The 45,537-nt window shown below is 61.9% G+C and carries 44 protein-coding genes and 1 pseudogene; 34 read left to right on the forward strand and 11 right to left on the reverse strand.

Annotated elements, in window-relative coordinates:
• The first annotated feature begins 361 nt into the window (after positions 1 to 361).
• Entirely contained in the window at positions 362 to 1,165 is an 804-nt protein-coding gene (locus DIE12_RS34510; protein ID WP_124551510.1) for a hypothetical protein, read from the forward strand.
• Here DIE12_RS34510 and DIE12_RS38310 read toward each other — a convergent pair.
• The gene (locus tag DIE12_RS38310; protein WP_185641253.1) at positions 1,141 to 1,305 is read right to left on the reverse strand and encodes a hypothetical protein; all 165 of its coding nucleotides are present in this window, start codon (positions 1,303 to 1,305) and stop codon (positions 1,141 to 1,143) included. The two genes, DIE12_RS34510 and DIE12_RS38310, sit on opposite strands and share 25 nt — an antisense overlap.
• Positions 1,306 to 1,519: 214 nt before the next feature.
• On the opposite strand from DIE12_RS38310, the gene DIE12_RS34515 reads away from it, so the two are divergent.
• Positions 1,520 to 2,545, forward strand: a complete 1,026-nt coding sequence (locus DIE12_RS34515; protein ID WP_124551511.1) for an IS110 family transposase — start codon at positions 1,520 to 1,522, stop codon at positions 2,543 to 2,545.
• 530 nt (positions 2,546 to 3,075) lie between these two features.
• On the opposite strand, the gene DIE12_RS34520 is transcribed toward DIE12_RS34515, so the two are convergent.
• The gene (locus DIE12_RS34520) at positions 3,076 to 4,554 is read right to left on the reverse strand and encodes a sensor domain-containing diguanylate cyclase (RefSeq protein WP_124551512.1); all 1,479 of its coding nucleotides are present in this window, start codon (positions 4,552 to 4,554) and stop codon (positions 3,076 to 3,078) included.
• Between the two features lie 516 nt (positions 4,555 to 5,070).
• On the opposite strand from DIE12_RS34520, the gene DIE12_RS34525 reads away from it, so the two are divergent.
• Both DIE12_RS34525 and DIE12_RS34530 read left to right on the forward strand, forming a co-directional pair.
• On the forward strand, positions 5,071 to 6,474 hold the full coding sequence (locus DIE12_RS34525) for a GGDEF domain-containing protein (RefSeq protein WP_124551513.1): 1,404 nt from the start codon (positions 5,071 to 5,073) through the stop codon (positions 6,472 to 6,474).
• A gap of 64 nt (positions 6,475 to 6,538) precedes the next feature.
• Complete coding sequence (locus DIE12_RS34530) at positions 6,539 to 6,724, forward strand: hypothetical protein (RefSeq protein WP_124551514.1); 186 nt, start codon at positions 6,539 to 6,541, stop codon at positions 6,722 to 6,724.
• Between the two features lie 681 nt (positions 6,725 to 7,405).
• On the opposite strand, the gene DIE12_RS34535 is transcribed toward DIE12_RS34530, so the two are convergent.
• The gene (locus DIE12_RS34535; protein WP_124551515.1) at positions 7,406 to 7,735 is read right to left on the reverse strand and encodes an H-NS family nucleoid-associated regulatory protein; all 330 of its coding nucleotides are present in this window, start codon (positions 7,733 to 7,735) and stop codon (positions 7,406 to 7,408) included.
• A gap of 133 nt (positions 7,736 to 7,868) precedes the next feature.
• Positions 7,869 to 8,915 (reverse strand): hypothetical protein, encoded by a 1,047-nt coding sequence (locus tag DIE12_RS34540; RefSeq protein ID WP_124551516.1) that lies wholly within the window; start codon positions 8,913 to 8,915, stop codon positions 7,869 to 7,871.
• 600 nt (positions 8,916 to 9,515) lie between these two features.
• Between DIE12_RS34540 and DIE12_RS34545 the strand changes: the two genes are divergently transcribed.
• Together DIE12_RS34545 and DIE12_RS34550 are read left to right on the forward strand one after the other, a co-directional pair.
• Entirely contained in the window at positions 9,516 to 9,893 is a 378-nt protein-coding gene (locus tag DIE12_RS34545; RefSeq protein WP_124551517.1) for a DUF3592 domain-containing protein, read from the forward strand.
• A 20-nt stretch (positions 9,894 to 9,913) separates the two neighbouring features.
• Entirely contained in the window at positions 9,914 to 10,486 is a 573-nt protein-coding gene (locus DIE12_RS34550) for a hypothetical protein (protein ID WP_124551518.1), read from the forward strand.
• Here the strand turns inward: DIE12_RS34550 and tssF are convergent, their stop codons facing one another.
• Positions 10,487 to 12,364 carry a type VI secretion system baseplate subunit TssF gene (tssF, locus tag DIE12_RS34555; protein WP_124551519.1) on the reverse strand — a complete coding sequence of 626 codons (1,878 nt, stop codon included), beginning with the start codon at positions 12,362 to 12,364 and terminating at the stop codon, positions 10,487 to 10,489.
• 133 nt (positions 12,365 to 12,497) lie between these two features.
• Between tssF and DIE12_RS34560 the strand changes: the two genes are divergently transcribed.
• The 6 genes from DIE12_RS34560 (at position 12,498) to DIE12_RS38315 (ending at position 19,135) form a co-directional block, all read left to right on the forward strand.
• Complete coding sequence (locus tag DIE12_RS34560; protein WP_124551520.1) at positions 12,498 to 14,609, forward strand: type VI secretion system Vgr family protein; 2,112 nt, start codon at positions 12,498 to 12,500, stop codon at positions 14,607 to 14,609.
• Positions 14,610 to 14,613: 4 nt separating this feature from the next.
• On the forward strand, positions 14,614 to 16,035 hold the full coding sequence (locus DIE12_RS34565) for a DUF2169 domain-containing protein (RefSeq protein ID WP_124551521.1): 1,422 nt from the start codon (positions 14,614 to 14,616) through the stop codon (positions 16,033 to 16,035).
• The gene (locus DIE12_RS34570) at positions 16,028 to 17,413 is read left to right on the forward strand and encodes a polymorphic toxin type 15 domain-containing protein (RefSeq protein ID WP_124551522.1); all 1,386 of its coding nucleotides are present in this window, start codon (positions 16,028 to 16,030) and stop codon (positions 17,411 to 17,413) included. The genes DIE12_RS34565 and DIE12_RS34570 overlap by 8 nt, the downstream gene beginning before the upstream one ends.
• Positions 17,414 to 17,425: 12 nt before the next feature.
• A complete protein-coding gene (locus DIE12_RS34575; protein WP_124551523.1) occupies positions 17,426 to 18,094 on the forward strand; it encodes a GAD-like domain-containing protein in 669 nt (222 codons plus the stop codon).
• Between the two features lie 577 nt (positions 18,095 to 18,671).
• On the forward strand, positions 18,672 to 18,935 hold the full coding sequence (locus tag DIE12_RS34580) for a methionyl-tRNA formyltransferase (RefSeq protein WP_124551524.1): 264 nt from the start codon (positions 18,672 to 18,674) through the stop codon (positions 18,933 to 18,935).
• Positions 18,936 to 18,958: 23 nt separating this feature from the next.
• Positions 18,959 to 19,135 (forward strand): hypothetical protein, encoded by a 177-nt coding sequence (locus DIE12_RS38315; RefSeq protein WP_185641254.1) that lies wholly within the window; start codon positions 18,959 to 18,961, stop codon positions 19,133 to 19,135.
• A gap of 236 nt (positions 19,136 to 19,371) precedes the next feature.
• Here DIE12_RS38315 and DIE12_RS34585 read toward each other — a convergent pair whose 3' ends face one another.
• Both DIE12_RS34585 and DIE12_RS38835 read right to left on the reverse strand, forming a co-directional pair.
• Positions 19,372 to 20,061 carry a hypothetical protein gene (locus DIE12_RS34585; RefSeq protein ID WP_124551525.1) on the reverse strand — a complete coding sequence of 230 codons (690 nt, stop codon included), beginning with the start codon at positions 20,059 to 20,061 and terminating at the stop codon, positions 19,372 to 19,374.
• Between the two features lie 803 nt (positions 20,062 to 20,864).
• A pseudogene (locus DIE12_RS38835) lies at positions 20,865 to 21,101 on the reverse strand (helix-turn-helix domain-containing protein); the annotation flags it as partial.
• Positions 21,102 to 21,622: 521 nt separating this feature from the next.
• Here DIE12_RS38835 and DIE12_RS34600 point away from each other — a divergent pair.
• The 8 genes from DIE12_RS34600 to DIE12_RS34635 all read left to right on the forward strand — a co-directional run bounded on the left by DIE12_RS34600 (position 21,623) and on the right by DIE12_RS34635 (position 27,249).
• The gene (locus tag DIE12_RS34600; RefSeq protein WP_124551528.1) at positions 21,623 to 22,006 is read left to right on the forward strand and encodes a hypothetical protein; all 384 of its coding nucleotides are present in this window, start codon (positions 21,623 to 21,625) and stop codon (positions 22,004 to 22,006) included.
• A gap of 10 nt (positions 22,007 to 22,016) precedes the next feature.
• Positions 22,017 to 22,835 (forward strand): ParA family protein, encoded by an 819-nt coding sequence (locus DIE12_RS34605; RefSeq protein ID WP_260429070.1) that lies wholly within the window; start codon positions 22,017 to 22,019, stop codon positions 22,833 to 22,835.
• A gap of 29 nt (positions 22,836 to 22,864) precedes the next feature.
• Positions 22,865 to 24,223, forward strand: a complete 1,359-nt coding sequence (locus tag DIE12_RS34610; RefSeq protein WP_124551530.1) for a ParB N-terminal domain-containing protein — start codon at positions 22,865 to 22,867, stop codon at positions 24,221 to 24,223.
• A gap of 62 nt (positions 24,224 to 24,285) precedes the next feature.
• Entirely contained in the window at positions 24,286 to 24,696 is a 411-nt protein-coding gene (locus DIE12_RS34615; RefSeq protein ID WP_260429071.1) for a transcriptional regulator KorA, read from the forward strand.
• An 85-nt stretch (positions 24,697 to 24,781) separates the two neighbouring features.
• Positions 24,782 to 25,843, forward strand: coding sequence for a replication initiator protein A (locus tag DIE12_RS34620; protein ID WP_260429072.1), 1,062 nt, complete (start codon positions 24,782 to 24,784; stop codon positions 25,841 to 25,843).
• A 126-nt stretch (positions 25,844 to 25,969) separates the two neighbouring features.
• Positions 25,970 to 26,398, forward strand: coding sequence for an antitoxin Xre/MbcA/ParS toxin-binding domain-containing protein (locus DIE12_RS34625; RefSeq protein ID WP_124551532.1), 429 nt, complete (start codon positions 25,970 to 25,972; stop codon positions 26,396 to 26,398).
• Positions 26,395 to 26,868: an RES family NAD+ phosphorylase gene (locus tag DIE12_RS34630; protein ID WP_124551533.1), complete on the forward strand. Its 474-nt coding sequence runs from the start codon at positions 26,395 to 26,397 to the stop codon at positions 26,866 to 26,868. Before DIE12_RS34625 ends, DIE12_RS34630 begins: the two co-directional genes overlap by 4 nt.
• Positions 26,869 to 26,922: 54 nt before the next feature.
• Entirely contained in the window at positions 26,923 to 27,249 is a 327-nt protein-coding gene (locus DIE12_RS34635; RefSeq protein WP_124551534.1) for a hypothetical protein, read from the forward strand.
• Between the two features lie 429 nt (positions 27,250 to 27,678).
• Here DIE12_RS34635 and DIE12_RS34640 read toward each other — a convergent pair whose 3' ends face one another.
• Genes DIE12_RS34640 through imuA form a run of 3 tightly spaced genes read right to left on the reverse strand, consistent with a single transcriptional unit; the run spans position 27,679 to position 32,950 of the window.
• Positions 27,679 to 30,828 (reverse strand): error-prone DNA polymerase, encoded by a 3,150-nt coding sequence (locus DIE12_RS34640; protein WP_124551535.1) that lies wholly within the window; start codon positions 30,826 to 30,828, stop codon positions 27,679 to 27,681.
• A gap of 6 nt (positions 30,829 to 30,834) precedes the next feature.
• Positions 30,835 to 32,313, reverse strand: coding sequence for a DNA polymerase Y family protein (locus tag DIE12_RS34645; protein ID WP_185641255.1), 1,479 nt, complete (start codon positions 32,311 to 32,313; stop codon positions 30,835 to 30,837).
• Positions 32,234 to 32,950, reverse strand: coding sequence for a translesion DNA synthesis-associated protein ImuA (gene imuA, locus DIE12_RS34650; RefSeq protein ID WP_124551536.1), 717 nt, complete (start codon positions 32,948 to 32,950; stop codon positions 32,234 to 32,236). The genes DIE12_RS34645 and imuA overlap by 80 nt, the downstream gene beginning before the upstream one ends.
• A 196-nt stretch (positions 32,951 to 33,146) precedes the next feature.
• Between imuA and DIE12_RS34655 the strand changes: the two genes are divergently transcribed.
• Positions 33,147 to 33,899, forward strand: a complete 753-nt coding sequence (locus DIE12_RS34655) for an SOS response-associated peptidase family protein (RefSeq protein ID WP_124551537.1) — start codon at positions 33,147 to 33,149, stop codon at positions 33,897 to 33,899.
• A gap of 167 nt (positions 33,900 to 34,066) precedes the next feature.
• Here the strand turns inward: DIE12_RS34655 and DIE12_RS34660 are convergent, their stop codons facing one another.
• Positions 34,067 to 34,393, reverse strand: coding sequence for an H-NS family nucleoid-associated regulatory protein (locus tag DIE12_RS34660; RefSeq protein ID WP_124551538.1), 327 nt, complete (start codon positions 34,391 to 34,393; stop codon positions 34,067 to 34,069).
• A gap of 237 nt (positions 34,394 to 34,630) precedes the next feature.
• Here DIE12_RS34660 and DIE12_RS34665 point away from each other — a divergent pair, with 237 nt between their 5' ends.
• The 13 genes from DIE12_RS34665 (at position 34,631) to DIE12_RS34735 (ending at position 45,021) form a co-directional block, all read left to right on the forward strand.
• Positions 34,631 to 35,101: a hypothetical protein gene (locus DIE12_RS34665; protein ID WP_124551539.1), complete on the forward strand. Its 471-nt coding sequence runs from the start codon at positions 34,631 to 34,633 to the stop codon at positions 35,099 to 35,101.
• 286 nt (positions 35,102 to 35,387) lie between these two features.
• Positions 35,388 to 35,609 carry a hypothetical protein gene (locus DIE12_RS34675; RefSeq protein ID WP_124551541.1) on the forward strand — a complete coding sequence of 74 codons (222 nt, stop codon included), beginning with the start codon at positions 35,388 to 35,390 and terminating at the stop codon, positions 35,607 to 35,609.
• Positions 35,610 to 35,647: 38 nt separating this feature from the next.
• Complete coding sequence (locus DIE12_RS34680; RefSeq protein WP_409364556.1) at positions 35,648 to 35,866, forward strand: hypothetical protein; 219 nt, start codon at positions 35,648 to 35,650, stop codon at positions 35,864 to 35,866.
• A gap of 353 nt (positions 35,867 to 36,219) precedes the next feature.
• Complete coding sequence (locus DIE12_RS34690) at positions 36,220 to 36,579, forward strand: hypothetical protein (protein ID WP_124551544.1); 360 nt, start codon at positions 36,220 to 36,222, stop codon at positions 36,577 to 36,579.
• 1,437 nt (positions 36,580 to 38,016) lie between these two features.
• Positions 38,017 to 38,286 (forward strand): hypothetical protein, encoded by a 270-nt coding sequence (locus tag DIE12_RS34695; protein WP_124551545.1) that lies wholly within the window; start codon positions 38,017 to 38,019, stop codon positions 38,284 to 38,286.
• A 492-nt stretch (positions 38,287 to 38,778) separates the two neighbouring features.
• On the forward strand, positions 38,779 to 40,572 hold the full coding sequence (locus DIE12_RS34700) for a phosphoadenosine phosphosulfate reductase family protein (protein WP_124551546.1): 1,794 nt from the start codon (positions 38,779 to 38,781) through the stop codon (positions 40,570 to 40,572).
• A 22-nt stretch (positions 40,573 to 40,594) separates the two neighbouring features.
• On the forward strand, positions 40,595 to 41,488 hold the full coding sequence (locus DIE12_RS34705; RefSeq protein WP_260429073.1) for a hypothetical protein: 894 nt from the start codon (positions 40,595 to 40,597) through the stop codon (positions 41,486 to 41,488).
• A gap of 436 nt (positions 41,489 to 41,924) precedes the next feature.
• Positions 41,925 to 42,560: a hypothetical protein gene (locus tag DIE12_RS34710; protein WP_124551547.1), complete on the forward strand. Its 636-nt coding sequence runs from the start codon at positions 41,925 to 41,927 to the stop codon at positions 42,558 to 42,560.
• A gap of 62 nt (positions 42,561 to 42,622) precedes the next feature.
• A complete protein-coding gene (locus DIE12_RS34715) occupies positions 42,623 to 42,835 on the forward strand; it encodes a hypothetical protein (protein ID WP_124551548.1) in 213 nt (70 codons plus the stop codon).
• A 475-nt stretch (positions 42,836 to 43,310) separates the two neighbouring features.
• Positions 43,311 to 43,814 carry a hypothetical protein gene (locus DIE12_RS34720; RefSeq protein ID WP_124551549.1) on the forward strand — a complete coding sequence of 168 codons (504 nt, stop codon included), beginning with the start codon at positions 43,311 to 43,313 and terminating at the stop codon, positions 43,812 to 43,814.
• Positions 43,811 to 44,344, forward strand: coding sequence for a hypothetical protein (locus DIE12_RS34725; protein WP_124551550.1), 534 nt, complete (start codon positions 43,811 to 43,813; stop codon positions 44,342 to 44,344). Before DIE12_RS34720 ends, DIE12_RS34725 begins: the two co-directional genes overlap by 4 nt.
• A gap of 76 nt (positions 44,345 to 44,420) precedes the next feature.
• Complete coding sequence (locus tag DIE12_RS34730; RefSeq protein WP_124551551.1) at positions 44,421 to 44,792, forward strand: hypothetical protein; 372 nt, start codon at positions 44,421 to 44,423, stop codon at positions 44,790 to 44,792.
• Positions 44,782 to 45,021: a hypothetical protein gene (locus DIE12_RS34735; protein WP_124551552.1), complete on the forward strand. Its 240-nt coding sequence runs from the start codon at positions 44,782 to 44,784 to the stop codon at positions 45,019 to 45,021. The genes DIE12_RS34730 and DIE12_RS34735 overlap by 11 nt, the downstream gene beginning before the upstream one ends.
• The last annotated feature ends 516 nt before the right edge of the window (positions 45,022 to 45,537 follow it).

Raw genomic sequence — 45,537 nt, forward strand, 5'->3', positions numbered from 1 at the left:
TCGATCTCGTGCTCGCGAATCAGCGGCTCTCAGAGGTCAAGTTCTGATCGTCAAGACGGCCTCGAATTGACGCTTACGTTTAACCGGGCGGCGACCCTTCGCGACGCCAGTTGAACAAGGCGTGCAAAAAAACGCCCGCGCGGGGCGTGCGGCGGGTTTGGAGACCGAGAGGCACGCCGGGCAATCTCAAGGCGGACTGTAGCGCGCGCCCTAATGGCGCGCACCTATCTGAGTCTCTGTATAAGTGGGGTACGATATGAACAAAACGGGCTTCCCTTTCCCGTGCCGCTCAAAGCTTTAAGAAGCGCGTTAGCTGACAGAGCTATCCGGATTCCGACGAACGTTCACTACCGAGTAAGCGATGGATGAGTTTGGCCCGCTTTTGCGACCAGCATGGAGCTTTGTTCGAAAGAACCCGCATATGGGGTTGGCCGCACTGCTTTTTCTGATAGGAATCGTTGCGCTGCCAACGAAGCTTGCAATAATTTCGGGAGCCTTGTTTGGCGCGGGTGCTTCCCTCTTGGGGGCGTGGATAAACGAACTTAACACGCGCCGTTCCAAGGCCGAAGAAAAGGCGCGAAACGAAGCGGATGCGCGTCGATACTTTGCAGCAGAACTAAACCGCACCATCGAGCGGGTTTTGTACATACATAGTCGTGTCTGCCCGAACTATATGACAGCAGTGGCGGAGTATATTTCTGGGCAGGACGAGAACAGGGCTAAACCAAATGACATTCAGGTTGACTTCCTTCCTGAAATGCCCGTGCTGTATCCGAGCGCTCCACAATTCCGCGAATTGTCCGGCGACGACGCGACGGCTCTTATCTCCTTTTATGATTCGCTCCACGCGTTGGACAGCTTTGTGACGAACTGGTGGCAGAGAGAGGGGCAATTACCAGTGAACCTCTTCAATCAGATGCTCCACCTTAGCAAAAGGAGTCTTTCTCTCGCGCTAGTGTGTATCCAGCGGTTCGACCTGGAGACGCTGTGTCCGCCACCGCATGAGTCATGGGGAACGCTGACATCCCGCATCGAGCGCTCCCTGTCTTTCGCAGAGGAAATGCTGGAGAAGCACATCGTCAAAATCAACACCTATCATGAAAAGGCTAACGCGTCGGTCGCGGCAGGAAAGCCGGTCGGTCAGCGCCCCGAACGCACGACCTGAAGTGCGGCCATGCGAACGAATGCGCTAATGGTCAGGTCCAGCCGCAACGCGGCGGCCGCGATGGCTTCAAGGTGCGCGGCGTTTACGCGAAAAGCGATGCGTTCGGCCATGTCGAGTGCGAAACGCTTGCCGTAGACCAAAATGAATTTGTCACCGTTTGCGAAGGAAAGTCGTCACTTCGCTGGTCGACGTTGACCGAAAGATGCGAAACCTTCTGGAATTCATGAGGTTGCACGTCGCGAAATAAAGAATGAAAGGGACTTCCCCGTCCCGAGGCGGCGGAAGTCGCGAATTGTGATCAACGTGCCATGATGAAGGTTCGAATGTTCATCAACACCAACTGGAGGGGAAGTCGTGTCTATAGTTACCGTAGGAATCGATCTCGCCAAGAATATTTTTGCCCTCCACGGTGTCGATGCGGCCGGCACGGCCGTGCTGATCAAGCCTCGCGTCTCGCGTGATCAGTTGGTAACCTTGATCGCACAGTTGCCGCCGTGTCTTATCGGCATGGAAGCGTGTACCGGAGCGCATCATTGGGCTCGCGTGTTTCAGCAGCACGGCCACGTTGTCAAACTAATGGCTCCACAGCTCGTGGCACCGTATCGCATGTCCGGCAAGCGCGGCAAGAATGATGCAGCGGATGCGGCCGCAATTTGCGAGGCTGTCACACGTCCGAGCATGCGTTTCGTGCCGCTGAAAGACGAACATCAACAGGCGACGCTTTGCCTGCACCGAACCCGTCAGGGATTTGTCACGGAACGGACCGCAATCTATAACCGGATTCGCGGGCTGCTTGCCGAATTCGGCGTCGTACTGCCGCAAAGCCCTGATCGCTTGCGCAGAGAAATTGCCCCTCACCTAGATACTATTCCGGGCTGGGCGCGACGCTGCATCAGCGACCTGCTCGAGCATGTCGGCGATATCGAGGTGCGACTCGCCGAATACGATCGTGCGATTGGCGAAATTGCGCGAGCCGACGAGCGCAGCCGTCGGCTCATGCAGCTGCGCGGCATTGGACCGACGACGGCGAGTGCGCTGCTTGCGAGCCTTGGCACCGGACATGATTTCAGGAACGGTCGCCAGGTGGCTGCCTGGATGGGGCTCACACCCGGTCAGTACAGTAGCGGTGGGAAGGCGAGGCTGGGTAGCATCACGAAGGCGGGCGACGCTTATTTGCGCGGCTTGCTGGTAATCGGTGCTCGTGCTGTCATCGGCAGCCTTGGCGAAAAACAAGACCGCTTCAGCCGTTGGGTCCGAAGCCTTGTGGAGCGGCGCGGTTTCTGGCGCGCGGCTATCGCGATTGCAGCCAAGAATGCACGAATGGCGTGGGCAATCCTGAAGTACGGCGACAACTTCAAGCATGAACCGCTTGCCGCGTGAGATCGCGCGTGCCAACCGATTGCCACTATGAAGGCAAGATGTCCATGATTGAATAGAAGATCACTTTGCACTGCCGTCGGTGATGTGAAGCGGGTTGGACCCGCGTGAGGCTTACCTGAAGTGACGACTGGAACTTCTGTTTCCGGATAAAGAATGAGGTCCTCGCGCGCGTCTTTCATCAGGGTCCGGGCTATTGGCCCAACATGACCGGTTGTAGTACCGCAGTCCTTCACCTTCTCACACGACGTCGGCAAGGCAGCAAGTAGCAACAAAAACCACGTCGGGCGCTTGCGTTCAACGGGGAAGCCCTTGTAGTCGGGCGCTTGCGTTCAACGGGGAAGCCCTTGTAGTTGTCAACTCATGGGCCGGACGGCTTGCTCGGCGAGGATTCTGGGGTGACAGATTTAATTTGCTCCACGTCAGAGCGACGCGGACCTCATCGTCATTGACATAGCGATCGTCCATGCCTACTCCGGTCATCGATTTGGTCGTTCCAGGCCGTCCGCGGCCGTGCAACAGCCCGACCCGAATCACTCGGCCGACTGAACGGCGGTGACCTTATTCCGGCCGGTTGCCTTCGCGTAATACAGGGCCTCGTCCGCTGCTTTGATCACTGCACCCGGCTCCCCGTCTTGCTCGGGTGTCCAGCTTGCCAGACCAATACTGGCCGTAACGCGCCCGTATTCGCTGCCTGCATGTTCGAGCGCTAGTTCATCGATCGCCGCGCGAATTCGCTCGGCGATCTGGGCGGCCCCGGTCTGCGGCGTATCGGGGAGCAGTACGACGAATTCCTCCCCGCCGTAGCGGGCCGCGGTATCGGCCGGCCGGCGAATGTTTTCCCCGATGCAACGGGCAACCGCAGCTAGCGCGTCGTCCCCCGCCTGGTGGCCATACGTGTCGTTGTAGGCCTTGAAGCGATCGACATCAACAAACAGCAGCGAAAAGACCGAATGTGCTCGGCGTGCCCGGCGCCATTCTCGGTCCAGCACTTCCCCGAAACTGCGTCGATTGTTCAGGCCGGTGAGCCCATCGGTGCGTGCCAGCAGCACCAGCTCGGACTCCGCGCGCATCCTGCGCCGGAGTTGCGCGCCCAGCATGACGGACAGCACGATGAAGGCGGCGCCAAAAATTGTCACTAGCGCGCCGATCGTCACGGCGCGGTGCCGCCATGCTGCATAGATATCCTGCTCGGCCTCCGCGACCATGATGATCAGCGGAAGCGTTGGCAAGTGCTTGAAGTAGTAGAGGCGGCGAACGCCGTCGATTGACGACGTTTCCAGGAACGTGCCCTCCGCGGAGGTCTGGAAGTGCCGAAAAGTTGAGGCCTTGCTGATGTTGCGTCCAATGGTGCGGGCATCGTAGGGTTGGCGCATCACCATGACGCCGTCATTGCCGATCAGCGACATCGACCCGTGCTGCCCCAGCGACAGCCCGGCAAACAGTTGATGGAAATACTCGAGGTTGATCGCGATCAGTGCGATGCCGGCGAACGAACCGTCCGGGTTCGAAATGCGTCGGCTGAGCGCGATGCTGGGCTTTCCGCCGCGCAGGCGCGACTGGAATGGGGCGCTAACATAAAGCCCTGCATCGGGATTGTCGCGGTGAATGGTGAAGTACCTGCGATCGGCGAAATTGCCCTTGCGCGGCACGTCGTTGGCTGAATCCAGGAGGATGTTGCCGTCGGCATCGAGCACCAGCATTGCGCCGAGAAATTGCGCGGTCATCGCGTGATCGAACAGTACGGCGCGCCGCAAGCCCGATGGAGCGGCCATCACGTCGCGGCGCTGCAGGCCATGGATTACCGCCTGCAATGACAGGTCGTAGAGTTCAAAGTTACGCTCGATATCGCGCTGTGCCATCAAGCCAAGATTGCGCGAAGTTTCGCGGGCACGGTCAAGTGCGTCGTGGCGGCTTTGCAGGAGTTGAAGCACGCACAGACCCATCAGCGCGCACGCGACTGCGATACCGATTGCCACGACGTAGTAGGGGGTTACCGACCGGGGTTGCATGGGCTCCTCGTTGACTGAACCGGCGCAGAGAGCGCCGCGAAATGCTCGTGATGGGTTTCGATCCGCATACTAAAAAGCGAATGCCCTCGAGTGCAAGTGCGGGCGGGCCGGCGAGCAGGCGCACGCAGCCAGAAGTTCGACCAGCCTTGCGCGACGCCGGATTGTCCGCCAACGCCGCCGCCAGCGGCCAGATGCAGGAAGAACGATGCGACATACGGCCGATCGTTCTTGCTACACCTCCTGCGGTAGCTCGCCGAATTCTGCGGCTCGCCGCGCTTCGCGCAGACATGCGCCGGCGAGCGGCGGAAGACAGTACGACGGTAGTCCGCCGCGCAGCGGCGGAGGATGACGATCCGGGCGGTGGCTTTGAGCCCGCGGCGTTACGTGACGCATGGCGGGCGCTCGTGTGACGGGCTGCGTCAGTCTGTTGCGGAGTTTGGCTGCGGGTCCATCTGGCCGAACGCGTTTCCGTGCCTATACTGGATTCACCTGACAAAACGAAACAGGAGGCAGGCCATGACCACCCATGTTGCCGCCAATGAGCCATCCGGCGCAATCCAACTGGTTACCCGGGGGTATGCGAAGCTTCTGCTGACCGGCTTCGCGCTGGTGCCACTGTATTTGATCGCCTACCTGTACTTCTTCCAGGATCCGTCGCTGAAGTTCGAGAATCACGCCTTTCACGAGCTGGCGATCGCCGTCGCCACGGCCGAGGGGGCGTTCGTCACCTATGTCTGCTGGCGGTGCTATCACCTGTCGGGCGAACCACTGTTGCGTTGGCTCACGCTGGGCTTCCTGGGTTTTTCGCTGGTCTACGCGTTGCATGGCGCCTTCACCGGTATGGCGCATCACAATATCTGGCTGTTTCTGCTGTACGGACCGGCTTCCCGCCTGACCATGTCGATCCTGATTTTTGTCGGACAGCTCGCCTACAGCCGCGCGGCCGACAGCGAGGCCACCCGCGCCGATTGGCGCGCCTGGACCAAGTGGATCGCGCTGTTCGTGCTGATCGACGTCGCCGTTGCCGGCATCGCCTATTCGCCGGTGGCCGGCGCACCGTGGGTGCGCCTGTCGATGGAGGGAGGCGCGCTCCTGTTCTCCACCGTGAACGTCGTCGCGCTCGTCCTGCGCCGCATCCGCTCACCACTGATGACGATCTACGGTATTTCGGTGGCGTCTTTCGCCCTTTCGTCCCTCGCCTTCATTCTCGGTCGGCCGTGGAATCACATGTGGTGGCTGGCACACGCGATTTTTGCCGCCGGCTTCGTCCTGCTCAGCTTCGGGGTGGTGCAGGCCTTTCACACGACGCGTTCGTTTTCGAAGATCTATAGCCAGGAAGAGCTGTTCGCGCGATTGAGAGACGCCATGGCGAGGACGGAGCGAGCCCTGCAGGAACTGCAGCGGACCAACGAGAAGCTCGAGCATATGGCGGCAACGGATCCGCTCACGGGCGCGGCCAACCGGCGGCAATTCATCGAGAGCGTGGAAGCGGAAATTGCCCGGGCGAAGCGCAATGGCGCACCGTTCTCCTTGCTGGCGCTCGATCTCGACCACTTCAAGGCGATCAACGACAGCTACGGGCATCAGGCGGGCGACCAGGTGTTGCAGCGCTTCGTCGCGAAATGCCTCGACGCGATCCGGCCATACGACGGCGTCGCGCGGGTCGGTGGCGAGGAGTTCATGGTGCTGCTGCCACAAGTCGCGCTGGATACGGCCCAGTCGATCGCAGAACGCATCCGCGCGGCGATCGCGGGCGCACCGTTTGAAGCCGGCATTGGTCAGCCGATCGAGGTCACCGTGAGCGTAGGCGCGTCCGAATTCGGCCGGGACGGGGAGACGATTGACGCAATCCTGCGCAAGGCGGACGAACGCCTGTACCGCGCGAAGCATCAGGGCCGCAACCAGGTGGTTGCCGCATAGCCGGCCGCCGAGTCAGTGTCGCCCGTCCGGATCCGCGACGGGTGTTTGCCCTTCCCCGTCGCGCGTGGCGAAACTGGGGTATGAGCGCGTCGCGCTGAGCGTGTTCCACCTCTGGCGCGCGCTCGCGAACGAGCTGGCCAAGCGTGCCGGTCCACCGGCCGTCGTTGAATACGAGGTGGACGATTCTCGCCTCGCCGACCTGCTCGTGTACGACACGCCTCTGGCGATTCGGCGTGACCTGGTCAACTGAGCGGCCCGCGCTATCACGATCTGGCGTGGTGCTCGAGCGGTCGGAATGACGGTGTTCGGGTAGCGCCGCGCACCGGGCTTGGCTACGATGGCGGCAAGTCTCGGGAGCGAGCGGGGCGGGAGAGGTCTGTCTCGCGGACAACGAAAATTCGATGCCCGCACGCCCAGAGGGCGGCCGCGGTGGCCACTCTTGCCCTCGCGGGCGAACGCGGCCGGGCAGGTCGGCCGGTACACGCGGATCGACCCGCAGCGCCTCGGGATCAAATCGACCGACGCGCTCCGCAGTCTCAACCTGTGTTCTAAACGTCTGGGCATCCGTGCGCCCGACCTCGACCGGCAGGGCTCGCAAGCCATGATCGCGTAACCAGGCGAAACGGTGCCGCCCATCATTAAAAATTGCTTCGCCATCGACCAGCGAGAGGCTCGGGACGGGAATCCAATCCTTCCCGATGGCGCTCGCCAAGTAATCGCCGACCCGCGAATATTTGCCGTCCTGGTTTGAGCCGCTGCCACCTTGACCAACGTAGTCCCGCGTCTTGCACCACGACGCGTCGAGTAAGTCCACCGCCGTCCGGATGATCGGATCGGGCGTCTCGTCCCAGTCTTCGCAGATCGCACGCCGGACCCAAACCAGTTGGTGAAAATCCATCATCGCGCTCACCGTTTCCGATTCGCGCCGGTATTACGCGTCGTCGCCTGGCCACCACGGCTGCGGAACGCGATCGACCGCATAGTCGTTAAGGTCCTTTCCAATGAGCCACTTCGGCCGCGGACCGCGGCCGGACCAACTACGGCCCGACGACGGATCGTAGTACTTCGCTGGTGCGCGCTTCGGTCTCGCCTGCAGGTAACCCAGCGCCGACAGCACTTCTTGTTGGGTGATGCCGTACTGGACGACCTGTTCCTTGAATGTGGCCAGCGCGGCCTTTTTCTCTCCGGCCTTGGCTTGAGCCAATTGAACATCGAGTTCGCGCAATTCCAATTGCAGGGACTTCAAGGTAAAAGCTTCCATGAGTTTCAGTAAATGCGTAGAGGAAAAAGCAGTAGGAGCGCGCTATTATTCTGCATCTCAGCGACGCTAAACCGGGAATTTCACAGCGATCCAATTTATTGCGGCGTTCTCGCGATTCGAATCTGACAGCATGCTATTCCGCATCGCCAGAATCGCGGCTGCCAATGCGATAGTCCTTCGCCACGACGCCGCGCTCACTGCCGGCGTTCACGACCGCAGGGCGTACCCATGTCACCCGGTCCTCCAGTCGTCGTATATGACCGCGCCGTAGATGCGTGCGCGGTGCAGCATGCGAGCCCGTTCCTTTCCCGCCGCTTGTCGGCTTGCCCGCCGCGAGTTGCAGCACCTTGTACGTGAAAAAAGGTGGCCGCCGCGTGGCCAGCCGTCGCGCGTTCATTGCAGGCTTCGGATGCACGTCGACGGTTCCGACGTTTGCGCAATTCAATACCGCGCAGGCTTGAATTGCCATATGCACTTCGTCGTTAGCGTCATAGGTCAAGCGGGCAAACGCCGCATCGACATCCCCATGGCTTTCCGCAACTATGACGTCGAACATTTCCTGAAGTAGAACAAAGGGCTCCGCGAAATGTTCAACCGCATTGCGGTGAAGTCGACCCGTGCTTTCCTTCACGTCCCGCATCATTTGGGTCATCCGCGTAGGCGCATGTCCCTCGGGTATCCGGAATTCCCTCGGCACGAATGTTCCGCCAGCGCCCGGATTCCACGATTTGTGTTCGTCGGAGTAGTAGATGGGGTAGATGAAAACACCACCTTCGGGATAGTGCTCACGGAAAAGCGGTATTTCGCTGAGTCCCCGAACGGGGACGTGATCTTCGGTCATCTCCCAGCACAGCGCGATCCGGCGCGTCGAAAGGCTTTCCTGCACACCGGCCACGGTCGCAGCTGGAACGACGTCCTCCTTGCGCCACGGCGCTTCGAACACCGTCACCGGATAGGGTAGCCGCAGCAGTTCGAGGTGCGTTTCCCGAACGTTCTCAGTGTCGATCAGTTCAGCGCAGTTCGGCAGCAGAAATTTCGGTGCTGTCGAAAGCATCTGGATCACGGTTTCGAGGCGCGCGGCTGTGACGGTGAGGCCGCCTGCGCGGGCGTTCTTTGCCGTCTCCTTGAGATCCTCGATCGCATGGGTGCAGTAGTTAACCGGCGTGATGTCATCCGACATGATGAAGGAAATAGTGAGGGAAAAAGATATTTTGCTACATGCTGACGAAGTAAACATGCTTGGGCTAATGAAAGCACGGTTGGCGGGTGCAGAACAGTGGGGCAGTGACGATCGAGACGCGCGCGCAGCCGCGATCGCCGCCCTCGACGCCACGTCTGACGCGTAATCGAGCGCGACATTCACGCCAGCGCGAAGAACGCAGACGCGATCCACGCCGGTGACGAAACGGTGCTGAACGTGTCGCTGGCAGAGGATGAACTATCGTTAAACGACGTCGAACGCTGAACGCGCTCTGCTACGATGCCGGCAAGTTTCAAGAGGGTGTCCGTCGCTTGTGCTCGCTTGGCGATGGGCAACCGAACCTCGCGAGACCCAGAGGACTGCTACGAGGGCCATAGCGGCAGTCCTCGCCTCGACTTCTGCGTTCCGTTTCGATTCAACCTGCGTAGTAAGTGCCGTGCATCTCAGCACACTCGTCGACAACGTGTGGGAAGTCCCACCTGTGTAGTGCCGAACGTTCGATGGTGGGCCTTACGCTAAAATCCTTCGCGAACAGGCCGACGGGATTCGGTCTGCAAATGAGAGAGATCGAGAGGGCACATGTTCAAGGCTACTGTAGGCATTGCGATCGGCGTCGCTTTTCTCGTCATTGCGGCGATCATCGGGTGGTCTACCCGAGGTTTCCTGCAGACGGCGATCGCGGTTCCCGGTGAGGTGGTCAGCCTCAACGCCGGCGGGAGCCACCCTCAGATCGAGTTCGTGACGAAAACAGGCGAACGCGTATCGTATCCGCAGGGCGGGATGATCTACGGCACCAAGGTCGGCGATAAGGTCACGGTGCTATATCAGCCGGAGGCACCCGCACGGACTGCCACGATCGACCGGATCGGCGCCGTGTGGAACTGGACGTTGATGGCGGCCATATTTGGCGTCGGATTCATTCTCTTCGCCGTGATGAATCTCCCGCCTAAAAAATAACCGCACTGAGAGGATCGGCCGTGTCAATTCTGAGACCCAGCAACTGGAGCTACAAGACGGGCGCGACAGGCGGCGTCAGCATCGAGTTCGTCGTCGCCTCAGGCGGCACGATCGTCCTCGCTGACCCCGCCGGGAAAGAAACCGATTTCTACTACGGGGGCGTCGGTGTCGGCATTGGATTCGGGCTTCGTCTCCCGAAGATCAAGCTCCCGCGATTTTCGCTGCCAGAGATCAAGATCCCCAAGATCGCCGGGCGCGAGGTCGGCGGTGCTGGCTCCGCCAAGTCCTTCGACAGCGCAGGCCTCATCTACATGGCGCCGGCGTTTCATGGAACGGAACTCACCGAGTCCGATTTCCAGGGCGCCACGGTGTACCTCGACGGTGGCGTAGGCATCGGATACGGTAAGGCCGGGTCAGCGATGATCCTCGGGATTAATTCCGCGCAGTTGGCCCTGGGGTTGTCGAATCCCGCAATGTCCTGGCTGGCCGAGATCGCCATCGCGCATGCGCCAGCGATTCTACTGATGGGCGGCACGACCGTTGGCTTGCAGGCGGGTGCCGGCGCTGGCATTCTCGTCGGCTACCTGCATTGACTAGATCAGCGGTCGCGTTCCGGGCCGCGCAGGACAGCGCAGCAGCTCACCGCCCGTCTGCCACGAGCGAATGACCAATTCGATGTAGCTGTTCGTCGGGGCGTAGGGCGCGAACAGCGAGTCGAGAGTTCTCGCGATGACGTGCAGCGTGACATCGCGCAACATGGCCTCGTCCAGCGATACCACGACTTCAACTCCCCGCACGAACGACGGAAACAGGTTGTCGAGCGGCATCCACCTGATCGCTGGCTCGTAGTCGAGGCCCGTGATCGCGTCGATACTGCGTTGTGCGACGATGCTCGCGCGCGGAGCGTGCAGCCGCAAAAAGTCTTTGAATGCCTTCAGCCCGGTTTGCGTCAGATCAAACGGGTGCAGAGACATGCCGGCGATGACGCGCCATAGCGAGTCGTGTCCTCGCGGCAGGGTGCTCGGCAAGGTCGGGCGCGTGAGCAGGCGGATCGGGCAGGTCAGTGCCGCGCCCTCATGTAGCAGATCGCTGTCCGGCGCGCCGATCGGCAACCGCGACGGCAGGTCGCCGTTGGTGGCCGTCGTATCGACATCGATCTGTGGATGCTTCGGAAGGACAGCGCTGCCGTCTAGCCCGACCAGCGAGAGCAGGAGCGGCGACCGCGCCCGGCCAGCTGCTGAGTGGGGATCGCGAAACGCGGTCCAATAGATGACCGAGGAATCGACCGGCCGCCCGTGACTGAAGGCTCGGTAAGGCAGCACGGTAGTCCTGGCCGTGTGCCTGGACGATGGCGCGTGCCTTTCCTGTTCAGCCTCCGTCCGGTCCCCCAGATGAACCGCGTCGATCGAGTACACGTCGAGGGCGATGCCGGTTTCCAGTGGCTCAGGCATGACGGGGTACGCGTTGTCGGCGCTGGTCAGCTGGATCGGCGTCGCACCACGCTTGAACAGGTTGACCACCGGCGTGCAGAACAGCCGGAAGGCGCTCGCGTCGAGGTCGGTCAGGGCGGCCGAAGTGGCCGCCTGCACCGGCGCTTCCTGGATCGCGACGTGCAACGTGAGGCGCTTCGCCGCCGGTGTGTGCGCCGCGCGTCGCATCCGCCCCAAATCGATGTCGACGAAGTCGAACTTCTCGGGGAAGGCAAAAGACTCGATCAGCACCTGGTACGCGTCCGATGTATGCGTCGATTCCTTCGGAAACAGTCGCTCATCCTCGCCGAATCCGGCGGATTCGATCGGGATTTTGGATAATGCCAGCCACCGCCCACTTTGCTCGACTTCGACGAACGCAGCGCCGGCCCGCAGCAACAATGCATCGGCGAGCGAGGCAACCCGCGGCCGATCGCCGGCCAGATGAACTCGAACTGTGCCAGACGGGATCGCGTCATCGAAGGTTTCGGTTGGCGACGCACTGGCGAACGTGATCGAGAGGATGCCGGTCACCTTGTCAGGCAGTCGGACGATGGCCGGCGCCAGCGTGGCGGGGGCGTAGCGCGCCGAGTGAATGCGCAAAGGTGACAACGTGACATCGTATGTCGTTTGAAACCGGCACGGTGCGGCATTCGCGTCGAGCAAGGTGCCGCGGGGCATCGAGAGTGGCGTCGTCAACTGGCCGAAGAGATCCTTCGGGTCGAATTGTGCGATCGCGCAGGCAGGCATCGTGCGCAAGTACTGCGGGTACAGCACTTCGAGGAGCGATTCCGTGAATTCCGGATAGGTATCCTCGAGTTTCGCATCGACCCGGGCGGCCAGTAGCGCGAACGTCTGGATCATCCGATCGACATGCAGATCGCCTTGCCCATTTGCGATCCCGAGACGCGCGCCGATCTTCGGATAGCGCCGAGCAAATTCCGTGATGCCGCGTAACAGCAGGCCAACCTCGTATTCGTAGTGGGGCAGCAGGTTATCCATTCACCTTCCATACAGCTCCGTCCCCTTATGGAAGGTTCAAGAAACGCAAAACTTGATCCTTCCGGGGGCAGGCAGTTTAAAATCCACCGACGAATAATATCCTGCCGTTCCTATGCGGGGTTCCGAGGGCGCCATGCAACTGTCAGATATTCCAGGATTCTTTGGGCTACAGAGCAATCGACTGTTCACCATTCAGACGCCAATGAAAGGGCGGTCGGATCTGGTGCTGGTCGATTTTCAAGGCACTGAAGGCTTATCTCAAAATTTCGAGTTTCATGTTCGACTTGCTTCTCAAGATCCGAATATCGAACTGAAAAAGCTGATCGGCCAGCCAGTGACAATTACGTTACAACTCACCGACGCGTTGGCGAGCTCGGAAGAACGGTACTTTCACGGCTACGTCGCCAACTTCAGCCATCTCGATCACGATGGTAGCTTCACGGTTTATAGCGCGACACTCGTGCCCTGGCTGTGGATGCTCTCCCGCAGTCGCGACATCCGCATTTTTCAGGAAGAAAACACCGAGGCCATTCTCGCGAAGGTCTTTCGCGAGTACGGCAAGATCGCATCGTTCGAGTTCCGGCTATCGAAAGCAACGAAGAATCGCAGCTACTGCACGCAGTACCGCGAAACCGACCTCGAATTCGTCGAACGGCTGATGCAGGAAGATGGGCTGTTCTTCTTCTTCGAGCACGCGAAAGACGATCACAAGCTGATCATCTCGGACAACTCGATCGCCGCGAAGCCGATCAGCGGCCGCAGCCCTGTGCTGCAGTACACGAAAGGCGAGGCGCTCGACAACCTGGCGGTCATCACGTCGTTCCAGGCAAGCCGGCAACTGGAATCGAACAGCGTCGGATTGAAGACATTCGACTACAAGGTGCCGCACGCGCGGCGGTTTGTCTCGGGCGGCACCGAAGTGAATCAGGGTGAGGTGCCGTCGTACGAAGTCTACGACTATCTGGGCGAGCACGGCTTCCCGGACAGCGACCGCGGCGAAGCGTTGACCCGCTTCAGGACGCAGGCGCTTGCTGCGCACAGCAAGGTTTTCATCGGGACGAGTACGAGCCGGCGGTTGTCACCGGCGCAGTACTTCGAGCTCGATGACCACTACGATCATGGCACCGCCAAGGCCGAGGATCGTCAGTTCCTGCTGACGACGGTCACGCACAGCGGCACGAACAATTACCAGGCCAGCGAGGGTGGCGCGACGTACCAGTGCAGCTTCGTGTGCATCCGCAAGAAGATCCCGTATCGCCCAGCGTTCACGATCGAGCGGCCGTCGATCATTGGCCCTCAGACCGCCGTCGTCGTCGGACCCCAGGGCGAGGAAATCTACACGGACAGCCTGGGCCGCGTGAAGGTGCAGTTCCATTGGGACCGGCTCGGCAAGCGCGATCAGGGTAGTTCGTGCTGGGTGCGCGTTGGGCAGCCGTGGGCAGGTCGCGGCTTCGGCATGATCCAGACCCCGCGGATCGGCGACGAGGTGGTGGTGATTTTCCTCGACGGTAGTCCGGACAGGCCGCTGATTATCTCGAGCGTATACAACTCTGCGAACATGCCGCCGTGGGTATTGCCTGGGAACGCGACGCAAAGCGGGATCCTCACGCGTTCGACCAAGACCGGGAACGTCAACACGGCCAACGCCATTCGCTTCGAGGACAAGAAGGGATCGGAGGAGGTCTGGTTGCACGCCGAAAAGGATCAGCGCCTCGAGGTTGAGAACGACGAGTCGCACTGGGTCGGCAACGATCGCACGAAGAACATCGACCACGACGAGACGGTGCACGTGAAGCATGATCGAACCGAAACCGTCGACAACAACGAGACGATCACGATCGGCGTGGATCGTACCGAGCACGTCGGCAACAACGAGACGCTGACGGTCGGCGGCAACCGGAACGAGACCATCAAGGGGATGGAGAATCTCCTGATTGCGCTGACGTCGACAGAGACTGTCGGACTCGCGAAGGCACTGACGGTCGGTGGTGGCTACCAGGTCACGGTGGTCGGTGCGGTCAACACGACTGCGGGCCTGGCGAGTGCTGAGGAAGTGGGCTTGTCCAAGACGTCGATCGTCGGAAAGTCCTACACGATCAAGGCCGGCAAGGTTTTCGAGGTGACGGTCGGCAAGTCGACGTTTCGCATGGACGAAGACGGCAACATCACCCTCAAGGGCGTCAAGTTGGTCATCGAGGGATCTGGTCCGGTCGAAATCAACGGCAAAGACGTGGATGTGAACTGATCCGATGGAGTTCATCAACCACACTCCATTTCCTGCGCTGGCATTCGCTGGGGTAGATGCGCGTGAGCAGGAATTCCACGTCGTGGTTCTACGGCAGACCCTGACGTGGAACGAAGCAAACGACCTCCATTTTTCTGACGAGCAGCAGCCGTTATGCGAGGCCGACGAGTTCTTTGGTGCGGACATGCAGGGCAGTGTTCGACAGGAATCGGACCTGTGCGCATATAAGCCGCGGTGCGATGTGATCGTCAACGCGACGGCTTATCCGCCCAAGCGGCCGGATGGGAGCGCTCCGGGGAAATTCGACATTCGGCTCGTGGTAAGCCGGCCTGGTTCACCTATCCCATTGCCGCCGGAGCCGCATGGGCTCAATCCGCTGATGCCTGCTTCGCCAGAAGAAATCCAGGCCTGGAAGGCGGAGGTCGAGCGCGCTAAGAGCACGCCGTCGCAAGGTGAGCGCCTGATTGAAAAGACGCTCGTCGTCACGGGTGAACGCGACTTCGTCCGACGTTCAGGTATGTCGCGCCTCGCCGCTACGCTGGTCAAGTTTGCCTCGCTGGGCATGGTTCGTTTGCCGGCATGGCAATTGACGACACCGCAGCCAGCACGCGATGTTCAGGTGAACTTAGAGCACGCATTCGGGGGACAATGCCGGATCGAGATGGGCAACAAGGCGGCCGACCGGCTCACAAAGAAGCACCGTTTGACGCCGGAGCAGGCGGATGCCCATCCCGACGCGCCATGCGCGCCGGTCGCTCACGATGCCTATTCAGCCAATGTGTCTGGACAGGGATACGTACGCGATTGGTATCTGGAGGCGACTGGCGTCAAGGTTGTTGCCGCCCCACAAATCGAATATGCCGTCCGGCCCATTACGGTGGCCGACTTCGATTCCGCCCGGGTTGGCAATCTCGATGAATCGACGCCGCTTGTCGCCGGGTTCGGGATTCGGCCGAAAGGGCATCCCGAGCGGGCCAAGCTGGTCGGCACCATCGATCGCGCGTTCATCGAGAGTGACGCGCCGTTACCGAAGGATTTTGATTTTGCCGTCTGGAATGCGGCGTGGCCAGATCAGCAGCTGGACGCAATGCGAGGCGATGAACAGATCGAGCTGACGAATTTGTGCACGCCGGCCACGCCACGTACCACGAAGGATCACTCCGGCAATATCAGGCTGACGTTGAGCCTTCCCGGCCACCTGCCGTTTGCGTTGGTACGTTTCGATAACGGGAGTATCGGGGAGCTGGGTGCGCGACTCGACACCGTGCTGATCGATCCCGAGCAACGCGCAGTGTCGTGTGTGTGGCGAGCAACGCTGGCGAAGCAACCCGGTGTGCGTGCCATCGAACTGCGCATGGTCGAGCGCGGGGACGTCGACCGGATGACGGCTGCAATCTCGCAAGGCGAGAGGGGGGCGCATGGCTGACCACCTCGGGGCTCGAAAGAACAGTTCGTTCAAGGCGGTTTCAACAGCGCCGTCCATCAACAAAACACCCGTCGGCAGCAGCACGCCCCCGTTGCCGTACCCAGTGACCGAGGATCTCTCGAGCAGCATGGGTACGGTGCCGAACGTCCGGTTCAACGGCGATCCGGCCTACGTGCTCAGCCAAAGCACCCAGCCGAGTTGCAAAGGGGATGCCGCCGGATCCTGTAACGGCGTGAAGAGCGGAACCGTGAGCGGCGAGGTCAAGCCGGTCAAGGGCTCGAGCACGGTCCGCATCACTGGCAAGCCGGTCATTCGCGAAGGAGATCCGTGCACTCTCAACGGCGGGAATTGCCCGGGCATCTACGTGACCCAGTCCGCCCCGAGCGCGTCGATCGCAGGCGGCAAGCCGAGCGCCAGCAGCAACCCGCCTGTTAAGCCGGAAACACCCAAGGAAGAAGGCTGGTGGGGCGCGGCGAGTCCGTGGGTACACGGCGTGCTCGGCGTGGCGAGTTTTGTGCCAGGCCTCTCTGTCGTGAGCGGGGCGGTGGATGCCGGGATCTACGCCGCTGAGGGGAATATGGTCGAGGCAGGGCTATCTGCCGCGAGCATGATTCCTGGTGGGAAAGTGGTGACCACGGCCGGAAAGCTTGCGAAAGGTGCGGTCGGTCTCGCCAAGGGCGCACACGTTGCGGAAGAGGCAGCGAAAGCAGCCAAGGTGGCGAAAGAGGCTGAAGAGGCGGCGAAGGCGGCTAAATTGGCGAAGGAAGCCGAAGAGGCCAAGAAAGCCCAGGCGGAAGCGGAACGACTCCGGAAGCTGAAAGAGGAAGGCGAGGCGGCAGAGAAGGGCAAAGACGGCCTGAAGGTCAAACTGAAGCGGATGAAAGAGCACTTGGTGAAGTGCTTCAAGAAGAACGCGAAGGGCGACCCGAAAGAGTATGACCGTCAGCTGCTCGAGCAGGAAAAGGGCTTGAATGACCTGAGCGTGAAAGAGTATCTCGAAGGGCGAGCGCGCTATCAGCAGATCGGTCGAGCAGGCACTGGCGCCGCGCAGGCCGAGGCGAGAGCTGCGTACTCAGCCGAATTGACGGCCAAGTTTGAAAAGGCGTTGAGCAAGCAGGGTATTACCGGCGAGGCCGCCACGAAGCAGGCCCAAGCAATGGCGGCAGATCGGATGAGCACGCTGGCTGCGTTGCATAATCCAGACATGATCGCAGGTGGTAAGGATGCCGTCACCATGATGGGTGATCGCGGCGTCAACTCGTCCATCGGATCGCAGTGGAAGGATCGCGTAGCTGAGCTTGACGATGCGGCGAAAAAAGTCCCTGAGGCAGAGCGAGGGGGGACTAAAATGAACGCTAAGCTTAAGCGATGCCAATAGTGAGGAAGCGCAATGGATAATTTCATGGAGAATTTCTTGGGGTACAAGGGATTCGGACCTGCAATAGATCGACGCGACGTTCCCTCTGAAAAAATCGAGAAATTCCGGGGCAAGTTGCCGAACAAACTGCTGGAATACTGGCAGGAGTACGGGTGGTGCGGCTATGCCAACGGCTTGCTCTGGACCGTCGACCCGGACGAATGGGAAGACGAGTTGGAAGCGTGGATCGGCGAGACGGAATTCATGGAGCGCGATGCGTATTACGTCATTGCGCGTACGGCCTTTGGTGGATTGATCCTGTGGGGCGAGAAGACCGGGCAGTCTCTGAAAGTCAAAACTCCGTATGGCATGATCTTTCCGTCCTTCGACGAGGAAGAGTTCGAAGAGGACGGCCCGGACCTCACTCTCCAGCTCTTTTTTAGTACATGCAGCAAGGAGATGTTTGATCTGCTGGATAGCGAAGAGGCGCCCCTCTTTGAGCGCGCACTAGAAAAGCTGGGGCCTCTCGATCACACCACGATGTACGGGTTCGTGCCTGCGCTCGCGCTGGGCGGGACACCGGCGCTCGAGCGCCTCCAAAAACTCGATGCGCACGTCCATCTGGACATTCTGTCTCAGGTGACGGAACTGCAAGTTATGCGCGACATTGCACAAGACGCTCGCGGTGCGGGATTGTTGTAGCAGGAAAATTGCGAAATTCACGCATGGTATGTCAACGATTCCAAACAATGAGCATGCTTAAAAGATTCGTAGGCCATACCATTGCCGCGTCCAGGTTGGCTGCCTCCACTATCGTGGCGGCCGCGACCCGCGGCGTCCCGGTATTGCGAGTAACGGCGCCGAAAGGTCAGCCGAGCATTCTTATCGGCTCCTGACTCGGGCGAGTGGACGGCTTGAACCGGAAAATTCTATGAAGGGCATTACGGGATTCCGACTCAGAGACGCCAGTCGGGACGCGACGCAGAGAGGAGGTGCCGGTACGAGAGCGAAGCAGAGAGACTATCTTACGCCAATCCACTTCGCCGTCTGTTCGACGGTATTCTTCGAGATCTTGGCAATCGTTGGACTCCACGCCGACCCTGACATGCACCCAATCAACTTCGTTTTGTTTGGAGTGTTCGTGTTTGCGATCGTCGGTGCCGTGGTTTATGAAAATGTGAACGGTTAAATCGATTCGCCGGTGCGGCGGGACAGTGAAATTCCCCCGCGTACTGGCTCCCCGCACCGGCCGGTAGCCGGAGATTGAGGAACCTAGAAGATGTACAAGACAATCATTCCGGCTACTGACTGGTACTTCTCGCACCCGCGCGCGAATGAACAAGAGCCCCCTGTGGTGTGGAATCTGGCAGCATGGGGGCTGAAAGAGGACGGAGAAGCTATCGGCCTTGTAGGAGCGTTCGGCCCTCAACAGGCCGAGGAAGGCAAGACACCGCACCTCGTCTCAATTCCCCCAGTGGCCGGTGCATACCTGCATCGTAGCCAGCTGACGGACGTCGAACTGGAACAGGCGAAGAAGCGGTAATCCAAGGGACTGGGGAAGCAGCTATGGCCGAATTGACGTTAGCGGATGCCCTGCGACTTGCAATCAACGCCCTTCGGGACGTCGCCGAGTCGCGCCAGATGCCGTCAGGTGGCGTTCTGGATGACGCCACGGCCGAGCTGCATGCCAGCGCGGCTGATGTGCTGACTGATTCGCTCGATCAGCTGCGCGGGCACGAATAGGAACCGTTGCCGTTTGAACCACGTGATCGAAACCATGCGACCCGTTACGCTAGTTACCCCAGAGATTGTCGAACTTGCAAAGTCCATGCTTGCGAAAGGGCAGGACTGGTCGCCCGAGGCGGACAAGATACTGTCGACCGACAACTCGTTGTGCTTGTGTTCCTATCCGGATGGGGCATGGATCGCATTCACGCACGACGAAGTGAATATGGACCGCTGGACGAAACTGGAATGCGTTATCGCTCTCCCTTAGTGCGTGATTCACGCCGTGAAACGCCGGCGCGGTTGGCGATCGGTCCCGAGCCCGGTTCCGATGGCGGCGCTTCCGGGGAGAGCCCCCGACTCGCCAGGTAAAGTTCGATTTCTAGCTTTCGGACTCGCTCGGACAGTTCGACATTCTCGCGTGCAATTCTGTCGCCCCGGCGCGTCGCGTCTTGCAGTCGCTTCTCATAGAGATCGTCTGATCGTGATAACGATCGACGGCGCGCAATCGAGTACAGCACGCCGCGCTCTGCATTGGCGTCGACGTCATGCTGGAAATCTCGCCAGTTGCCCCATTCAGTGCCGGATCCAGGCCATCCGTTACCAATCGGTCGGACGACGTCCTGGATACCACGTCCATTTGCATACAAGAGCCCCCATCGAGATGGCAGTTCAGCGGTCTCGATGATGCCAGGCGGGCAGAGGTAAAACCTGTAGAGGCCCAGCCCCCCGGCTTGCCGATGTGGCTTGCGTGCGTCAACAAGAAAGTCTGCGCGCGACGCCTTCGCTTCGATTACTGCGGAGCAGCTTGATCGAAATCCGATTACGTCTGGCTGCTCTCTCGTGCTACTAGTGGTGATCTCGCTGGCGACGACGGCAAAACCCTGCCGCTTGAGCCAATTCTCGCCGAGGCTCACCAGCTTCCTATGAAGTTCGCCGGCCATAGTGCCGATCTCGCAGGTTGTGGTTATGCTTTTGCGGGGCGCAACATTTCGCCTCGACTGCTGTCGCGACTGACGCGCGTTGGACGGCTGCCTGGACTTACGCGCCGCGCCTTTCTATCGCCCGTTGTACATCGCCTGCGCCATACCCTGCGCCCATTTCGCGGCGTAATCGCTGTGGCCCGTTGCGAGCCGCTCTTCGTGCTCAACTTCTTTGATCGTAGGCGGATGCAGACCGAGTCGTTGTGCCTGGCGTACTGATTCCCGATGTACTGTTTCGCGTTCGGCCGCAAGCCATTCAGCAACAGACCGCGCTTTGCGGTGCGTTGCCTCCCTAATCAGGGCATCGTAGATACTTCGAGCAGGTTCCCTGATCGGGCGAAAAGCGTCTCGAGTTGGCTCAGTCATTGATCGTTCTCGGCTTTGGGAATGTTGATCGAGTATGGTACGCACGGCGTACCATGTCAAATTGACGGGCGCTTGTTCTTGTGCTCGTAGAGGAGTTGCTCTACCGCAGTCCGTGCCAGCTTGGGCAGCGGCCGGAAGTCCTTCGACGAGTCGGGCATGCGGTAGGTTTTCAGGGCGCGCGGGCTGATATTGGTTGCCGCGGCAAACTCATCCCAAGTGATCCCGAGCTGGTCCTTTGCTGCCTTCAAGAAATCCTGCTGATTGAGCGTCGACATTGCGTTGTGACGTGGTACGCGGCGCGTACTATCATAGCGGACATTGGGCGTGCTTCGGCGCAATGCTGTTCGCCGTGTCAGCTTGGCCCGGAGCGTGCCGATCGGAACGTTGCGGTCTTCCTGATCAACGAATCTGCGTACCGATGCCGTAGGTGAGGCACCACAGGCGCGGCACCAGTCCAGATAGGTCAGGAAATCAACGTAGCGCTCGCCACGCTCAATTTTCGACAAGTTCGATTGGTCGATGCGCAAACGTTTCGCGAGTTCGACTTGCGTTAAACCGGCGCGCATGCGCATGGCAATCAGTTGATCGCGAAGGCGCTGGTAGCGCTCGCTGGTAATCGGGATGGACCGGGGCATAGGCGAATGCTCCCCCGACCCGAATCAAAAGGCCATTTTGACCTAGATCGGATATGATCCCACCGCGGGCGCTTACGATTATTAATGTGACCCCATTTTACAGGGTGACGCGGCCTCTCTTCTCCCCTGAACCGTCGGCCGCCGCTGCTGATGTTGCGCCGAGGGGCTGGGGTCCTCGAAGGCATTTCGACCCGGGGTGGACTTCGAGCGTGGAGGGCATTTCGGACGTGCCACTGGCCTATTCGATCTCGAAAGCTTGGTGCGATATCGTTTCGCATGCGAAAATAGATCACCTACGGGGGTGATTTAAATTTTCTATCGAGCGGTGGCATTGACGCTATCAGGCATCGTCCCATGTCGCCGCGTTCCAACACTTTCGCATCTAGCGACGCACAGTTTGGGTCAATACCAAGCTAGATATGTTGACCGTCAATGTATCTAATAATAAGATGAAAGCACTACGAGGCCGGCGATGTGCCATCGCCGGAAAAAACGGGCAAACCAAAAAAATGGAGAACCAAATGTCGAGCACCGTGCAATCCCGCATCTACCGACTTCTTGTCGACCTCATTCCAGGTCTTGGGGGCGGGGCGTCTCAAACGCGGTTTGCACCACCGCGCATTCCAGGGGACATGGCGGTGCATTGCACGATCGACGAATGCGTTGATGGCCATCTCGCGATCGAGATCGCGCAAGATCTTGGGGGCACCCATGGTCAATCGCAATCCTGCATCTGCTTCAACGTCGACCTTACCCAATGCACGGCACGCGTGACGCGCCTGCAACAGGGCACTCACTTCAGCGTGGCAAGTACGCGAGTGAACGTCTACGCGGCGAACTGGCTGGCCGTCTTCTATACGCTGGGCCGGGTATTCCAGCCGGTTGAAGCAGTGGTTTGCGCATGAGATGGTGGCGATGAAGAAAATTAGTATCGTGAACCGCAAGGGCGGCACCGGTAAAACGACGATTGCGCGGCACCTGGCCTACAGCGCATTCGAGCGCGGGATCCGTGTATTGGTGGTCGATCTCGATCCTCAGGGCAACCTGACGAGGTCGATGCTTTACCGAAAACTCACGGCGCAATCTGGGGTATCGGTGATGGGGGCGGCGCTGACGTGGGAGCACCTGGGGCTTCCGGATGTTGCATCTGGTGCGAGTGCGCATCTGCTCTACCAGGGCGAGCGAGCCGTCAATCCGATGCGAATCGTCGACGGGTCGGGATTAATCGGCGCGACACCCGAGCTAGAAGACGTGATGACGTGGCCGCTTGAAACGGCGGAGCGGGCCCGCGAATCGCTGGATGCACTGTCGGATCAATTCGACCTTTGCGTGATTGATACCGCGCCGACGATGAGCAATCTCGTGTTGGGCGCGATGATCTGCGCGGACTATGTCGTGATTCCAACCGACCTCGGTATCGACAGCATGTCGGGCCTGCTCAGCACGTCAGAGAAGCTTGAGCTCGTCAAGCAGGAGTGGAACCCGGCTCTCGAACTGGTGGGTGTTCTGCTCAACAAGGTGAATCTGCGTCGCGCTGACGACCAATCGATCCGAACGACGGTCCGGAACGCTTTTGACGACGCGGTGATTGAGCACGAGTTACGTGATCGCGCGGGGGTTCGGTTGACGAGCTTCCAGCCAGTGTGGGCGCGTAGACGTGGAGAAAGCGATCGACTTGCTGCACGGGAAATGCAGGCAGTCTGCGGCAGCATCTTTGACCGCATCGGTCTGTAGGTTAATAACGCATAAATAGGGGCCGTTGAATGCAGCATGCACCAAGCGGGAAGTTTGCTTCCATTTCGGCGCTGACTCGCGCGGCGAGCGGCGCGACCCGCGCGGCGGAGATCGAGCAGGCGACCGGTGCGGTGACCAAGGTCATCGCAATCAGCAAGGTTCGGACAAAGCCTCAAGTTCGGGATGATTTTGCCGATGTTGATGAGTTCGCCAAGCGATTGCTCGTGATCGGTCACGTCCATACGCCGATCCTGGTTCGGGCGATCGAAGGCACGGAGGAATATGAGCTCGTCGCAGGCGAGCGACGGCTTCGGGCCAGTATCCTGAACAGTTGGCCCGAGATCCAGGCGAAGATTTTCCCTGCCGGAACCCCCGACGTGCTCATCCGGAAGTATCAGGTCTCCGAGAACATCGATCGGAAGCCACTTTCGGTGAGGGAGACGGCAGTCGGCCTCGCGGCCGACGTGGAGCTGTACGGCCGGGATGAGGCGGCTCACATCTGGGCTGCACCGAACGGCAAGGAGCGTAGCGCTTCGTGGATCTCGAAGCATTTGCGATTCCAGCGGTACGGGGAGGTCACTCGTGCCCTGTTCGACGAGAACCTGTTCGACGACGTCGAGGCGGCCAACAAGATGGCCGATATCGAAGCGAGCTGCGCGGCGACGGCGAAAGAGCTTGCCGCCGAGATGCGCGCGGGCAAGAAGATCGGCCGGCTGACACTCGATGCACGCTTGGGCCTGTTGAAACAGGCGAGCGATGCAACGTCGGAAGTGACGGCAGCCGCGGCACCGGCGCCCGCTCAGCCGGGCATGCCCGTTCAGGAAGCGGGCGCGTCGGGCGCGAGGTCAACCGACGACCGGCAGTCGTCACGGGCTGGTCTGGATCACCTGGATTCCGATGCCGGTGGGGCGGAGCAGTCCGCCGACCACGCTGGCAGCGCACGCGAACCTTCGCCCCCCGTCTCGGCAGCATCGACCGAAGCCCCGCGCTCGCCGGCGCGAGTGAAGGTTCAGCACGCGTCGGCGGCTGAACCCCGGCACTCGTCGGTCTGGCGAGTAGAGGAAATCTACGAAATCGGCACCGGGTCAGTTGAGCGTGTTCGCAAGCTGCAGGCCGATCTTTCCGCGGCTGGCGTGGGGCCGGAGGACATTGACTGGCGATTGTGGGTCTGCTTCGTGGACCTCGCGGCTTCAGCGCTGGCTGGCATGGGGAACGAAACAGCGGGTAAAATAATAAACAGGTTCAATGCTGAAATAAATTCGAGCGGACCACTCGAATTGCTGAACAGGTTGCATCCGTGCCGGCGACCCGGCGTTCTGCCAGATGACTTCGGGTACGATACCGACCGCGAAATTCATCCTCTGGCGCCGAACGATTGGGCGCTGTAATGCAACGGACCGAGGCGGGCAGGCGTCAGTTCGTTGCCTGTCAACCTATTCGGATTGCAACCTTGGCTACATTCCGCCTTTCAGCGAAGAATTTTTCAGCATTGGACTCCGCCATGCGGAATCATGCGCGCGAGTTCGGGACAAGACCGTTTGACGATGCCACTCGGGATATCGCGCGCGCCGTGATCGTAGAGGGGCGAGCGGCGGTAGAAGTTGCGGCCAAGTTCGGGGTTTCCCGGCAACGCGTGAATCAGCTGGTGAAGCGCTATTACGAGGCACTCCAGGACTCGGAGCTGACCGATGCAGACGTCCTCGTCTGGCTGAAGCAGGGATTCGAGGTTCCGAGCACGCTGATCGAACCGCTCGCGCGCTTTCTGGCGAAGGCGCAACGATCGAAAGACACGAATAAAGTCCAGTCGGCAGTCGCCGCCCTGATCAAGAATCTCGGCACGCAGACCAGCAAGCTGGAATGAAATACGGGGAATGTAGGAGAGAATGAGTACAGTCGACACCGAGAACAGCTACTCACCGAGGGGGCCAAGGGCCGGTAAATTGCCCATGATGACGCGACCGCCACTGAACCGCGGCCAAGGCGCCTCGCTGCGCGAGACGTCGGGCAACGTCGACGAGGTCATGTCATCGGAGGAAGCGGATTTCGACCCGGAGCAGTTGGAACTGTTCTTCGGCGAGCAGCTTGATCTCTCTTGGAAGCCCCGCGAGGACCTTCATTCTCTTGAGTTTCCTCTCTTTTCGCTGCAAAAGGGAAAGGACGCGCGAGTGCGCGTCTACCGCAACGGCGAGCAAGTCGTCAGGATCATCCCCAGCGGGGTGGGTGCGGCGAATATTTTCGACAAGGATCTGCTGGTCTACGCGGCCACGTTGATCTGCAAAGCGGCGGACGCTGATATCCCGGTTTCGCGCCGAGTCCGATTCAAGGTGCGCGATTTTCTCAAGTACACCCGTCGGAGCACCGGCGGCGCCTCGTACGAACGGATCGTCGATAGTTGCCGACGGTTGAAGGGCACCATCATCGAGACCAATTTCGACACGTCGCGGCCAGGCGCGAACGAATCGGGGATTCACGAGACGTTGCGCGGGTACGGGCTGATCCAGGAGTACACGGTGATCAGCTATACCGCCAACAGGAAGGGTGCGCTTGAGGTCGAGCTGGTGTTGTCGAGTTGGACATACGACTTGCTGCTAAGCCGGCGCATCCTCACCTTGCATCCCGGCTACTTCGACCTCGGCCAGGGGCTTGAGCGGCGCCTGTACGACCTGGCCAAGAAGCATTGCGGCGACAAGCTCTGGTTCAAAATTGGCCTCGAGAAACTGTATGGGAAGTCTGGTTCGGCTCAGGCGCTGAAGTACTTTCGCCGGGATCTCGTCGAGGCGATGAAGGCCGACAAGTTGCCCGAGTTCCACATTGCGCTCGACGACGAAAAGGCGATGGTGGTGTTCTTCCGGTGCGATCGAGACAATCGCCGGCAAGACGAGCAGCTCACGGCGAGCATTCATCGCGAATTGCTGTCCAAGAAGCTTTCGAAGTGGTACTACGCGCTGCGCCGATGGGATTCCGACGCACAGGACGTCTCCCAGTACGAATTGATCCCCGCTGCATAAGCCCTCTCCGCCACCAACAGGCCTTCCGGGGCGCCCTCTACAGGTGGTGCTTTCCCCCTTCCGCTTGCGTTTGGTATCAAGTGATCTATAATCGGGTATCACTTGATACCTTTTGAGGGCGTTCCCATGTTGCTCGTTACCCCTGAAGCGGTGGCCGGCGTGATGGAGCTTCAGCCGATCCCGCACTCGCTCGCCGAACTCGAAGCCCGGGTCCGCGACGGTTTGCCGAAGTCGGCTTTGCGCGCCGGCGTCGAACATGCAACCCACGGCGCGGACGCCAGGCGGGCCCTCCAGGCACGCATCATTCCCGAGGCCACTTACAAGCGCCGCCGGGATCGGCTCACGCCTGATGAATCTGAAAAGACCGAGCGACTTGCCCGAATCGTCGCCTCCGCCACCTACGCATGGAACGATGAGGAAGACGCGCGGGAGTTCCTGGCGACGCCTCATCCAGAGCTCGAGGGGCGCGCGCCGCTGGATGTCGCGTTGAGTGAGTTGGGCGCTCGGCGGGTCGAAGAGTTGCTGTGGAAGCTCTTTTACGGGCTTCCGGCATGAAGTTGTATCGGATAGCGGATACGCGGCACACGGTGTGGAGCGGGACTGGCGCGATGCTGGTCGGTGGGCGGTTCAACAGTCCTGGCCGGCCGGTGATCTACGCGGCGCTGACCTTTGCCGGTGCGATGCTGGAAGTGTTGGTGCACGCACGCATCGGAAAGGTCCCGAAGACCCACGGATGGGTCGAGGGGACTGTTCCCGATGACGTGGCAGTCGAGCGCCATACGGCCGAGTCGCTGCCGGCAGGTTGGGATGCGCCGGCGCCGCAATTTGCCCGCCGCTTCGGTGACGCATGGTTGACCGAAGCGCGCACGGCAATCCTGATCGTCCCCTCTGTTGTCGCCCGCGCCGAATTCAATGTGCTGGTGAATCCAGCGCATCCCGATGCGTCGCGGATTGTTGTGACCGATTCGCAACCGGTCGTGTGGGACGAACGCCTGTTTGTGATGCCACCGGCCGGACAGTCATAGACTACGGTGATGGTCTGCTAACCTAACTTCGCCCCCTTTGTCCTGGAGACAGGAATGGCTACGACGTTGATTTTGGTTTCGTTCGCACTCCCGCCTAGTTTTATACCCGAGGCGGTGCCGAAGCCGCTGGCGCTGTTCGTCGCGAATTGCGTTCCCGGTTTGACGAAGCATCAACTGCTCGCTCGGACGGCGAGACTTGGATGGAAGCCGACATGGGAGCCCATTCCAAAGCTGAAGCGCGGTGATATCGAAGCGTACGGTTTTGGGTTGACCGTCGACGGCTTGGGCGTCCCGCTGATCGCCCGCATGCGCAGGGCGGCAAAGGACGTGATCCCGGTCAAGGTTCCGGCGCGCGACCCGCGGCAGATGAGCCTGTTTTGACCGAGAAAAACGAAATGAGGCCCGCGCGCGCGGAAGTACATTCGCTGGATGCGCTCGAAGCAATCATCCGGTCGGTGCGGGCGGGGCTCGTCACGTTTGATGGTTGTCCGCAGGCAGGCAAGTCAACGGCCTACATTCATATTTGTGAAAGACTGGGCATTACCCGACTGGAAGTCGACGACTACCTAGTCCCGAATCGGGGAGAGTACGTCAAGGCATTGAGGGCGAGTGACCTATTGCGAACGCTTCAGGATGCCCATTCCCCACTCGATCTGCGAGACCCTGAGCTCGTTACGGATGCAATCGGGGGCTGTACATTCAGATTTGAGACGGTACAAATCACAGACATCGGTCCGCCCGTCGCAGACGACTAAGGGGTTACCGACTGTTCGCGCAACCAACGCGGACATACTCGCGTACGTCGACCTGTCAGCAAAACTCCCGCGCCGTCGTCGGCAGTTCCCCGAGTAGCTCAGACCGATCAACGAGCTTGCGCGCGATCAGGTGCCGCACCTTGCCTTCGGCCTGCCATACGCCATAGACAGCGAGCAGCGCAGCGCCGAGTGCTTCCTTCCGAAACTTCTCCAACAGACCGGGCCAGAGGATCACGTTCACCGTGCCTGTCTCGTCCTCGAGCGTCATGAACAGCACACCGTTCGCCGTGCCCGGCCGTTGCCGAACCGTGACCATTCCGCACGCGCGCGCGAGCTGGCCGCTGCGCAACGTCGCCAGCTGCTCGGCCGACTGCAGGTGATCCAGCGCGAGGCGATCGCGCAGCAGTGCCAGCGGATGCCGGCCGAGCGTGAAGCCCATCGCGCGATAGTCCGTCACGATCTCGTGGCCCTCCGATGCCTGAGGCAATGCCGGCACCGCGTCGTCACGTTCGGTGCCGCGCAGCAGATCTCTATCAGGCACGGCGGCGGCGGCCAGCCAGAGCGCGTCGCGCCGGTTATCGCCGGCGAGCGAGCGAAGTGCGTTCGCGCGCGCGAGCACCTGCAGGTCGTGCCGATCGAGCTGCGCGCGGCGCGCGAGGTCCGAGACGTCGACGAATGGTCGCGCTGCGCGTGCGAGCTCGATGCGGCCGGCGACGTCCTCGCGCATGCCGCGCAACAGCGAGAAGCCGAGACGCACGGGCGCCGACGTCGTCGGCCCTTCGATCGCCGAATCCCATGTGCTGACGTTGACGTCGACGGGCAGCACCTCAACGCCGCGGCGCCGCGCGTCCTGCAGCAACTGCGACGGCGTGTAAAAGCCCATCGGCTGACTGTTGAGCAGCGCGGCCAGGAACACGGCCGGCTCGTGTCGACGCAACCAGGCGCTCGAGTAGACAAGCAGCGCGAAGCTGGCCGCGTGGCTTTCCGGGAAGCCGTATTCGCCAAAGCCCTTGATCTGCGCGAAGATGGATTCCGCGAACTCGCGATCGTAGCCGCGCTCGAGCATGCCGCTCACCAGACGTTCGTGGTACGGCTCCAATCCGCCCTTGCGCTTCCATGCCGCCATCGCGCGGCGCAGCTGATCGGCCTCGCCGGCCGAGAAGCCGGCCGCCAGCATCGCGACTTGCATCACCTGCTCCTGGAAGATCGGCACGCCGAGGGTGCGCGCGAGCGCCTTCTCCATGCCTTCCGATGGAAACGTGACGGGCTCCAGCCCTTGGCGCCTGCGGAGAAACGGATGCACCATCCCGCCTTGCACGGGGCCCGGCCGCACGATCGCGACTTCGATCACCAGGTCATAGAAGCACTGCGGCCGCAGGCGCGGCAGCATCGACATCTGCGCGCGCGATTCCACTTGGAACACGCCCATGCTGTCGCCGTCGCACAGCATGTCGTAGGTCGCCTTGTCCTCGGCCGGGATGTCCTGCAACTCGAACGTCTCGCCGCGCTTCTCCGAGATCATGTCGAGCGCGCGGCGCACCATCGACAGCATGCCGAGCGCCAGGACGTCGATTTTGAGGATGCCGAGCGCTTCGATGTCGTCCTTGTCCCACTGGATGATCGAGCGATCCACCATCTTCGCGTTCTGGACTGGCACAAGGCGCGTGAGCTTGCCGCGGCTGATCACGAAGCCGCCCGAGTGCTGCGATAGATGCCGCGGGTAGCCGAGCAGCTGCGCGGCAAACGCGGCCCACTGCTGGTTCAGCGGCGCTTCAGGATCGAGGCCGGCCTCGGCAAACCGCTGCAGCAGATCGGCGCGCGAGTCGAACCAGTGATGCTGCTTCGCCACGCGCTCGACGATCGCCGGATCCACGCCGAGCGCCTTGCCGGCTTCGCGCAATGCGCTGCGCGGCCGGTACGTCGTGACGGCGGCCGTCAGCGCTGCGCGATCGCGGCCGTACTTGCGGTAGATGTACTGCATGACCTCTTCGCGACGCTGATGCTCGAAATCGACGTCGATATCGGGCGGCTCGTTCCGCTCCTTCGAGATGAACCGTTCGAACAGCATCGATTGTCGCGACGGATCGACCTCGGTCACGCCGAGGCAGTAGCAGACGGACGAGTTCGCAGCCGAGCCGCGTCCCTGGCACAAGATGCCTTGCTCGCGCGCGAACTGCACGATGTCGTAGACGGTCAGGAAATACGCCTCGTACTTCAGGTCAGCGATCAGCTGCAGTTCGTGCTCGATCTGCGCCTGGACGTCGACCGGGATGCCGGCGGGGAAGCGCCGCCGCGCGCCGATGTAGGTCTGCTCGCGGAGGTACGTCGCCGGGTCGCTGCCGGCCGGTACCAGTTCGTCGGGATACTCGTACTTCAGGTCGTCGAGGGAAAACGTGCAGCGCCGCGCGACGCGGATGGTTTCCTCGAGCGCGCCGGCGGGATAGAGGTTGGCGAGCCGCAGACGCGACCGCAGGTGACGCTCCGCATTCGGCGCGAGCTCGTACCCGCACTCCGATACGGGCCGACCGACGCGAATTCCCGTCAGCACGTCCTGCAGCGGTTTGCGCGATCGCACATGCATGAGCGGCCAGCTGGTGGCCACCACGGGCACGCCGTAGCGCGCGGCGACGCGCTCGACCACGCCGCGGTGAATGTCGTCCATGGCGCGTGCGTGCAGCGTCAGCGCGATCCATGCGCGATCGCCGAACACGCGCGCGAACCATTCGACCTGCGCATCGAGGCGCTGCTCATTGGCCGGGAAGTCGGGCGACAGGATCGCGATGCAGTCGGGCAGGCCGCGCAGGTGGGTGTACGGCGCTTCCGGGTGCTCGAGATCGAGCGGTGCCAGCCGGTACGAGCCTTTCTTGCTGCGCATGCGACCGAGCGAAATGAACTCGCAGAGGTTGCCGTAACCGTCGCGATTCATCGCCAGCGCGGTGAAGGCGAGCGCGGGCGAGCCGTCGGCGGCCGTCAGCCGAAAGTGCGAGCCGATGATCAGCGGCATGTTCGCCGCCTTCGCTTCGACGTGCGCGCGCACGACGCCGGCGAGCGAGCACTCGTCGGTGATCGCAATCGCGCTGTAGCCGAGCTGCGCCGCGCGCGCGACGTATTCCTCCGCGCGCGACGCGCCGTGCAGGAAGGAGAAGTCGCTTGCGACTTGGAGTTCAGCGTAGGCGGGCAGGGCGCCGAAATTGCCGGCGTTCATGATGGATCAGCCGAACAGGCCGTGCAGGAAGAAGCGCGCTTCGCTCTCGTCGCTGGCCGTCGGCCGCTCCTTGTAGATCCAGTAGCAGATGCCGTTGTCGTCCTCGGCGACGAAGTAGTCGCGCGTCACGGTCTGCCCGTCCTGCCAGCCACCTTCGATGCGCTCACCGGGCGATACCATGCGCAGCGGCGTGCCGTAGAACGGGCGATGCTGGCGCGTGAGCAGCGGCACCGGCTTGGCAAGCAGCCAGGCCGGGCGCGGCAGATCTGCCGGCAGCGGCGACGGCTTCGGCGCGTCGCGCATCGGTACCCATCGGGCGGCCGGCTCTGGACGGTAGTCGGCCATGGGAGCCGGGACGAGCACGTTCTCGGCGCCGAGCCGCGCAGTCAGCAGTTCGAGCAGCCGTGCGTGATCCTGCGGCGTGCCGCCGGGCTCCGGGAACAGCGAGTCGCTCGGCGCAGCCGCTTCCTGGACGCTACGGGCGATCAGGCGCACCGCAATCACGGGCCCGGCGAGCTCGACGTGGCCGAGTCGTTCCTTGACGAGCCGCGTGAGGTGTTCCTCGAAGCGGGTAGGGGCGCCCAACCCGATCTCGATCTCGGTCGGCGCGATCGCGTCCCGCCCGCGCTCATGCTCGAGCAGCAGTGCGAACGCGGCGACGTCCAGCTGCTTCGCGGTGAGCCAGCCCGTCAGCTGCAGGATCAGCCGGCGCGCGACGAACAGCAGCGCCTCGGCATGCTCCACACGGTCCATCAGCTCGACGCGCGTGTCGAACGACGGCGGCATTTCGAGCCAGTCGTAGGCGGCCGGCGCGGTGCCGGCGACCTGGTCGAGCCAATCGAGCAGCTGCGTGCCGCACCGCTTCTTCAGCCCGGCGCGCGGCAAGCGCTGCAGATCGGCGAGCGTTTCGCAGCCGAGATCCTCAAACCAGTTCGCGTAGCGCCGGGCGTCCGGCGCCACGACGAGCGGCACGCGCGCGAGTGCGCGGCGCAGCGATCGCGCGGACAGCGCGAGGCCGCCGCGCAGACCGCGGGCAACCATCCACGCGGCCGGCCCCGACGACGCGACGGATATCGCCGCGGTGACGCCGAACGACGCGACGACGTCGCGCACGCGCTGGCGCAGCGCGCGGATGCCGTGAAAGAGGCGCAGGCTCGCGGTCACGTCGAGCACCACCACAGCTTCCTCGGCGTCGACGACGCTCGGTGTGAACTGCAGGAGCGCATAGGCAACGCCGAGCACGAGCTCGCGCTCGCGCGCGGCGTCGCGCTCGCAGATCCGCGCGTCCGGCGCGAGGGACAGCACGCCCCCGCGGCGCATGCCGGCAACCACGCCGAGCGCACGCGCGGCGCGATCGAGCGCCACGACGCGGCCGCCCTCGAGCACGACGAGCCCGCGCGCATCGTCAGGCGACGGCGCCGGCGATCGCGGCCGGAACACTTCGAGGTTGAGGTGCGGCAGATGCACGCCGATCCAGACTTGCATGGCGGTTCAACAAAATCGGCGAGGGGGACAAGGGAACGAACAGGGGCGTGTCGCGTGCCGGCCCGCGACGCTTCACGAACGTGACGTCGATGCCGTCGCGTTTGGGCGTCAGCGCGAGCCGCAAGGGTGCCGGCGACGCGTCGCGCGCGGCGGCCACCGGCCGGAAGAGATAGAACAACGCCTGGCCGCTTTGCGCGGCCAGATTGAGCCGGCGTAACGCGTCCGCACGGACGTGCGGCTGCCAGAGCAGCACGGCAGCGCATGTGCCGGCACGCAGCGCCTGCTCGGCGGCCCACAGCGCGTCGGCCGTGCGCGGCGCCGGCAGTGTCACGAAGCCTGCCGGGTCGATGCCCCAATATGCGAGCGCCAGCGGTTGCAGCGCATGTGGCGGCTGGATCAGCATGACCGGTTTGCCGGCCGCGCGCGCGAGCACCGGCGCGAGCAGCCGAAGCTCGCCGATACCAGGCTGCGGCGCGAGCAGTTCGATCAGCGCGCCTGCCGGCCAGCCGCCGCCGGGCAGTTCGGCCGACAGCTCGGGATGACCGGTGTCGACGCCGCGCGTGCTCGATCGGGGCAGGCTCGATGCCTTCCAGAGACTCGGGTGTATGGCTTCCGGATGGGCGAGGGCGGGGTTCATGGGGTCGCTCACAAAATACTGTATAAACATACAGTGCTAGTGTAGCGCGAATTTTGGGAAATGCAGAAGCGCGTCGACGATCGCAGGCACGTAATCGGTGTCGCGTCGGCCGGCAAGCGCGGCTGAATCCCGCCGCGGGTGGCTTTGCTGGGCGTGCGGCGTATCATCGACAGGGAACGCAGAAAAAGGGGCTCGAATGTGCACGAATTACGTTGCGACGCAGCGCAGCCGATACGCGGCTCACTTCGCGATCGATCCACCGGCTGCTGATTGGCCGCCGGAGATCTTTCGCGACTACGCGGCCCCCTTCATCCGGCGCTCGGCCGACGGCGGTCGCGAGTCGCTGATGGGGACATTCGGCATCCGGCCGCGATCGAAGATCAAGGGCCACGACTTCGACACGATGAACGCGCGTAGTGAGACGGTCGGCGAGAAGGTGAATTTCAAGGATTCGTGGCTGAATTGCCGCTTGGCGCTGTTGCCAGCCGATGTCGTGTTCGAGCCGCGCTATCCGGCGCTACCGGATCTCGACGTGCCCAATCGGCCGGACGTCATCAATGCCGTCCTGAAGCAAAAGTCGGAGCGGTGGGGCATTCGCGTGGCGAACGACGAGCCGTTTGCGGTCGCCGGCATATGGCGCCGCTGGCCCGAGCCGGACGGAGGCGAAACGTTCGGCCTGTCCATGTTGACGGTCAATGCTGACGATCATCCGGTGCTGCGCCAGTTTCACCGGCACCTGAATGACGATGGCACGTTCAAGGAAAAGCGTGGTGTGGTGATCCTGCGTCCGGATCAATACGACGACTGGCTGAACTGCGAGGACCCGGAAGTCGCGCGCACGTTTCTGTCGCTGCTGCCACCCGACGAATATGCGGTTGCAGTTGCACCGCGGGCGTCGAAACGCAAAACGCCAATCGAGGGAACACCGAGCAATGGCTCGCTCTTTTGACAGCGCTTAATGCGGGATCCTGACGCCGCCGATGACCACGCATGCAGGCACTGGACGCATGGCTGCGCGGGCTCGTCATGCCATCGATTCAGATAGCGTTCCCAGCAGATCCAGCTTTCCTACCGGGTCGCGACCTTACTCCCGATCCTTAACCGGATCGCCGAACGTCACGCTCCCTTTTCGGGCCACCAGGGCTTCGCCGCTCGATCGACCAGATAGTCGTCGAGGTTCTTGCCTTCAAGCCATTTCGGAGGCGGCCCGAATCCTGACCATTCCTTACCCGACGATGGGTCATAGTACTTTGCAGCCGCGCGTCGTTTGCGCGGTCTGCGGAAGCCTGCCGCGGTGAGCAACTCCTCTTCAGTGATGCCGTACAGCGCGACTTGCTCGCCAATTGATTGGAGAGCCGTGCGCTTCTCATCTCGTTTTGCATCTGCAAGGCGGAGGTTCAGCTCGCGAAGCTGTGCTTGAAGTTCCTGAAGTGCGTGGGTCACGGTTCCTCATCGATACGGTCACGGAAGCGAAATGTTAGCGGATGTGCCGCGACACTCGGAACTCCCGATGACGCACTCTCGCCGCAGAGATCGGACCGACGGCCGTCGGTGGGTTGCGGCCGCGCCGAACTATCGGAGAATAAGAAAATAGAAACAGGCTTGTTATTGGCAAATAACCGGCCTATTATACGTTTCACCAACACAAGTAACGGTGGTGATATGGCGGAAAAAGATACGATGCTGGTCCTGACTAGCAAGAATATCGAGACGATGATCCAGGAACGGGGGTGCGGTCACTGGCGCGCGAACGCGCACTCGATCACGAAGTGCCGGTACTTGGTCGCTACGCGCAACCAACGGTCGGACTGGAAGCAAGGCGATGAAGGGCATGGCACTGCGTTCATGCTGGGCGAGATCAGCGGCGTCATTCCTGAGGGAAATCGCTTCATCGTTACGATGTCGCGCTACGCGCGCATCAGCGTGCCGGACGTCTGGACGCCCGGCGGTGCGAATCCGGTCCACTACGAAGTGTTCAGCGAACTGGGAATCGACCTCAAGAAGGTCAAGTGGGAAGCGTGGCCCAGCCCGGGCGAATACGCCCCTGATGAACAGGGCGTGCGTGCGTTGACTATCGCGGAAGCCAAGCAAGGGCTCGCGAAGACATTCGGCGTCGAACCCGATCAGGTCGAAATCACGATCAAGGGGTAGCCCGTGAACGAGCAGCGGAAGAGCATCGAACGCATACCAGTCGATGTCGCAAAGGCGATCTATCGACGGTCCGTCGATCCTCGCGCGAGCGATGCCGAAGGACCGATGTGGTGGGAGGAGGTCGCTGACGAAATCCGGGATGTCCTGGCCGCGCGAACGGTGCATGACGCGGCCGCCGTGATCGATTGGTGGCATCGCGATTGGTCACAGGTAGTGGATAGTCCAAAAGCGGCCGCTGCTCGAATTCGACAAGCGGCACGTGTACTGGGCTACCGAGGATAGATCGATGACAAAGAAAATCTGGAACTTGAAGTACGTCGTGGGCAACCCGCGCTTGTTCAAGAAAGTGATCGACGCGGCAGACAACCCTCGAACGCGGGCGGACGCAATGGCAGATGCCGAGAAGGTTGCTCAGAACGGCTGGCGCGTCTGGGTCGAGCATGCGAGGACCGGCACACGCATCTTCGAAAGCGACGAAGAGAAAACTCACCAACAGTCGCCAAAGTGAGAATGTGGACCGGGCAAACGGGCGAAATGAGAGTAACCGTGAAAAAAGACACCTTGGCCGATGGCCAGTACAGGGCAACATGCAGGGAGCGCAACCCCCTGTCCGCTGCCGCGAACGGACACAGTCTGGTATATCCCGAGGCACGCGTTATCGTCAAAGACGGTTGGGCGTTTTTCTATCGAGAGAATGTGGAGGTCTGGAACTGCAACGCGGCCTACGCGGCGGCAAACTTCAACATTCAGCAGGAACAAGGTTAATCGTGCCGACTCTACTCGAATGCCTTCATACGCTACCGCAAGATCTGGTGATGCGAGACCTTGCCGCAGTCCGCGACGAAGTTGCGACAGTCGGAGAACACATTCGGCGGCTCCATCACGATGAAAATGGGTACGAGTTACGGAAGGAGTCACGCAACTACGGTCGAAGTGAACTGATTGCGGTCGGCTTGATCGGCGGACCGGCCATGTATCGAGAGATCGGCTAGAGCGCATACGCGGACCCGTACGCCGAACCTGCTCGCCGCGAACCGGTGCGCGCCGGCGAAAGGAACTGCAATCGCCATCGCGCGCCCCCTCCGTAGGGTATGGGCTGCCCGAGAATGAGACCAGAAATGACCAAGTCGAACACCCCAAAGAATCGCCCAGTGCAGCGCGTCGAGGGCGTACTGTTCTACATTGCACTGCACGAAGATCGCTGGATTGAAACGATCGGCATCCCGTTCGAGCATCGAGGTCGAACCTGGGCGGTACACCGAAGCACGTTCGCTGAACCTGCATCTCCTGCGCTATATGCGGTATCCGACGTGGAGACGGGACGTAGCATCGGCCGCATTATGGAAGGGTCGATCGAGGCGGCGAAGGCAATCGCGATCGAAAAAATCAATTCCGCTGCACCGGAACAATGGAAAGAGTTTCTTCAGGCCGCCCAGCCAAAGCAAACGCGCTCGCGTGCGAAGGCAACCGCGGCGTGATGACCGATCCGACCAGAAGGATCACCGCTTCGTGATGGGATTGCTTCAGGGCGTCTTTCGCACCACCGCGGATTGAGCGATGCAATGCCCGCGTGACGACTCGACAGGGTGTCTATCGGACCACTGAGATGAGGCGTCTATCACGCCACCTTCTCGCGCGATTGAAGGCCCGCTGAAGTGTCGATCACACCACCGGTCGGCGCGTCGATCGCACCACCGAGGCAGAAGGCAACATTCTTTCAATGGCTTACGCAGTAAGGCACCCAGCCACGGAATGCGTTGGAGCGGCACGCATATGCCATGTGTCCGGCGAATTTTTGTGGTGTCTATTGGACCACCCGCACGGATTCTGTGGATAAATCGGCATGCTGTGCGTCTATTGCACCACCGTGCGCGTCTATCGCCCCCTCGAAGCGCGTCTTTTGCACCACCGGCCACGTGTCTATCGGACCACCCGATGGCCCCGTATGCCTTATCCACCGGCCTTTTGCCGGCGTGTAAACGCGCGCGCGGTTAACCGATTTTTTTAACTTAGTTTTAACTCCGGGATGGAACGGCCCCACCCTCGGTGAGGGGGGGCTCCAAGGAGCCCCCCCGGCCGGGTTCGCCGGCTAAAGCCGGCCCCACCCACCCGGCCCCACCCCCCAACTGCAATATCGTGGCCCCTACGGGGCTTGGAAACGAAAAACCCACGGTCCGCCAACGCATACGCGCGGCAGGCACTAAGGCGCCGGCGTGCCTACGGCCCGCCAGCCCCTAAGTGCGCGTAAAAGATCACCGGGGTGGCACGCCACCCCGGTGATCAACGCGCTCGTGGGCTCGCCCACTGCCGGGACCCGACATCAGTTAGCGATCGCCTACCCCAAGTTTTGCAGGGAAGGGGGTTCCTCACTGGATATTCGGCCCTTGGACGCGCATAGAGCGTCTAGGCGAGGTCGGTGAGGGGCAAACAGGGATCCGCGGCCTGAAGCGGTGGCAACCGGTCAGCGGGCCCATTAGCGAATGGTCGGGAAGCAGGTCGGGCCAACGCAAGACCGCCGAGCAGGCCCGGCGGCCAATCAGCTTGAAGGCGGTCCGATGCAGCATCGCGCACCGGGCGCAAGCGATCGCGAGGGCCGCGATCGTCGAGTGTGAGGCCCGTCGTGAGCCGCAGCGGCAGCCAGAATAGCTCAACGACGATGGTGGCCGCACAAAGCCAAAGGCCCGCTTGCGCGGGCCTTCGACTGCCTTTGGGAAAGAGAACTGCTACAGATGGCCCTGGTCGTCAGGGTCCAGTAATTAAACCGTACAACAGGGCGCTTTGCAACACACGCTTAAAATATTTTCCACTTAATTAGGTGGTTTAAATTAATTTCTGTGACCGTTCGGGATCTGCAGCCCGCGGTGGTGTGATGTACGCGGCGCCAGTATACTTGCCGGGCCATTTCCCGCAGTGTCATGACCCGAACACTTCCACAACCTTTCGTTGATGCCCTAGCTGTCCTCGACGCCAGCACCGACAGTCGTAGCGAGTCGCTGCTCGACGTGCTCGCGTCTATCGTGCACCCCGACATGATCTGCAGCCTATTCGACGTTTGTGCGCTCGAGGCTGACTTGAAGAATCTCGCATTGGGCTGCATCGCCTATGCCCTCACCAGCGGACTCACCCCCGAGCAATCCGCAGCGATTTACGCGGTAGTCGAGCCGAAGATCACCGGGCGCTTCTAGCCGCGGATCCGCAATCCGAATCAGCCGCCGCGCGGCGGACTGGTTCACCAGTCCACCCGTACCGCGCGCCGGTATCCGATGTACGCGCCGTCCTACCGTCCTGCGCACCGAAAAACCCACATCGTGTCACGCGGCCGCGCTCGCGCTTGCCGCGTGAAAGGGCGCTCGCCGCGCGGCGTTCCGTCTCGCGCGCGACCTGACGCTCCCGACCTCCCCGTCCCCCTCGTTCGCCGTCCATCACCGCGACTGTACCTGCGGCCTGCGCACCGTCAAGGCGTGCGGGGCCGTGTCAGTCGCTGCGCTCCATCCCGCACCACCCCGCGCGTCTTTCCTTGACGCTGCTTCGGTCCTCGCTCCGATCGTCGCGGGACGACGAACTCAGGGGAACGGCGGCAGCTGCGAAGCGCGGCCCGCCGACTCGACAGAACGGCATACGCCGGGACTCGGAATCTACGGGCCCGGCGCCATCAGCAACGTGCGGACAGAGCGACCATGCAGACGATCGAATTGTTTCCTCTTCATCAAATCCGGCCGACGCTGGATCAACGGGTCGAGCGGGCCGTTGCGACCTTGCGCCAGCTGTTCGAAGAGCGCCGAATCGCGATCTGCCAGTTCAGCGCCGGCAAGGATAGTGGGGTCGTCGTCGCCCTCGCACTCGAAGCAGCACGACGACACGCGGCTGATGGGGGGGAGGCGCTTGTCTGCGTCGTTACCGCCGACACGGGCATCGAGTCGCCCGAGATGGCTGAGCATGCCCAACGCGAGCTGGCGAAGATGCTTGTGTATGGCAAAGAGCACAACTTCGGTGTCCATGTGCAGACCGTCACGCCATCATTGGCCACGTCCTGGCAGGTCACCATTCTCAGTGGACGTGCGCTACCGAGCTATGCCGGAACGAACTCGGATTGCTCAGTAAGCCTCAAGATCGAGCCGTCGAGAGTCTTCCGAAACCAACTCGCCCGCGCTGCGAAACAGCAGGGGTATGCCGAACCGGTCGTGTGCCTGGGGTCAAGGTTTGCGGAAAGCACAAAGCGAAACGCCGGGATGCAAGCTCGTGGAGACCGCGCTGAGACGCCGGTGCGCAACGATGAGGGCGACCTGACGCTCTGTGTCATCGCTGACTGGGAAACTGAAGACGTCTGGGAGTACATCGGCGAAGTGACGTCAGGTCTCCGTTCGACCTACACCGACTTCCGGGAAACGTCGCGGATCTACGCACACGCTGGAAACAGCAGCTGCGCGATCGTCTCCGACCTTTCATTTGAAGAGGCAACGGCCGGGAAGCGAAAACGCCGCGGCCATTGCTCCGCCAGGACCGGATGCTGGGCATGCCAGCAGGCGGAGGACCGCTCGCTCGAAGAGATGATCAACTTTGATGAGGAACGCTATGCGTACGCGCGTGGACTGAATCGACTCAACAAGTTCATCCGCTCGATTCGGTACGACTGGAACCGCCGGAACTGGGTCGGTCGTACGATCCACGAGGGGTACATCTGCGTCGAGCCGGACACCTTCAACGCAGCCACAGTGCGCGAACTCGTGCGCTACATGATGACGATCGACCGGGACGAACTGGTGCGCGCGAAGCGGGCCGGATCGAAGCCGAAGTTCCAGACTTTGCCCCTGACGATGATGATCGCCGTCGATGCCATGCAATCGCTTCAGGGCCTGGCTGCGCCGTTCGCCGTGTGGGCTGACTATCGCGATATCCACATCAACGGCGTCCGCTACGACGTGCCGGACCTGATTCCAGTGGCGCCGCAACCGATGCCGGAACCGATGTTCCTGCATGTCGGCAAGGACTGGGACGACACCGCAGACCAGTGGACCGGGTTTAGAGATCCACTGTTTGAGGCGTTGACGGAAGACTCCCCGTGCGCCCGCAAGATTCTTCACTTCAGGGACGGGCGTACCACTTGGGAGGTCACGACCGGCAAGAGATTCGAGGTCGACGAGGAATCGGCCGAAATGATCCTCGACTTCGAGTTCGAACGTCTGGTTGAAATGCACGACCGCGGCTTCTTCCCGGGCGGCATCACGGCGGGGTACCGGTGGTACCTCAACTACGGCACGCTGACCTTGGCAAGTGCACAGCAACGAGAACACGACGATATCGCGCGCCGGACCGACTTCAAGGATCGGCTGGGGTTGACGCTCGACTATGACGTCACGGATCTGCTCGGTCGCGCGGTGCGATATAGCGCATTGCCGGCGCCAGCACGCGCGGCCTGGGCGCACAAGGCAACGACGTCCGGCGCCCAGGTCGACCTGCCGTTCGCGGCTTGAGCAAATGATCGTAGGAGCCGCTATGCGAAATCGACACCATGAAGACGACACGCTGTGCAACCAATTACCCGCTACCGAGGTCGGGTCAGCCCTGCCGGCCTGGGCGCGGCCGTATGCGTTTGGCGATCGAATTGGATGGGCCCAGGCTGTTACGGCGTACTCGCAGTACTACTGCGTGGATGGGGCGGCGGACGACGATCTGTCGATCGACGAACGCCTGACCATGCACCGTGGGGCGCTGATCGGGTATGCAAGCCGGACCGGAACGAAGCGGAATCTCGCGGCGCTCCGGGCCGCGGACTGGCGACTGCTTGTTTCCGCGACCGGCGTGCTGCGCACCGAGGGGATGCGGTACGCGCTCGACAACGGTGCCTGGACTGCGTTCCAGCAAGGCCGGCCCTTCGACGAGGCGGCCTTCTTGCATGCGCTCGACAGGGTCGGACAAGGGGCCGACTGGGTGGTGGTGCCGGACATCGTCGCCGGGGGCCTGCGGTCGCTCGACTATTCATTGACGTGGCTGGAGCGGTTGCGGGGCTTTCCAGGCCAGCTGCTGATCGCGGTTCAGGACGGCATGGAGATCGACGACGTTCGGGACTTGCTGTCGCCAGTCGTCGGCGTCTTCGTTGGAGGGTCAACCGCTTGGAAAGAGGCGACCGCGGGAGCATGGGGATCGGTCGCTCGCCGACGCAACTGCTACCTGCACGTCGGGCGAGTGAACTCGGTTCGCCGCATTCGGATCAGTGCTGCAGCTGGCGCCAATAGTATCGACGGCACGAGCGCGAGCCGCTTCGCGTTGTCGCTCCCGCCGCTCGATGCCGCGTCGCGGCAGGCCGACATGTTCTCGGCCTCCCACGAAACGCTGGACGCGGCCCGCAAGGCGTCCGAACACCTGAGCCTCGAGGACCTGCTTCGGTAGCGTCGAGGCCCAACGCTGAGATCGGTTCACCGCCCTTGCACAAGGGCGCTGCCGGAAAGAAGTGTCGCTCCGCGGCGCATGCGCGCGCTGCGCGAGAGGGCGCTCGCCGCGCGGCGTCCAGGCTCGTCACGGGGCACGCACTGTCGACAACCCCGTCCCCCTGGTTCGCCGTCCATTCCCGCGACCGTAGCGTCGGCCTCTACCGCGTCAAGGCGCGCGGGGCCGTGTCAGTCGCTGCGCTCCATCCCGCACCACACCCCGCGCTTGTCTCCTTGACGCGTCGCCGGCGCGCCGCTCGAGGCGTCGCGGGACGACGAACTCAGGGGAACGGCGGCAGCTGCGAAGCGCGGCCCGTCGACTCTCCAGAACCCTTCACGCCGGGACTCGGAATCTAAGGTTCCGGTCAGCCCTTCACCACTTCCTTCAGGAGTCGCAAATGCAAGCTGAATTGACGCTGTCGCCGGTATCGCCCATTGAGGCGCGCGTTGAACGTGTGTTCGAGGCGATGAGCCGGATCATTGATGCACCTGACAGCCGACTGCAGCACTACCGGGCCGACTTCTACTCGCACGATCGCGCCTACCTCTCTCGCACCCGTGCGACAGGGACCTACGGTTGGATCGTCCGCGAAAGCGGGACGCATCTTGTTCAGCTCGGTCACCATCCGAGGATGCATGACGAGCTCGACGCGGCGCTTGCACTTACCCGTGATCTCGATTGCTACCTCGTCGACGCCGGTCGGCAATGCGTTACGCACGTGGACCCGACGGCACTGCGCGCCCGCATGGCCCGGCTTCAGTACACCGTCGTTGGAGCAGGCGTTTGGCGCGGCGAGCAGCGGATCGCATCCCTCGACATTCAGATCACGCCATGGGCCTACCGGGAAGCCCAAAAGGGGATCGTCAGCATCGCTTCGACGGGACCATCGCTCGGCCTGGAAGACTTCGTTGCATTGGTTCAGATCGCCGAGTGCGAGGTGATCAGGAAGTCCCAGTCGCTTTTCACCCCCGTTCGATCGGTGACCCTCGATGCGTCCGACCTCTACGAACGCATCGCAGCTTGCACCGCATAAGCAGTGAGTCGCAGTGCCCGACACCTGTGTCGGGCGATCTCAATCCCGCCACGAGGACAACCATGATGAATCAAACAATCGACCTGGCCGATGTGCGCAAGTTGGCCGACGACGGCTACACGATCGTCGAATACCGGATAGACCTCCCATCGCCGTTCGTCGTCGTCGCCGATCCGGTCGCCTGTATGAGTGGCATCGCATGCTGGAAGGAGTGGGTTGCCGTGACACTCCGCACGCGCGACCAGGTCATGCGATTCCTGTTGGCTCGCTCGTAACAAGCGCCCCGGGTCGGCGGGGCCGACGTCGCCATCCAGCCGGTTCGTGACAAGCCCGCTTGCCACGAACCGGTTGAAAGGAAGGGGGCCGCTCCAGGGCTTCGCCCGGCGCTTGCCGCCCAATCCAGTCGCTCCGCTGCGCTGCGCGAATAGGCGCTGCCCGCGCGGGCCTTTCGCGCGATCGCAGCTCACGCGTTACGCGCCGTCCCCCGTCATCGCCCAGTCCTGCGACCGTAGTCCTCGTCAGCTTCGCGTCAAGGCGTGCGGGGCCGTGTCAGTCGCTGCGCTCCATCCCGCACCACCCCGCACTTGCCTCCTTGACGCCATGCCTCCTCGGACTGCCGGAGTCGCAGGGCGATGAACTCAGGGGAACGGCGGCAACGCTGCGAACCGGGTCAGCGTCCGCCGAAAGGAAACCCCTACGAAGGGCTCCAAATCTTGGGGCCCGGTCAGCAAAAATCAAAGGAGCTATGCCATGACACGACGCGCAACGAAACCCCAACTGCATGCCTTGCTGTACGTCGAACAGGACCACAGCGTGATCGAGCTCGTCGCTGAGATTCAGCGCGCGGTGGTTAGCGCGGTGGGCTACGAGTATCTGGGTACGATCGAATTGCGCGCCCACGTCAATCGGGACCATGCAGCGGCATTCGGCCATCGCGTCGTGTTGAACAGCGTCAACCCGGAGTTGGGCGAGTTGCGCGCGGCGGTGCGCAAGATCGAACGCATGCAGCAGCGCATGCGCAAGATCGACAACGAGCAGGGAGAGGCACCGACCTTTGCCGAATACGTCCGGCGCGGCGTACAGGCGGCCGGCGTCGGCATCGTGCACGTCGCGCGCGATGCGGCCGGACGCCCCCGGAACGCATCGAACTACATCACCGTGCGTGCCGATGACGACAACGCGCTTATCGATACCGCCGCACGCCTTGAAGCAATTGCGCTGATGCTGTTCGGCCGTCGTGTGGAGGCAGCATGACCGCACAACTGGTCGAACGATGGGAAGGCGGTGGCAAGCATGGTCACTATCAGATCGATGTCGAGCGATTCGAATCGCGGCCGGGCGTTCCGTTCTTCAACATCCGTAAGTCGCACGGTGGCCGTGCATACGATTCGGTTGTCGTCCGGTCGCCGTCGGAAGCACGGCAACGCATTCAGCACACCGTCGATTGGGGGCTGGCGATCGGGCCGACTCAGTACAAGCGCACCTACCGAGATGCGCACCTCGCGCCGGTGGATCGTGACCCCATGCCCGTGCTGACGGTACAGCCGAACCAGCACGAACAGGCAGCGAAGCTCGGCCTTTTCCTCGTCAACCGAACCGGGCAATGCACCGGGAAGTGGCGCGGCAAGCTGCTGGCGGCTGAACAGCGTGCGTTACTGGGACGCTATTTCGGCCGAGGCACGCTGATCATCGACGGTGCGCGTGAGCGCATCCGGTATCAGGTCGAGCGCCTTTTCGGCGGCGCAGTCGCGACCAAGGCAGATCTTGCGTGGTCCGAGCTGTAAGTGGCCAACACATTGCGTTGAAAGTGATTGAACTCGCGAGCGTCGCAGGCGGCGCTCGTATTCCAAAGCAACGATCATGAACCAAGCCATTTTATATAGAGTGACGCTGCCGCTCACGTTGCCGCTCCATACAGAGGAGCCGATTCGCCGCGCGCAGATTCGAGTGCTGCTCGTCACCATCGTGACCGACGCCCTCCGCGCCTGGCGATGCGCGCCCCGTAGGACATGGAACGATATCAGCCGTCTCGTTCTGCGTCAGTTGGGAACTTTGGACCGGCTCTATCCAGATGCCGGGATTCTCGACGCGCGTCTCTGTGACACGACGGTGCGCTTTTTCGCGGCGAACGTCGACGCGACCATTACGGGGTTCGGCCGCCGTGAAGGGGATTTACCGTCGGCCACAACTCTCCGATTGATGCGTAAGGTTCGAGGCGATGATGACCGATAAATCGAGGCCAACACCCGGCACCGTGAGGGACAAGATCAACCCCCAGCTTTGGGTAGGCCTCGACCCGGAGATCATGTCGTGCGACGCGGATTCGCACGTCGGCAACGCGTGCGTGCGCCTGCTCAACCTGTTCGAGCGCATCCTGGCTAGCGATGAGCTCGAGTCCAGCTACCGGTGGAGCTTCACGCGTGACGCACTCGACCAGTGCCGTATCTGGTACTTCGGCTAGCGAGCGTGCTGCGTCAGCCAACGGCGGCCCGCTTCGGCGGGCTTTTTACATGGAATCGACAGGGGAGCCAGCCGGGCCGCCGCACCTTTCGCGCCGGCCGGCGATGCCGCCCGTCACGCAAGCCGCGCACGCGGCGGCCCGGTGACCAGACGCTCCCGCTCTTGGGGCGGCGCCGCGTCCCGCGGACTTGCCCCGGCGCAGGCCATCCCCACCAGCCTCGCATCGCTCCTGGCGTCGCGCCGCTCGGATAGCGCGCTCGCCGCGCGGGGCGTTCACGCTCGTCACGTGACACGCACTGTCGACAACCCCGTCCCCCTCGTTCGTCGTCCATTCCCGCGACCGTAGCGTCGACCTCTACCGCGTCAAGGCGCGCGGGGCCGTGTCAGTCGCTGCGCTCCATCCCGCACCACACCCCGCGCTTGCCTCCTTGACGCGTCGCCGGCTCGCCGCTCGAAGCGTCGCGGGACGACGAACTCAGGGGAACGGCGGCAGCTGCGAAGCGCGGCCCGCCGACTC

Origin of the sequence: Burkholderia sp. Bp9015 (assembly GCF_003853505.1) — a bacterium.
In the GTDB taxonomy this organism is placed as follows: Bacteria; Pseudomonadota; Gammaproteobacteria; order Burkholderiales; family Burkholderiaceae; genus Burkholderia.

Excerpts from the sequence above, each read along its gene's own strand:
- tssF (WP_124551519.1), bottom strand. The coding sequence starts at position 12,364 with ATGGATAACCTGCTGCCCCACTACGAATACGAGGTTGGCCTGCTGTTA.
- DIE12_RS34605 (WP_260429070.1), top strand. The coding sequence starts at position 22,017 with ATGAAGAAAATTAGTATCGTGAACCGCAAGGGCGGCACCGGTAAAACG.
- DIE12_RS34640 (WP_124551535.1), bottom strand. The coding sequence starts at position 30,828 with ATGAACGCCGGCAATTTCGGCGCCCTGCCCGCCTACGCTGAACTCCAA.
- DIE12_RS34575 (WP_124551523.1), top strand. The coding sequence starts at position 17,426 with ATGGATAATTTCATGGAGAATTTCTTGGGGTACAAGGGATTCGGACCT.
- DIE12_RS34655 (WP_124551537.1), top strand. The coding sequence starts at position 33,147 with ATGTGCACGAATTACGTTGCGACGCAGCGCAGCCGATACGCGGCTCAC.
- DIE12_RS34690 (WP_124551544.1), top strand. The coding sequence starts at position 36,220 with ATGACCAAGTCGAACACCCCAAAGAATCGCCCAGTGCAGCGCGTCGAG.
- DIE12_RS34510 (WP_124551510.1), top strand. The coding sequence starts at position 362 with ATGGATGAGTTTGGCCCGCTTTTGCGACCAGCATGGAGCTTTGTTCGA.
- DIE12_RS34570 (WP_124551522.1), top strand. The coding sequence starts at position 16,028 with ATGGCTGACCACCTCGGGGCTCGAAAGAACAGTTCGTTCAAGGCGGTT.
- DIE12_RS34535 (WP_124551515.1), bottom strand. The coding sequence starts at position 7,735 with ATGGAAGCTTTTACCTTGAAGTCCCTGCAATTGGAATTGCGCGAACTC.
- DIE12_RS34600 (WP_124551528.1), top strand. The coding sequence starts at position 21,623 with ATGTCGAGCACCGTGCAATCCCGCATCTACCGACTTCTTGTCGACCTC.
- DIE12_RS34665 (WP_124551539.1), top strand. The coding sequence starts at position 34,631 with ATGCTGGTCCTGACTAGCAAGAATATCGAGACGATGATCCAGGAACGG.
- DIE12_RS34630 (WP_124551533.1), top strand. The coding sequence starts at position 26,395 with ATGAAGTTGTATCGGATAGCGGATACGCGGCACACGGTGTGGAGCGGG.
- DIE12_RS34565 (WP_124551521.1), top strand. The coding sequence starts at position 14,614 with ATGGAGTTCATCAACCACACTCCATTTCCTGCGCTGGCATTCGCTGGG.
- DIE12_RS34610 (WP_124551530.1), top strand. The coding sequence starts at position 22,865 with ATGCAGCATGCACCAAGCGGGAAGTTTGCTTCCATTTCGGCGCTGACT.
- DIE12_RS34620 (WP_260429072.1), top strand. The coding sequence starts at position 24,782 with ATGATGACGCGACCGCCACTGAACCGCGGCCAAGGCGCCTCGCTGCGC.
- DIE12_RS34710 (WP_124551547.1), top strand. The coding sequence starts at position 41,925 with ATGCAAGCTGAATTGACGCTGTCGCCGGTATCGCCCATTGAGGCGCGC.
- DIE12_RS34635 (WP_124551534.1), top strand. The coding sequence starts at position 26,923 with ATGGCTACGACGTTGATTTTGGTTTCGTTCGCACTCCCGCCTAGTTTT.
- DIE12_RS34545 (WP_124551517.1), top strand. The coding sequence starts at position 9,516 with ATGTTCAAGGCTACTGTAGGCATTGCGATCGGCGTCGCTTTTCTCGTC.
- DIE12_RS34725 (WP_124551550.1), top strand. The coding sequence starts at position 43,811 with ATGACCGCACAACTGGTCGAACGATGGGAAGGCGGTGGCAAGCATGGT.
- DIE12_RS34625 (WP_124551532.1), top strand. The coding sequence starts at position 25,970 with ATGTTGCTCGTTACCCCTGAAGCGGTGGCCGGCGTGATGGAGCTTCAG.
- DIE12_RS34700 (WP_124551546.1), top strand. The coding sequence starts at position 38,779 with ATGCAGACGATCGAATTGTTTCCTCTTCATCAAATCCGGCCGACGCTG.
- DIE12_RS34720 (WP_124551549.1), top strand. The coding sequence starts at position 43,311 with ATGACACGACGCGCAACGAAACCCCAACTGCATGCCTTGCTGTACGTC.
- DIE12_RS34580 (WP_124551524.1), top strand. The coding sequence starts at position 18,672 with ATGTACAAGACAATCATTCCGGCTACTGACTGGTACTTCTCGCACCCG.
- DIE12_RS34695 (WP_124551545.1), top strand. The coding sequence starts at position 38,017 with ATGACCCGAACACTTCCACAACCTTTCGTTGATGCCCTAGCTGTCCTC.
- DIE12_RS34560 (WP_124551520.1), top strand. The coding sequence starts at position 12,498 with ATGCAACTGTCAGATATTCCAGGATTCTTTGGGCTACAGAGCAATCGA.
- DIE12_RS34585 (WP_124551525.1), bottom strand. The coding sequence starts at position 20,061 with ATGGCCGGCGAACTTCATAGGAAGCTGGTGAGCCTCGGCGAGAATTGG.
- DIE12_RS34520 (WP_124551512.1), bottom strand. The coding sequence starts at position 4,554 with ATGCAACCCCGGTCGGTAACCCCCTACTACGTCGTGGCAATCGGTATC.
- DIE12_RS34705 (WP_260429073.1), top strand. The coding sequence starts at position 40,595 with ATGCGAAATCGACACCATGAAGACGACACGCTGTGCAACCAATTACCC.
- DIE12_RS34675 (WP_124551541.1), top strand. The coding sequence starts at position 35,388 with ATGACAAAGAAAATCTGGAACTTGAAGTACGTCGTGGGCAACCCGCGC.
- DIE12_RS34730 (WP_124551551.1), top strand. The coding sequence starts at position 44,421 with ATGAACCAAGCCATTTTATATAGAGTGACGCTGCCGCTCACGTTGCCG.
- DIE12_RS34735 (WP_124551552.1), top strand. The coding sequence starts at position 44,782 with ATGACCGATAAATCGAGGCCAACACCCGGCACCGTGAGGGACAAGATC.
- DIE12_RS34540 (WP_124551516.1), bottom strand. The coding sequence starts at position 8,915 with ATGTCGGATGACATCACGCCGGTTAACTACTGCACCCATGCGATCGAG.
- DIE12_RS34715 (WP_124551548.1), top strand. The coding sequence starts at position 42,623 with ATGATGAATCAAACAATCGACCTGGCCGATGTGCGCAAGTTGGCCGAC.
- imuA (WP_124551536.1), bottom strand. The coding sequence starts at position 32,950 with ATGAACCCCGCCCTCGCCCATCCGGAAGCCATACACCCGAGTCTCTGG.
- DIE12_RS38315 (WP_185641254.1), top strand. The coding sequence starts at position 18,959 with ATGGCCGAATTGACGTTAGCGGATGCCCTGCGACTTGCAATCAACGCC.
- DIE12_RS34645 (WP_185641255.1), bottom strand. The coding sequence starts at position 32,313 with ATGCAAGTCTGGATCGGCGTGCATCTGCCGCACCTCAACCTCGAAGTG.
- DIE12_RS34525 (WP_124551513.1), top strand. The coding sequence starts at position 5,071 with ATGACCACCCATGTTGCCGCCAATGAGCCATCCGGCGCAATCCAACTG.